Source organism: Chryseobacterium sp. S90 (assembly GCF_047444895.1).
GTDB lineage: Bacteria > Bacteroidota > Bacteroidia > Flavobacteriales > Weeksellaceae > Chryseobacterium.
The window spans coordinates 1-57,671 of sequence record NZ_JBLGCX010000012.1; the positions used below are offsets into that span (position 1 = coordinate 1).

Genomic DNA, 57,671 nt, shown 5'->3' on the forward strand with positions numbered 1-57,671 from the left:
TTCCAACTCTGGCAAATCTAATATTTCAAAATGTAATAATTTAGCTAAACACACTAGTATTATCACTAGACAAGTGTAGTTTTTTTCACTCATGAAATGAAATAGATGATAAATAGGGTCAGAAAAACCGGGTTAAGGATAAAAATCTATTATAAATTATTTATTTTTAAAGGTCTTAACTGTCCCGGTTTTGACATTACTTTATTATTCCAGACATAATCTCCGGTTAAATAGATATGTTCCCAACCTAAAGGTGAAAAATACCGGAGTAATTCCTGATTAATTTCTTTCCTTGCTCTTTCAGGTGCTGCACTACTTTTTCAATATAAACTGTATTCCTCAAAATAATGGCGGCTGTAACCAGATTGAGACCCCCGGCAATGTGTCGCTGACTTTCAAAGCTTCTATCTCTTACCTCTCCAAGACGGTTAAATATACTGCTCCGTTCCTGGTTCTCCTTTTTTAATCCTACAATAACCTTCTTTGTACAGTGGGCTCCACATACCATTCGAGCATGAACAATGTTCTTCTATTCTGCCACGTTTTCTTGTAGCCGTGCAACTCCGTTTTGTTTTAGAATAACATCCAATTTTCTTATAATAGGAGAAGCTGTTAATGTAAAGTAAAAACAGAATTATTGTTTAATGATGTAAGGTAATTTCAGTACAGTATTATAATGAGTACAATTAACCGAACTCACTAAAAAACTCTTAGCAATTAAGTTAAGAGTTTATTATCAATATATTGAATAAATAAGTTATTTGCCTCCAAATATATTACCCAGAAAGCCGCCTAAACCACTACCGCTTTGCTGACCGTTTCCACTTCCTCCACCCAGTACACTTCCCAGTATATCAGTTAATGGATTTCCCGAGGATTGGGCGCCACTGCCCATAACACTTCTGAGAATATCATTGATAGGATGAGATTCTTGATCCTGAGCCTGATTTGATGCATTTCCAAGGATTCCTCCTAACAAATCTCCCAGACCACTTGCTCCTACATTATTTTGCTGTTTTTGCTGACCGATGTACCCCATGACTACAGGAGCAAGCATTCCAAGGGCAGGGCCTATCTTATCTGCTGAAATTCCTGTGTTTTGTGACAGTTGACTTTCAACATCACTTCTTTGTCCGCCGAAGATATGATCAAGAATAGATCCACCTTCAGCCTGTCTTGCTTCAGCCTGGGATGCATCATTTAAGATACTTCCGGTATGGTCTTTGTCTAAAGCGTTATTTAAAGCTTCTGCTTCTTTAGTATCCTTGGATTTATTTCTAAGATGAGAAATAATAAGAGGAGTTGCTACCGCTAATAAGGCGATCACCTGGTTTTTGCTGATCCCGAATTTATTTCCAGCTTGCTCAGCTACCTGATTGCCTGTGTTTCCTGTAAGTAAATCAATTAAACTCATTGTATGTTTATTTAGGTATTAGTAATTTGAAATTATTAAAAAAGAGGCTTAAAAAGGCCTGCTATTTTTTAGGAGTATCTTAGCTTCTATCACTATCTTTATATATCAGTTTTATTTCGTTTTATTGATGTAATATTTACCAATCTGGGACCTGTCAATATTTCTTCAGCATTAGTGCCTTTCAAATGTGGTTGCGGTCGTCATTGTATAATTTGTTAGTGTGGCTTGGAACAGTTGATCTGTTACAGTTTGATCCTGTATTAGTGTAGTCACATTACTTTATTTAACTCCACTGTAACATTTATCCCTCTATCCTTTTTTATTTAATAATCCCTGTATTTGAGGATGCTGATGCCTGAGCTATTAGCTCGGCATCGGAACAGATTTAAAGTCATAAAATCTATTTTAACTTTGCTTTAATGAAAAAATTAATTAAATTTTTGTGCAAATAATCTATCTTTATCCAAATTGTCATTGTAGAATCCATATTGGTAATGAATTTTGATAATCACTCACTAAAAATCTAAAAGCATTACAATGTTTTATAAGACCTATATATGAGTTCCTAGTATCACACATCATCAATAAATCCTTTTGACCAGTATTGTCTTGACTTAAGACTTAACATCATTTTAAAACTGAATACCTTTTTCTTGAATGTATTTTTTGTCCTTCTTACGATATAAGTTCTGTGTGGCATTTTCCTATTATTCTTTCTTGGAATAAAATCGTCTTCGGGAGCACTCCGTTAGTTGCTTTACCGGTTACATCGAGAGTAGTTTCAGGTGTCACACTATTCATAGCGACTTGCGCAAAAGCAATGTACCAATGAGGTAAGTCGGCAATAAATACATTTTTTCATGGGTTACGTATTTTAAATTTATAAGATTATAAATTGTACAGTTTTCAAATTATCAATGTAAATGATTTATTAAAAGATCATACACAAATATAACTACATTTCACTGAATACCTTATAAACAAAGCGTAGTATTACATCTAAAGAGATATGGTTTTATCACTACAATAAATACAGTACAAAAGCTCAGTTGCTCCTTTTTTATCCTTTTGAGGTGCATATCTGACAGAATGACATAGAATTTATACAACTAAATCCTGTATTCTATCCCGGATTTTTGACCGGATATACTCCGGATTATCTAGTATAGATTATTAAAGTAATGTAAATAAACCTATGAGTTAGTTTTATTGTTCTTCTATTATTTATAATTCTACTACAACTATATAAATTTATTCTCTAATTTGTAGAAAACTATTAAAGGGCGAATAAATACTTTCTATAAAGACATCAAATTACTATTTGATATTTATTTATTAAAAACTCATCAATTTCCTCCTTAGTTGCATTTGATAAAAAATATTTGTCTTGTTCGTTCAACTCACAAATACCAAAGTTCTTAACATAGTTTTTAGCATAAGATAAGAAGCCTGCTGAATATGGTTTACTGGTATTTGCCATATAATATTCAAAAACTTTTGACTCTAAAATCCTCTTTAAAATTTTAAGTTCTTGGGGTGATTCATCAAAAATTGCGTATCCACAATAAATCAGCATTTCTTTTTGATCAGTAAAAACGAAATGCGGATCTTTTGCCATATATGGAAATAGCAGTTTATATCCTTTATCAGATAATGCTTGCGTTCGGCCAAAGGCATACCAAGTTTCATAATCCCCATTACCATTATCTCTTGATAATAATGTCTCCTTATTGGCTAACAGATATTTATATGCTTTGGGAAAATTTGATTTTAAATATTTCTCTTTAATCAGCGAAAGTGTATTAATTCCATTTACGTAAGGATAAATCAGTTTTTCTTTTAAAGATTCAATTTCATGCTCGTGTTTAAGAATATTTGGCTTAATTATATCTCTACAAATATCTTTTTCAATTGGATATTCTTTACCATCTTGGTGGAGAATAAAGTATTTCTCTGTTTCAGAAATAGGTCTAAAAATATAGGTATCGTTACTAAGGGTAGCTATGCCATTCTTTATCTTGTATTTTTCTCCCAAAGGATTTCCAGCATTCTCGATTCTTTTAATATTTTCAATAATTTTCCTTTCATTAAGAAGCCAACCATCATGGAAGTTCAAATCCTTATAATAATCTTATTGAAAGATATAAGTCTGTTTTTAATCAAAGTGGAACTACTCTCTTTTTTAAATGAAATAAATGCAGATTTTTTCTTAGAAATTAAGCAAATACAGGTGTATGCAGATTTTTGACCAAACAATTTTTCATGTCCAAAATCGATAATACTCAAATCGTATTGATTTTCTTGAAAGTAATTTCTTAATTGCCTTGCGTTAATACTTTTGTAGAAAGAATTTACAGTTATGTACCCTAAGATACCATTTTCATTTAAATACCTCAACCCAATCTCAAAAAAAGGAATATATAAATCCGGATTCCCTGACTTAGTAACATTCCAATCTGATAAAAGTATTTTAGAGCTTTATCTATATTTTTTGCTCTCACATACGGCGGGTTGCCTACAATTACATCAAATCCATTATTTTCTTTAATTTTTGACTCGTTTTTAAGCCAGTCAAATGAAAGGGCATTGGCACAATGCAGATTAAATTTAAATTTCTTTTGGTCTTCATTATTAGCCAATGCCAACAAAGATAGAAGGATTTCGGCTCGTTGGATACTACTTTCACTGATATCTAAGCCAAATATATTATCATTGAATATTTGAGTATAAGTTTTATTAGTTTCAGCTTTTAACTTATTAGAAACAGTATATAAAAATGCTCCACATCCACAAGAAATATCCGCAATTAAAGCATCTTGATATGGTGTTTCAAGTTTTGAAAATGAATTTTCTACTATAAATGTTTTTATGAAGTTGGGGGTGTAAACGGCTCCATTAATGACTTGCTCCTTTGTGGGAACAGCTAATTCAAATGCTTCTATTAAGTCATCAAAAGTTAATTGAGTATATTGGCTTAGATTTGAGTTATCTGAAATTATTAGTGATTTGATTAAAATATTGTTTCTGACTTTTATTGCATTTGCTTTAATAAAAGCAGAAACAATAATCTTGTTTAGAGAGGTTTCATCTTCTCTGAACTTATTAATAATATTTTTAAATTCCTTCTGCATTTTTGTCAATTTAAAATTTGAATTCTGTCAATGTTTCTACCTTTTTCATTAAAAAATATTTTTTCTGTTTCTGTCAATCCATATAGTTGATAACATCGCTCATCTAATGCCCTCCATTGAATTGCAAGCAATTCTGAAATGCTCCTTTGTTGTGATGGAGATGATTCCTTTTTTCTATTCTGTAATATGTTCCCTTTTTTTGGGAAGTCTATATTTGCTCCTATCTGAAAAAGGCTTTTGACTTCCTATAATATACAGCAGAGTCATCATAACAATGATCCTAATCATGATTCTTGAAAAAAGAACTCAATAATTTTATGGATATTCAAAGATATTGAGGAGAAGCAAGCTCTATTGGCTGACTTTACTGTTAAAAAAAACAAAAAATAATATTGATCCGCAGTAAGCTAAATTAAGAGCTTCATATGAATATGACTAAAATACATTTTAATTTTAAGATGAAAGTAAGGAATTTAAAACCTGTTATGATAATCATGCTCTTATCTTATGAAGGTATATGTGCACAATCATTATGTACTGACATTGATAAGCATCCGCTAACTGAGCGAAGGGCTACCTCAGTGGGAAATATCAAAATAAATGGTAACTGTATTAATTATACCGTTACATCAGAAGATATCCCAATCAAAAATGATGATAACCAAATTATCGGAGCCATATACAGCTTCTCTTATATTAAGAAAGAAGGTGATAAAAACAGACCTGTAACATTTCTATTTAATGGAGGTCCCGGTTCTTCTTCTCTATGGCTACATATGGGCCTCGGCCCCAAAAAGGTGGTCATGAATAGTGATGTTAATCCTAAAAATATACCTCCATTCGAATATCAGGAAAATCCGGATAGCATACTCGATTGTACAGACCTTGTCTTTGTTGATCCTGTTGGTACAGGTTATAGCAGGATATTGGGAGCTGGCAAACCAACAGATTTTTACGGCGTTGAGCAGGATGCTGAAAGTCTGGCCCAATTTATAGAACGTTGGTTAATCAAACATAACCGATGGAATGCTCCGAAATATCTTATAGGTGAAAGCTACGGGAGCGCCAGGATAACACTTCTTGCCAAGACTTTAACAGGCGGACCGCTCTATTCGGGAAAATTAAGAGGAATTACCATAAACGGAATGGTAATGTTAGGTACTGACATTGGCTATATTAAATCAGTTCAGAATGTTGAAACCCAAGTCGAAAGATTTGTAGGTGAATTACCCAGTTTAGCTGCTACAGCATGGTACCACCAAAAAGCAGGTAAAAATTTAACTTTAAATTCTTTTTATACGGAAGCCAAGGAATTCGCCGATACTGAATATAAAGAAATACTTAAAGTAGTTTTAAATAAAAGGAGTATTTCACCTAAGAAAAAAGCATATATAATAAGTAAACTCACCTATTTTACAGGACTGGACAAATTATTCTTCAAAGACGAGTTTTATATAACAAAAGAAAGGTTTACATCAAGCATAATCCCTGATATACAGGTAGGATTGTATGACAGCAGATATACCCTGAGCTCTATACAACACCACGTAAAGGACCCTGTCGCCAATGACCCTGCTATGTCACAATACACTCCGGTTTTTATAGGAAGCTTTAATCAGTATCTCAAAAATGATTTATTAATTCATATTGAAGATCCATATCAAGTTATCACCTGGAAAAATCTTTCCTTTAATTGGGACTATAAAAGAAATAATATTTCGGAAAAATACAGATTCGCTGATGACTTAAGCGATGCTATGTCTGTAAATAAATATATGAAAATACTTATTGCCTCCGGATACTATGATTTAGTCACTCCCGGCTCTTCAGCTTTTAATGTAATACATTCTTCGTCTGTTGACCAAAAAAGAATTAAGTTTAAGTCCTATGAATCGGGACATATGTTATATATTGGGAAAACAGGAAAGGAATTTTCAAATGATATAAGAGATTTAATTGTAGAGGTAAAGTAGGTTTTGCTTATTTACTCATGCACATAAGCAAGTGTAATTTATCAAATTGGCTCATCTTTGCTCTTTTTTATCATCAATAGAATCATCAATAACTTTAGCTTCCGCTGCACTGATTTTTACGGAATGGATTCCGTGTTCCATAGAAGACGAGGAACTGTACAGCTGACTTTGGCCAATCACCTTCCCATTGAAAGACTTTAAACAAAAATAGTTTTTGCCATTGGATGCTATTCTCCGGTCATACATCTTGTCAACTTTAGAATGAATCTTAACCGACTCTATTCCCTTACGGCAAGAGGATTTTTGCAGATACCCTTCACTGGTCAGGATAATCTCCCCATTAACCGCTTTAAGATTGAACTGGTATTCTTTGTTGACCCTTCGGGTAATAATAAATTTTGCCATAATTTTAATATTTTTATTGTGTTTATTGATTTTAGAAGATCTGCATGCGGTTTTGGTACAACTGGAATTCCTTATCGGATATCCATTACCATTCACTTATTATGGTTAGGAGGTGGTTACTTTAGTAAAAAGTGCGGCAAACTTCTCTGCCGCACGGAGTTCTAATAATTTTATGATAGTTTATTAAAAATGTTCAGGAAAACCTAACTTTATCTTCAGCTATTTATACCTCATGCTCAAATATCTTAGCCGGTTAGCAATTTATCTCCAATTCTCTTCGGAGTAATCTTTAATCTACATTTTCAATTCACTGTCATTAACCTTTAATTAAATAGCCACAAATAAATCATAATACAAATTTAACATCTCGTTAGTAAACAAACCTCTGATTTACAGTCATATTATCATTATATCAATATCGTTTTTTCTCTACATTAATTAATATTGATTATCGTATAAGTTCATTCAATTTGTTTTTAAGCTCGTCTCTAAAGATATCCACCGCAATGACCGTTCCATTCTGGTCAATGAGTACATTGGAAGGCAGACTTGTGAGGTGATAAGATTTCGCCAGATCAGATGAAAAGGCTTTGGATTCATGAAGCTGGGTCCAAGGCAGATCATCATGTTTCACAGCGTTAAGCCATTTTTGATTGTCCGTATCCATAGAAACACCAATTATGGTAAATCCCCTGTCCTTATATTCATCATACAATAGCTTCTGATTTTTATTTTCTATTCTGCAAGGTAAACACCAGCTCGCCCAGAAATCTACTAAAGTATATTTGCTTTTAATGGACTGTAATACAGCTTTTTGACCATGGGTATCAGGCAGCGAAAAATAAGGAGCCTCTTGACCAACCAAATCTTTTTTTTGTGAGTCATTTTCGAGCGTTGTTTCTATATTATTGACATATGCTTTTAGCTCTCTCGATGCAGGGAATTTCTTAAGCACCTGATTAGCATACGCCAGAGCCTCTTTATCCTGCAATTCCGGATTACTTAAAAGAATATATACAGCCACAGTTGCATTAGACGCTTGGCTGAGGGCAGAGGTAAAAAGCATACTGAGTTTTGAAAATACCTTCTGTCTTTCCGCATTTAACTTTTCAGAATCATCTTTTACATCAGATAATGCCTTTAATTCCGAATAATAAACATTTTGCTTAACTATGTATTCCTGCAGTTCCTTACTGGCCGGCGAGCCCGTAATTGTACTTTCATTTGAATTTACCTCGTTTAATTGAACAGTTACAAGATTTGTATCGTTAATCAGATAAATAAGAGTTTTCGGATGAGGCTTTTCCGATAACTGTAATGAAAAAAGATGCTCACCGGTTTTGGATGTTTTTAATATAAAACTCCCGTCTTTATTAATGATACAGCTATCAGCAATACGATTTATTTTTTTTTCAAGACTGCTTTCCTGCAGATATACCATAGTACCTGCATGATTGATACTGTTTCCCTGAATGGTAAAGTTTTGATTATTTTGTCCAAAGAGATACAATGGCAGTATACACATCCCTACCATTAAAATTATTATTTTTTTCATCTTTTGTTTTTTTATTTTATTGTTTGTAATTTTCGTTAATAAATATTTTAAAACTTTTTTCCAAATCCTTTAAATTAAGGTTGAAAAGACACATCTGCTTGAAAAAATGTGGAAGATCATTTTCTACAAAATTTTCTTTTTTATAAGCCAATACCCTGTTATACCCATCCTGGGTAATGGAGAAACCTACACCTCTTTGGTTAATGATAACACCTTTTTGTTCAAGAAATTCATAGGTACGCACAATGGTATTGGGATTCACAATAAGCTGAGCAGCAAAGTCCCTTATAGAAGGAATACGTTGTCCCGGCAGCCATTGATTCAAAAGTATTTTTTCACATACAATATCTGCGATCTGAAGGTATATGGGAATTTGATCTCTAAACTGCATTTATAATGTACATTTTTTAATTTATAGTAAGTGAGCGTCCAGACAAGAAGGGTTATAATCACTTTCCGGAATCATCAGGTGCCTAACAGGAGAAAATATTTTTTTTATTATAATCATGTTTTAGTGTGCTAGATTATTAGTACACTACAAATGTATATTATCTTTTTTTATAATAATAAGTTTTTTATGAATTTTATGAAAAACTTAACACTATTTACAATGTTTTACGAAATATAATCATCTGATGTCAAGCCAATTACAAATAATCACAGTTGATTCTTTATTAAGAAAATCGAAATATAGCAAAACAGCTAAAATCTTAATAACTAGTGCCAAACATCTACTTTTCAGTCATACGCTACGACAGAATCATTATAATTATAGTCTATTAGTAATTTGGATGGTGTAATTTTTCAGATAATATTTAAGTAAATCATATGACTAAATGTCATTTTTTTTAAGTTAGCTTTTGCTTAATTCTCTGAAGTATCTCTCCATTTCTTGATCCAATTCACAACGTTATGAACAATATCATCAAATCTTTTGTACTGCATCTCATTTCAAACATTAATACTTCAGAAGCATAATTTTTACTTCCTTAATGGCTCTGTAACGATAGATATTTTACAATTAGGACTATAAAAGTCAAAAGGAGCTGTTAAATTCCAGTTTAACAGAACGGATCATTTTCAGGAATAATTTGCAGAAAAATGATTTATTATGTTAAAAGAAATCCAACGGCAAAATAGTCGGAAAAAAACATCAATTATTACTATTGTATGTATAATGAATTTACAAATAACTAAACAATACTGTAAAGTAAAAATAGAATTAATGTTAAATCTTGTAAGGTAAATTCAGGACGAGACATCATTTTCGCAGGATTAGGATGGTCAATTTTGAAGGATTCTACACTCTATAGGAAATCTACAAGTTTTTTATCATTATCACTTAGGTAAATCAGGTTATCAGGCTCAGACATAAACCAAGCAAAACTACCCCATGCTAATTCAGGAACTGTTTTACGAAATGGTGGTACCTGTCTATCTTTATAAGCAGTTACAAATGCTATATGCTTGCGATCAAATCCGGCCTTATCACTTAGCTCATATAGAGCATTTTTTCTTCTTTCAGAAATAGGTCCGTCAGATGCTACAACTTCAACAAATATCAAAAATGGGTCTGGCGAACCTAAATCTGCTAAGATAAGATCTGGCAAATTTTTATCTGCTTGTATTTCTAGCCCAATTGTTTTGGCAATGGCATCATCTACAAATGTTACTTTAGCATCGCTTGTACTGAGCCATAAAACCGCCGGCTCTTTTAAAAAATTAGCAGCAAAAACTTCTACAACAGCTTTTGATATAATCGAACTTGGACCAGCACTTAAATTTCTTGCCTCACCATTTGGAAATGTTACTAAAACTCTTCCATCAGTTAGGTTTCCTGTACGACCTGCCAGTGATAGCCTTGCTCTTGCACTGGCAGATAAATTCATCTGCTGCCAAGACTTAACTGCCGTTTCTAATTCTTCTTCAGTAATTGATGGATCGAATAGCTTTGCAAAATCATTCTGAAGTGCATAACGAGGTCGGCTGGAGGTTGTAGGAAGTCCTGTTTTAGTTACTACTGCTCCTACCGGAATCAAACCTTCCCTTAACGTTTCGTCTCTGATTGGCTCTCTGGTATTATCAGCATACCATCTCTTACCCTCAGGCTGAAAACCTTTCAACTGTGCATTTTTACCATATTCTTCACGGCTTAAATCATCAGAAAGAGCTGATTGCTCCATAGTCATTCTGTAAACGTGAACAGGTCCGATATAGATCTCTTTACCACCAACTGCACCAATGTATAACATTACAAAAATTGTACTGGCTGCCATCTCTCGAATAAGATAGGTTCTGTTGGGAGTACCTTCAGGAAATATCATCGGAAGACGCTCATGGACTAATTCTCTCGTAACGTAAGGAGGCAGTTGACTCATGGATTAGTTTTCGTGTAAATTTTTGTACATTCCTTCTCAATAAGATCAGGACTTGCGTTTTTGTTAATTAATGTTTGTAAACGTTTTAATTTTGATGGCTCAGGTAATGGTAATGATTCAAGTTCATATGCAGATACCGCAACACTCCCACTGATTGTCCGGAATGCATCATTTACCACTTTGCTATTTAAGAAAGTTGATAAGGTTTTAAGATTGACCAGAGGTTCAGAAGATATTGGAATAATCATATTCAAATGATTTTCAATAAGAACAGCTTCATATTCTTTAAATAATTCATCAGGAAGTACTGTTGTAATTAATCGCTTTTCCTGCTCTTTTGAAGTGGTTCGCTGAAGCAAAACACATGATTTTGTGGTCAGCAAGAAGTTATCATCTTCTTTAAAGTTAAACCATTTTGTATGATTTTTTTTCTCTGCTTTCAACTGAAAATTACCGCATTTGGAAACAGCTTCCGCCCAAATTATAGGAAATGAGTTTTTATTTTTTTTATCTGACAATTGCTCCTTATGTCTATTCCAAACCAGCTGACCAGTACTTATTTTATATCCATAAGTACTAAGGCTATCTTTCATATTTGACATTGATGCTACAATTTTAGCATGCTCATTATCTCTTGGTAATATCCAAGGAGAGCTCGTGTCGATAGATAATTGATATTTACCCGCTAAAGAAATTTTTAGTTTACCATTAGGTAAAGTCGCAATCTCATTAATCTCAACTGCTGGACTTTCAATGGATAATTTATTTTTCTTTTTATAGACTGCCAATAGAGTTTCTTGAAGTACATCTTCAAATACTCCTTTTCTACCAGCAACAAAGTCAATTGTTAAAGGATTTGTTTCTTTTCGAATGAACATTCTCAATTTTTTAAAATATTCACCAGAAAGAAAACTAGTAGGTGTAAGATATCCGACAATTCCATCAGGTTTAACCAAATTAATTGCCAAATGAGTAAATAGCCCATATAGATTGGCATGACCAAAAAGACTTTCTTCGAATTCTTCTCTAACTTCTTTAGTTAAAGTCAATTTTCCATAAGGAGGATTGCCAATGATAACATCAAATTTTTTTTGATTTGCTTTATTGGAAAAAAAAGATATTGTATCACAGATTGTAACCATAGAATTGATACGTCGACCTGCTAAACTCATAATATCTTTCACCGCAATTTGCAAAAATACTTCAGTCAACCAAGCAGAAAAAGGATCGATCTCATACCCTTTTAAATTCTGTTCAAGATGTTTTAACTGGTCTTCAGGTGAAAGATAATGAATTGCGGAAATTATGCGCAGAGCTATCGGTGCTAAAAAAGCTCCTCCTCCACATGCCGGATCAGCAACAGATGAAGATGCCCAATCTACTCCAGCGTTTTCAACAGCATTCAATAGTCTATCTGTAAGTGCTGGTGGGGTGTAAAATACTCCGTTATCTGACCTTAACTTTTCTGGAAGGATACTGGTATATAAGTTCCCTAACTCATAGGAAGCTTTAATTACATCTAACTCAGCTGCTGCTTTGCCAATTACATTGGCAACAGCCTCAATACTATCATCAAATTCAACAGAAACGAACTCAATTTGACTAAGTTGTATAGGAAAGGACTTTATAGTTAAATTCCAATAAGAATTGATAACACGCTGCATAAAGTATTGTACATTGCATAACCTTACCTCATTTTCAAGTTGTTTTGCCCAAGCTTTAGCCATAATTCTACCACTCGACAAAGTTTTAAGTGGATCTTTGTCTTCACTATTCAAAACAGCTAAAATCTCTTTTGTTATTGTCGATTTTACCGCAATTCTCTTATGGCCTAATGTCGTGTTCATAATATTTTCAAATATAATTAAACTGTAATTTTTATACAAGAAACTTTTATCACAATTCTCATTGACAAAGCTATTTCTTATATGCGACAAATCTAGTCGCATTAAATTTATAATAATTCATATTTTCTTTCAATGCTTTTTAGGTTCTAACTTAAGGAGCGCTTCATAAGAGATTAATTTTTAAATTTCATATTATGAACACCAGTAAAAAAACAATTGGATTTATTAAATACCCTCTACGGTAAGGCATTTCTTTTCAGAATAAATTTTCTGAAAAGAAAAATGGAACCTATAAGAAATGCTGTAAATGAGAAAACTTTGGAATATTCTTCAAAGATTTATGAAAGACGAAATTTTGTATTCTTCTTTTGCGACTTATTTTTCCTCTCAGAAAAAGATAGACCAATTTTATTCTTCTTTTCTACTTGCTTTGCGTTCTTATCTAAAGTTTTTAACTCATTCAAATTAAAATCAGTTTTAGTGGGACCAATAATATCTTTTGGACCTGTTGTTGTTTTTTCTGTTGTTTTCTTAATTCTTGAAAATAGATTTTTTAATCCCTTTGCGTTACTAAACTGCTTTCTGAAATTATCAATGAAATTTGAAAAAATATTTCCTTGAAAATTTACCTCGATCAGCGGTTTCTTATCTTTATCATCAATAATTATTTCTTTATTGTTGATATCATGATTGCCTGTATTCTGCTGTTTCATAATTTCCAAAATTTTGAACAAGATATTACATGTTAACTTAAATATAGAGCTGGGGTACTTTGCGACCATCTTTGGCGCTATATGATATGTAATCTTCCCATGTTTAGGTATAATCAGAAGAAGGTCAAATTATTATCTATTTGCAAGCTTCAAAGCGTAATAAAGCTTAAATATATTAGTACCAGAAACATCAGAATCAATCCAATAGAGTTTACAATAAATAATAAGGAACTTTTCAGTATACTTATTCTTTTTTTTGTTTCATATACCTTGTGGTGTGCAATAAATAAATACACCATCATATAGATCGCTAGTGCTAAGCATAATAAAACATACAATAAGGTAAGAGAATTGTTGTCTGGTAAAAAACTAGTGATTTTTTCTCCTATAATAAGGATCAATACATCCAGTAAAAGGAACGAAAAATAGTGAAGGGTAAAAATTCCATGATCAAAGTACCACCATTTTTTCTTGTTATGGAACAGCCATAAAAAGAATCCGAATATAGGAAGGTATATGAAAAGTGCTTTGGGAACTGTATGAATAAGGTTTTCTTTATATTTTTTCCATATCTGATGTTTAGTGACCCCCTCTTCCATTAATTCAAATACTTTTTTTGAAACGGGTCTCATTAATGTATAAATTCCTGTTTTATCCTTGGCGAGAATAGAATCATACTGTTTTATGGAGTAAGCATCCATAACAGATGTTTCTTTGGTATCGGGTGTACGGTCAAAAAAATCACTTTTTTCTTCAATCACTTTTTTCTTTAAGGTGTCCAGCGCTTTTTGAGTGGTAGCTGCATCTTTATGAGGCTGAACCTCTTTTTTTTGTAAATCCGGCAGAATATGTATTGAGAGTTCTTTCTGATCTACTTTTATTTGTAAATGATGACCGGAATTTTTTGCCTCCTCCTTAGCGTGTGGTAGGATATTAGGAAGGAAGAATGTAATGAAACTTATAAAAATATATAATTTTACAGGTGCTACATATAACTGTCTTTTACCTGCCAGATATTCTTTGGTCAGTGTTCCGGGGCGGGTGAACAGATAGTGTATAGTTTTCCAGAAGTGTCCGTCATAATGCGTGAAATCCTTAATGAAATGAGTAAAGAGGAAATGAAAGGATTGTCTGTTGTCAATATTTTCTTGTCCGCAGTGAGGACAAAACCTTTCTTCAACTTGGTGTCCGCAGTTCAGGCAGGTTTTATCGTCTCTTAGTTTTCCGTGTTCCATGATTTATACGTATAATTAAAACAAACATGAATATCCAATGAAATGAGGTCATAATATTTAATAAGCTGCTGGTTTTTCATCTCGTAATCCTGAGTCTTAATTGTTAAGCTATAAATAGAAATGCTGAAGACTTCCCCTCTTCTATAGTTTGTTTTTGTAAACCTATATAAAATTTATTAAAGTGGTTAACATAATATTGTAGTTTTATATCTCAATTCCCATAAAATAATTACGATTAATTTGAAATGATTAGAAGAATTATCAAAAGAGGCTGTCTACGATGTTTGTACTGTCAAACGTAGGAGACAGTCTCTTTAGCTTACTGAAATATAAATGACGTATTGAAATCATCTTTTAGAACAATAAAGGCATTGAACTTCTTACCGTTTTTGCTTTTCATATTTTGAATAAGTGAGGTTCTTCCTGTGGATACTAAAGAAGTAATTTCCTGTATGCTGAGCTGTATGCCGCATATGCTTCTGAATAGTATCCATGAGCATTGTTCATCAGGGCATTTGACAATTTTATCTTTGATGATTAGGTTCTGCTGCCGGCATTTGGGACATTTGAGTTCAGGGATGTTTTTCTGGGGAATTGATAATGATAGGAGTTCGCCCGTAATTTCTGCTGTATAGTTTTGGATATCATCCATGAATTGGTTTACACAGAGTTCGCCTCTTTCAATTTTATCCAGTGCCATTTCCCATTCTGCTGTCATTTGTACGTTGGCTATTTTTTTGTCTTTTACAAGCTGATAAACCTGAAGTCCTTTCTCTGTGGGTTGCAGTGTTTTGTTTTTTCTAATGATATAGTTTCTGCTGAGTAAAGTTTCAATGATAGATGCTCTTGTTGCAGGGGTGCCTATCCCAATGTTGGCAAGTGCTTTCTGCTCATCTTTGCTTTCTGTAAATCTGCCGGCATCTTCCATAGCTGATAACAAATCTGCTTCTGTGTAGAGCTTGGGAGGCTGAGTCGTTTTTTCCTGTAGTATTGTTTCTGAAATTTTGAATTCATCACCGATCTTAAATTCAGGAAGCACCATAAGAGGCTCTTCAATATTGTTGATGTTTTCACTGTTCTTACTGTTTGGGTTGCTGTTATCCGAGAGAATGCCTTTAATAGAGCGCCAGCCTTTGCTTAGTATTGTAGTTCCTTTGATATGGAATTCATAATGATGTACTTTGATGGTAATATTACTGATCTGCTTTAAACATGGTTCTGATAGTGATTCAAGTAACCGGTAGGCAATCATATTATAGACTGATCTTTCTGCTGCGCTGAGTGCGGAAGGTATTTTTGTGGTGATCAATAGTCCGTGATGGTCGGTCACCTTAAGGTTGTTTACGATGCGTTTGTTGAAGTTGCCGAATTTTAAGTTTGAAACAGCTTGCTTGAATGGTTCGGTCATATTGAGAATTCTTACCAGTTCCGGAATCTCTGTCCAGAGGTCTTCAGGTATATAGTTGCTGCCGGTTCTCGGATAGGTAATGAATTTTTTTTCATAAAGACTCTGGGCGGTCTGTAAAACCTCATCCGCTGAAAGCCCGAGTTTTCTGTTGGCTTCTTTTTGAAGTCCGGTAAGGTCAAAGAGCAATGGAGATTGCTCTTGCATTGTTTTGATAGATACATCTTCGACCGTAGCTATTCCCCCCTCCCGCTCTATGGATTTTACGATTTGTTCCGCCTGCTTTTTGTCTTCCCATTGTTCTGTAGACAGACTGGTAAAATCCAAATATTCTTTTCGGTGCTTTAATCGGATCTGCCAGTATTGTTTCTTTTTGAAATTCTGATGTTCTAAGAATCTTTTACAGATCAGTGCCAGTGTGGGAGTTTGAACCCTTCCCAAAGAATAAACTTCCTGATGAGCTGCTATGGATAATGCCTGAGTGGCATTGATTCCAACCAGCCAGTCAGCCTCGCTCCGTGCTTTGGCCGCGGCATATAAACCATCGAAAGCTGAACCTGGCTGCAGATGTTCAAAGCCTTCTCGTATTGCTTTTTCGGTCAGCGAACTGATCCAGAGTCTTTCAAAGGGTTTGCTGCAGGTCAGGTACTCGTAAATGTACCGGAAGATCAACTCTCCTTCTCTTCCTGCATCGGTAGCCACAATGATACTGCTGCATTGGCCGATAACATGCTTTATTATTTTTAGCTGTTTCAGCGCAGATGGGTCGAGCTGACGGATATTGGCTTGTTTTGTTTTTCTGGGAGTCAGTATAAATGGATGGGGAAAGATAGGCAAAGAGGCTTTATCAAAGCCTCTTATCCCATAATCTTCCGGCATTCCCAGTGATACCAAATGTCCTAATGCCCAGGTAACACAATACCCATTACCAGCCAGATAACCGTCTGTGTTATCGTAGACTTGTAGCAGCTGGGCAATCTCTCTCGCTACACTGGGTTTTTCTGCAATAATTGCTTTCATCTTTTTTGGGTTGATGGTTAATTTAGATTTTATTTCCTCTGGATTTAGTTGGTTTCCTTTGTTGACTCTTCTCCTGCTGCTTATTGGCTGGTTCTTGTTGTTTGGATTCAAGCGGCTTTTTGATGTTTTTAGTAGCTTCATTGGTCTTACCATCGGAATTGACCGCTTGTTGGGTTTTATGATTTTCTGCAGGCTGTGCCTTATCTCTCAGTTTATTAGGATGGGTGAAGGAGAATTCTGTTCTGGAAGTTTCTGTATTGAAGGTAATATACCCCTGGTATTCCTTGCCTTTTCCGTCTACAAGTCCATCAACATACACCGTTTGCCCTGCTTTGAACTTTTCGTATTGTGAGTCGTCCAGCTCTTTTCCTCTGAAAACTTTCGGTGCTTCAGCATCTTTGTTCTGAATCTGTTGGGTGGCCTCTTCTTGCTGGGTTTGACTTTGACTCTGACGCTGGTTGTTGTTGAACAGAAATTCGACATAGCGTTTATCTGCATTGAACTGTACGGTAGCATCAAAGGCCTCTCCTTTTTTGGAAATCATACCTTCCAGATAAAGCGGCTTACCTTCTAACAGCAATTGTTTTTGATGTTCATCCAGTGGTATTCCCTTGATCTCATCAGGGATTTTCATGTACTCTGCCCTGTAGGCCACCAGCTCATTGGTGAGCCGGTCCCTGCTGATCACCGAAGGGATAATTTCATCGGTCTTAGGATTGATCAAATCTACTACTCTTCCCATATTACCGGTTTCTCTAAGGTTCTTTTTATCTTCTTCACTGAATTCATGGCCTAAGAATTTCATATTGAGGTTCGGCTCCCTGCGTATACCATGAAGGTGAATAGCAACTTCTCCGGTATCTCCGGCCTGAAGAGATAACCTGACATCCATCTTACTGACTGCTGTTCCCAGATTAATGGTAATGGGAATAAGTGTATTGGTTTTAAAGCCTCTCAGCAGAGTGTCCATTGCATCCATTTTTTCAAGCTTCTGTTGATTAAGCCCGAATTTCTCCATCGTTTTCCAGTCGATCTGTTCCGGCTGAAAACGGTATTCCTGTGTTTCTGTGTTGTTGTCCATTGTATTCTTATTTTTTGGATTATTGATGTTCTTAGGTACAAGTTCATATTCCTTAAGCATTTTCTTTTCTTCAGGACTTGCCTGATAAATATACTGTTGAAGATCTTTTGCAGTGTTCACTGCATCGTATTCTGAAATTATAAAAAAACTGAAATCACTGGGATTTTTAAGCTGCCGGTAAAAGTTGGAAAAGAAATTGGAGAAGATATCACCCTGTTTATCTATCCTGATCAACTGACTATCATCATTTTTATCTTGGGGTGAAAACTTTTGTAAATTTCCATCCTTATCAATTCCCTTGACCATTTCAACTTCATTGGTATGGGTGTTCAGAACCAGTAAAGTTTCCGCTGCCAGCTTAATAGTTGGGGATTCCTGAGGTTTTATAGTTTCATCTTTCATCACATTTTTAATTATTGTGATGAAGGTATATTCTTAAGACAAGAGATTTTTTAAGTGGAATTGCATGGGCAGTTTTGGCTTTGACTGTCTCTGTCTACTTTTATCAGGAGCTTAAGCTTTTCCTGATCAGCTGGTGTACATCCGATAGTTTATAATACAGCTTACCGCTGATGGTATAATAAGGTAACTTTTTACCGGTACGGTAACGCTGCAGTGACCTTGAACTTATTTTTAAAAGCTGTAAAACATCCTGGTTATCCAAAAGCTGTTCACCGTCAATTTCTAAAAACTGGGATTGATTCTTAATCATTTGCTCTTTGAGAAGGTCAAACCGCTCCATGATTCTTTCCATCCAGGCAATAAATTCTGTTCTTTCAATATTCATAGGATAATTTTTTGATGGTTAGTGAGGTAAAGTTGACCAATAGAAACCATATAAAATCACTACTGATTCGTAGTACCGAAAAGATTTATTGTCTTTAGATTCTAAAATAAGATCCTCATGCTTGTTTGCCATAACGTTTTGTGCATCTTGAATAGAGCCGTCACTGATAAAAAAATAGTTATCTTCATTAAAAAGGAAAAAAGAGATTTACTGATCATTAAATATTTATCTAAGGGTTATAAAGTGACTGAGATAAAAGAACAATTAAGCTCCCGTAATTCTCTTAAAATCAGTGAAAGCTTGATTGAAAAGAGGTTAAGCATTATCCGTAAGCAATATCAAGCCAAAACACTTTTTCACTTAGCCATCATTCTCAAAAAAGAAAAGATAATCTGATAACCTGTAACAGAATATATGTTATCTGATTAAAAAATTACCTATATTATGTTTTACATCTCTCATTAATTTGGTTCTGTACGTTTGTTTTGATACATTACCATACCAAAATTATGTATCCATAAAACTTTTTGTTCATGAAGCTTCCTCCTGAATTCGAAAACCAATATGTAAAAGATGTCCTTTATAATACTGCTCTTCAAAACCTTCCGGATGAAGAGTGGAAACCGATTGAAAGTTTTGAAAATTATGCAGTCTCCAATTATGGCCGTGTTAAAAGTTTAGAGCGCTGGATTACCTCATTGGACGGAAGAAAGCGTAAAACACCGGATCATATTATGAGATTACAATTCATGAAATTTTTCAATAAATATCTAAATGAAAACTTTTACAATATCACCTGTTTGTTATCCTCAGAAGGAAAAAGATTCCGAAAGTCTGTACCTCGTTTGGTCTATCAACATTTTATTGAAAAGCTTGATCCTAGAGAAGCGGATTCTTTTCTTATTTCATGTAAAGATGGTAACAGATTCCATCTGCATGCTAAAAATTTAGAGAAACTCTCCATTAGCGACGAACGCCTTAAAAGGGTTAAATCAGATAGAGTAAAAAACAGCAGAAACGATTATCAGAGGACTATCAATCAATATACCGTTGAAGGTGAGCTGATCGCTACATTTGAAAACATTCGTACAGCAAGCAATACCCTTGGCATTGGTGGCAGAAATATCTTCCATGCATTGAACAAAAATCAGCTAACTGCAGGAGGATTCCGGTGGTTCTTTAAAGATCAGGCTCTTAACAAAAAAGATTTTCAATTGACTACGGAAAATAAACCAGATGATCAAAGTACGTTACTCAACAAATCTCTGTGGGAAAAGCTAGGCAAACCTTCAATTGATAAAAACAATCCACCTGCATGCATGAACCTTTCCCTGAATGATCTTCCCGGGGAGCATTGGAAACCGATACCCGGACTTGAAGATGGATATGCTATTTCTAATAAAGGAAGGGTAAAACGCCTCAGCAGTTGGACAACCTCCAAAAATAAAAGCTTTTGGCAGGAAAAGATCATGTCCATTAATGTGGAAAAAAGGTCCGGTCGTTATAACCCTTTATTTTATATTGTGGTAAATCGTAAAAGCCGGAAAACCCTGTTAGTGATCTCCCGACTGCTTTATTATTCTTTTGTGGAAGAATTTGATATGAACAATAAAACACTGATCATAATTAATGAAAACCAACCTATCTGGGATTTCGATATCTCGAAACTTAAATTAAAAACCAGAATTTCTTTACTTAAAGGAAAATGATAAAGAAATCTGTCGGCAAAAAATGAATAGGTATTGTACTTTAATACCTTGCACCTTACTGCGCGTTCAATTCAGTGATTGACATAGATATACACATTGCAAGATATCACAGAGAACAATAGATATCACATTATAAATCACTAAAAATCAATCATACACTAGAATGTAGTGAAAAAACTACAGAAGAATCATTGGAAAAAATTAGGCTGACTGAAAAGTAATTATATAAATTTGCAGTGTACTACCAAACCAGTACACAAAGACACATGATTACATTTAAAAATTTATCCTTTGCTTATTCGCAAAAAAAAGTATTGAATGATGTTAATCTTCAGTATGAGCCGGGTAAAATATATTATTTGCTTGGGCCGAATGGATTCGGAAAATCGACCCTGCTGCGTAGTATTGCGGGTTTGCATCGTCCAAAGACAGGAAGTTTAGAAGTTAATAATCATCCTGCTTTCAAGCGGAATATCAAGCTCCTTCAAGACCTTTGTTTTGTTTCTGACGGAATGTATTGTCCGGATATGCTTATTACTAAATTTGCTGCTTTATATGGTTCTTTATATCCACTCTTTAAGATGGATACTTTTTATCAATACCTGTTCATGTTTGAAGTGAAAAAAGAAGCTCATATTTCTGAACTGAGTTTTGGACAGAGAAAAAAACTTTTCCTGGCTTTTGCCTTTGCTACTAACGCTAGAATCATTTTACTGGATGAACCGATCAACGGGCTTGATATTAAGAGTAAAAGAGAATTTAGAAAGATTCTTACAGAAACAGCCAATGATGATAAAACAGTAATTATCGGCACCCATGATGTATCAGATATGGATATACTGGCAGACGGCATTACGGTTCTGGGACAACAGGAAGTTATTTTTCATCAGAATACCAGCGATATCCTACAGAAATTAGCCTTTGATATTGTGAAAGATCCCATAGAAGCAAAGCAAGCCTTATATAGTGAACAGACCTATCAGGGATTTATGACCATTACCCCAAATATTAAACATAAGGAAACCAATCTCAATATTGAGTTGTTGTACCATGCTTTGCTTAAGCAGCAACATAAAATAACTTCATTATTCAAATAAAACATATTATGAAAGAAAATTTTTCACTCTCCCGTTTTAAAAAATTATTAGCTATTGACTGGCAGGCCAATCGCAAGAAATACATGTTTATTATCCTGGCTATGCTTGCCTTTTGGATTCTGTACGGCTTGGCAGCCCTTTGGCTCATAACATCGCTAAAAAAAGATATTTTCACCAATCCCAGTGCCATTAAGCTAGCATTTTTTCTTCAAATGTTCGGTTTTATAAGTTTTTTAGCTTGCGGAAGTTTTACAGAAATAGGAACTGATACAAACAAGACTTCTTATATTCTGCTGCTACCCAATACCAATGGGGAAAAGTTTATGGCTAAGTTTATCATAACTGCAATTTTATTTTGGATTGTATTTTTTGTCAGTGCTTTTATAGGGTTATATTTCCTTTGGAATATCTTTTATCCTATTGCCATGCATCATGTCTCTGCTGAATATCTGGCGGTTAAAAAATTTGATACATGGCATAATATTAAGGTAATGACCGGCATGGAAAGTATTACCTATGCATTCTTTTTTCATTCAGTTTTTACATTAGGATCTATTATCTTAAGTAAATTTAAATATATCACAACTTTATTAGTCGTTACATTATTCTATTTTGGAGTAGCTTTATTAAATTTGCAGGCGAAAACAGATACGTATTATCTATATATTTATGGATTTTTCACCATTAGTCTCTGGCTTATAGCGTATCGAAAATTAAAAACCTATAGCTTGTAAAAATGCAATTCAGAGATCAAATACCCATATACCTTCAGATCGCAGATATTATTTGTGAAAATATTCTTTTAAAACAATGGCTTCCTGAGCAGCGTATTCCTTCTATAAGGGACTTTGCCACTCAGCTTATTGTAAATCCCAATACCATTGTACGCACTTATGAATTTCTAGAGCAAAAAAGAATAATTATGAATCAACGTGGTATTGGCTTCTCTATAACTAAAAATGGATACGAGCTGGTGCTTGAATATAAAAAGGAAGATTTTATAAAAAAAGAACTTCCTCATTTTTTCAGGCAATTATATCTGCTCGATCTTGATATACAAGCTCTGGAAGATGATTTTAACACGTTCAGTGAAAATTATAATAAGGAATTATAATTGTAAGTTTATATAAATTCTCTGATATCAAAATCACTGACTTAAGAGTCATTAGAAGTTCGGTTAGACTCGTTATACCGACTGGTACAAACACCGACAGGATCTGATTATAGTTGATTTTCAGGTCAATAAAATAAATTCCCACCCTATTATATTAGTAAAAAAACTACAATATAATAATGATAAAACGACATTAATTCACAGTATTTTAAAAAATATCCTTATAAATATGGTATAGTAGAAAATTAGTGCTCTAACCGAAGGAAAAAAACGGTACCGAAATTATATCAAAAAAGAATAATTTTAAAATATTTATCAAATGAGAAAAATGTATTTATTACCAATGGTTTTCATTGGTGCTTTGTCCTATGGACAAGTAGGGATCAATAGCTTGACTCCCAAATCGACATTAGATGTTACCAGTAAAACATCAGACGGAAGTGCCGCGGAAGGTTTCATTCTTCCCCGGGTAACAGGTAATGCTCTTCATGCCGCTGAAGCTGCAGGGGTATATGGCGCAGATCAGGATGCTACATTGGCTTATGTGACCGCTGCGCCTGACCCAGCTAACCGTACCGGCCAGGTTGAAGGAATGGATGATGCAGGGTTTTATTATTTCAACGCAGGTAGTAACCGCTGGGTAAAAATGGTATCCAGTGGTACGAATACAGCTGCGGTAACCCAGATGTTGTGTTCAGCTTCCACTGATATTGGAGTTCTGGAAGCAGGAGAACCTGCGGCAGGTATCAATACCTCGATTCCTTATAACGGAGGTAACGGCGGTATTTACTCTCCTGTAAGTGTGCCTTCTACCGGAGTTACCGGTCTTACGGCCACACTTCCTTCCGGTACATTGAATAATGGCAGTGGTACATTCACCTTCAATATTACAGGGACTCCTTCTGCAGCCGGTACTGCGGTGTTCACTATCAGTATAGCCGGGGAGACCTGCGGTTTCACTCGTACTGTGGCAGCGGCAGGATCTTCTCCTGATGTAGTTCCTGTGATTATTAACGGCCAAATCCGCCAGATGATGACCCATAACTTAGGAGCGGAGACTTTTCTGGATCCTAATTCCCTTAATCAGGCGATTACGGGAAATTATTATCAGTGGGGTAAACTGAATCCTGTGGCTACGGCTTATGTGTCTACTGCCATCTCCGGATGGAGCACAGCTGCAGCTGCTAATAAAGCTTGGAATTCCGGTACCGAGGCTGTTCCTGTAAAGACTGCCAATGATCCTTGTCCTGCAGGCTTCCGTGTTCCTACCCGAAATGAATGGGTATCATTTATCACTAACAGTCCTAATCCTACGAATATAGGAACGTTTGTTGCTTCTCCCGGTAGTCCTACAAACTTCACTGCGGGTAAAAAGTTTGTCAATAATGGAAGCACCCTGGTCTTTCCTGCTGCAGGCGGCCGCAACGATACTACGGGAGCCCTGGGCGGCCGTGCCTACAACGGCTACTATTGGAGCAGTACAGAGAATAGTACAAAAGCCTACGGCCTCAACTTCACTAGCAGTACGGTAGAGTCCGCCGGCAACTACACTCGTGCGAACGGATTTTCAGTGCGATGTGTTTCAGAATAGATTCTATTAATTTAATTCATTAGTCTATTAAGCGGAATTTATTTGTCTATTTAAAATTTTATTAAAGACGATACTCATACATCTGTGCGGCAAAGAATTTGCCGCACTTTTTAGTAGCTTTTCTAAAACAAACAAGATATATATTGCAATTATTCTCAATGGCTATCAGTTTAAATTATGAAAGTAAACCACACCGTTTTTATAAAAAATCCTATTATTTGGATTAAGCAATGTAACAAATGAAGGTCGAAAATGAACTTTAGAGGATGTTTTCGCTGACTTATAATATGTTTTAGGATTTGATTAAATATGTCAACAAACTTTTACAGAATTGGGATGGTCAATTTGACCGTCTTTTTCAGTTTGAGCTATTAAAACATTGCTATGGAAAAACACTAATATAAATTGTTTTTAGACAACAACAGCATTATACAATTTAATTGAATATATAGCTTAAAGTAAGTGCAACTACCTGTTCAGACTTTTTATTATCGGTACCATGTTTTTCTTTGGCAAGACCGGGATAGGTATCAGATAAGCCTAAATCATATTGTACTGTTACTTCAAGCTGTCTTTTATAGCTATATCCTAGTCCGAATCCCAGTCCCCAGTTAAAGTTCTTGGCTTTTCCGTTGACTTCCGGTTGCGCAGGATCAGTAACATCCGGATCATAATAAGGTCTTAATGTAGGCACATTTCTGACTTTCTGATTTAATAAAAAATTAAACCTGGGACCTATCAGTCCAAACATTTCCGATTCGTCTCCTGAAAAGTATGTTTTTAGGAAAAGAGGTACGCTCACATAGTTATTGGCATATACTGCATTGTAACCGTCTTTTCCCTTAGCCTTTTTGTTTCTTCCTGTTTCTCCTGCTCCGTAGTAAAGAACTTCAGGCTGTATATAAAATTGATTGGCAATACCTACAGGGATCAGAGCCAAAACACCCACCTGAGAGGCATACCTCGCACCAGCAGGATTGTGGGCACGGGATACACTTGAGTAGTTTACCCCTCCTGTAAGACCAAATCTTGTAATATTCCATAATACTTGTGCAGAGGATAAAGTGGAAAGAGTCAAAGCCGAGGCTACTAAAAGTTTTTTCATATGATAGATATTATGTTCTGATATTGGGCTCTATTTTTCCCAATTGATTTTACAATATAAAGATGACTGGTTCCCATTAATGTAAACCATAAGAATCTCTTCATTTCCTTTACAATAAAATGTAATCTACCAATTCCATTACTGGCCTATTTGGTAAACAAGCATGGATCTGGAGTTGCTCTCCTTGAATTAAGTGAATAGTTTTTGAAACGATTCTGTTGCAATGAGTATTAGTTCTGCTCCGGTAAAATAAAACTGTTACTATAGACAGTAGGATTATGGTGATATTCCTGTAATCCTTTCTCATCTGTTCCATACATGGCATCACCCCATTGTTTTTCAACATATATTTTTATTTTGGAAACGTCGTTATCCTGAAAATAATAAGGAATATCATTATCATAGTAATAATATAATTCAGATCTGTAGTAGTATCCATCATTACCCCAGTAACCACCCTTTTTATAATAATTCTTAGGAGCGTAGTAATGTCCGTTAATATAATAAGGCCATTCAGCCTCATTTTTAGTAAGTTCATCCGAATTGTCTCTTGAACAAGAGACTAAACCTGCGGTAACTATCATAAAGCTTAATGCTATTATCAGTAAATTTTTCATAATCAATATTATTTAAGAACTGTTAGTACCTAATTTTTTTAGACCTTCAATACGTACAGTAACTCTTTAATATTCACAATACCTGTCGGAGAAAGGTAAGCTCACTTTTATTTTAATTTTTCATGAATTTAAAAAGCCGGAACGAGAGAAGTTGCTGTATATCGCGCATAATAGTTGGGAATAAAAGCCCCTTCTATAGCTGTATTTATATTCTTCCTATATTGTAAAATTAAACCTTATATTTTAGCTAATACTTCGAATAACTATCGTTTTTTGTGGTAATCTCTGTAAAGCAATAACTACGATGCTTGCTTTTATTTGAAAGGAATAATAATCTATATCAATATTGTTAGATAGAATTACAGTAGGCTAATGAAAATATTGTAGTAAAGGTAATGAGTACGTTTATTTTACTATTGAAAAAAACGGGAATAACTAAAATTTATAGCAAACTTAAAATAAAATGCAGCAAATAATATCTGCTGCATTGGTTTCTAGAAGTTATTTAAAAGCAATATATTATAATTTTACTCTGAAATACAGCGTACCGATACGCCATTTGCACGGCTCCCGTTGTTCTCTGGATTAATTGTACTGCTAAAGGAAAAATTGTATGCGTTTGAACCTGCGTACTCCGTACTACTCCAGTAGTTCCCGTTATAAGCTCGGTTTGTTAATGCTCCGGTATTGTAGACTCGGTATCCTGTAGTAGGTAGGGTTAAAGTATTTCCATTGTTGGAGAATACCGTGGCAGCAGTAAAATTATTGGTTCCATCTGTAGATGATGTAGCCCAAGTTCCAATATGACTAGCAGTACTGCTCGCCTTAAATCCCACCCATTCATGTCGTGTAGGAACACGGAATCCTGCAGGACAAGGATCATCATCCGTTTTTATTGGTTCAGTTTCGGTACCTTTGTTCCATGCTTTATCAGGTGCTATTTCTTTATTCCATCCTGAAATAGCTTCAGCAGACGTATAAGACGTAGCCACTGCATCTTTTCTACCCCATTGATAGTAATCCCCCATAATAGCTTGTGTAGGCAAATCAGGGTCCAGGATAGGATTGGCACCTAGATTTCGGGACATCATTTGGCGGATCTTACCGTTAATAGAGACATTTACTATATCATCAAATCTAGTCCTAGGTTGTACCGGAAGGCTGAAACTGCAGGTTTTACCCGCCAGATTGATATTAAAAGTAGCCGTTCCTGTTGTAAGAGGCGTTCCTGTGATATTAAATATTAAAAAGCCACCACCAATACTAAGATTTCCAGGATAGAGATCTGCATTAAGATTTGTAACACCAGTAGAAGGAATATGTAAAGCAGAATACTCACCTCCATTCCCACCATTATAGGGTACAATGACACTGACCCCAGAAGCGGGCCGTGCTGTTTCCAAGAACCCTACATTAGTAGAAGAAGAACATAACAACTGTGATAAGGTTGCTGTAACCTTAGCAGTAGAGATTATTTTGATCCATCGATTACTCGCTGCATCGAAATAGTAGAATCCTTTAACATCTATTCCTTCTACCTGACCAGTACGTTTATCAGGATCAGGAGGTGCTGTAACATATACCAGAATGGCATCCTTAGCATTAGAATAAATACCGTTTACTTCTGATGTTTTAAGCATGTTACCCGCCAGACGAGGTATGATAATTCCTTCTGAAGTGTTGGTATAAACTTGTCCATACAATAAGTTGCCAAGAAAAAACATTGGTAATAAATATATTTTTCTCATGTGTTAAATATTTGATAATTAGTTTTATTGGGTTCTAATGGTATACTTTTCTATAGATAATAAAGTAGGTAAACCAGTTAACCTAGAGATGGTTAAAATCAAAAATTTAAATGTCAATTTTGTGATTTACCTCCTTGATAGCTGATGTTATTTGCCATTGGTAATAATTCTAAGGGATGATTTTCTTTTATCTATCCAAAAGAAATCATACAAAAAATAATATTTCTATTCTAATATTGATTTCTTACATTAACCACTTGAATAGCCAAGATTAAAATTGCCTAATGTTTATTTTTATTACTTATACAATATCAATACACCAAACAATATAATTTATATATGATAATTTTTCATAAAAATACATAATTTAATATAACACGCCAATTACATAATCATCGTATTTAATCTAGATAAATGTAGTTTTTCAACTACAGATAAGAACCAGAATATAACAACCCTGGCCACAAGAATAAAGGTGATAATATATTAGAATGTAAACATAAAACAACATCATGAAATAAAGACAGAGAAGTTTACCCGAGTAGTGTATACATATATTTTAAAATTCAATTATTATGAAATCACTAAAAGAATTTATTACCGAAAAACTTTTCTGGGAAATCGATAATGATAAGAGTCACTGGTGATTTTCTGCCGTATAGTTTTAGAGACCATCCATAAATTGGATTTATAATAGAATGTAGAATATAGCAAGCAGTAGATTATCACAAGTGAGTTACTATTTAGCATCAGTTTTGTTGATTTAGTAATGTAACTTTTGATAACATTGTTGTGATAATGTCCATAAATTGATTGGTGGCTGGAAGTGAGCAGGAACAACAGTATTGCTACCCGTAACCAGCGTTATACTGCAATATGTTCGTTTTTCCAATTCATGGAAAGAAAGTATCCCACTAAACCGGCAACCTGGCAATCGATATGTTCCATCAGGCTGAAGAAGAAAAAAACGACTTCCATAAATTACCTGACAACAGATGGAATTAAATGCATATTGGATCAAGTGCCTTTAAATAGTAAGCACGGACGTCGGAATCTAACGATTCTTAGTCTGCTTTATGAAACAGGAGCCAGAATCCAGGAAATTATTGACCTTACCTGTACAAGTGTAAGGCTTGAAAACCTGCAATTATCCGATTACATGGTAAAGGAAACAAATCACGTGTTGTACCTCTCAGAGACGAGATGGTTAATGTTCTTAAAACATACCTTGACGAAAATCATCCGTCCTTCCCATATGAAAGGGAATATCCTTTGTTTTATAACAGAGGAAGGAATAAACTTACAGGATCAGGTATTACATATATACTGCAAAACTATGCCGCAATGGCACATACCCAAAGTCCGGAACTAGTTCATAAAAAAATCAGTCCACATTGTTTTAGACATTCACGAGCTATGCACTTATTGCAGGCTCGTGTAAATCTGATATACATCCGTGATTTGTTGGGACATACTTCCATACAGACCACAGAAATATATGCAAAAGCCGATTCCAAATTTAAAAGAGAAGCCATAGAAAAAGTATCTGAAAATTTGTTCAGTACTCAAATAAAGGAGACCTCCTGGAAAAAAGATAAAGAATTAAAATCATTTTTGAAAGGATTGGCTTAAATTATTATGAAAAGCTGTTTTTCAGAATAAGCATGTAATCATTTGATTACTAACACCTCTGAAAAACAGCTTGTGATAATCTACTGCTTGCTATATTCAACAGAAACTTTTCTGAATTCTTTAAAAAGCTTGCTAAGTTCTAAAGCTGATTTTCTTGCTCTTGTTCCTGCTGCCTTATTTCCTTTTTCTGACTGTTGGTTAGCTTCAGTAGTAAATGCATCAAATTCTGCGTTAATCTTTTCTAATAGTTCTTTCATAACTAAATAATATATAATTAATTTTGGAGAGCCAATATAATGTTTATACCGGCAAATAGCAATAATAGATTGCCAATTTTTTAAACTTTCAAAATTACCTGTTCAGATAACCCCAAGAGGCTTTCTGAGGAGCAATTTCTGTCTCATTATTTCCCTCAGGATCAACAATTACAAGTAATACAGCTCTGTTCTCCGTATATTTATTCTGAAATACAACGTACAGAAAAGCCGTAAGGACGGCTGAGTGAATAATTGGCAGGAGCAATATCTTTAAAGAAAGAGAGGAAATAGGCATCCGTAGTAAGCACTTCATTTTCCGTACTGCTCCAATAATTTCCATTATTGGCACGATACCCCAATGCTCCTGTAAGATAGAAACGGTTTCCACCTCCGGGGAAAGTAATCTTATTTCCGTTATTCTTAAATACCTTTGCAACACTGAAATTGGTAGCACCATCAGTGGCACCTAAGGCCCATGTTCCTATATTAGTGGTGGTACTGGCGGTAATAAATCCCTGCCATTCAGCTCGGGTAGGAACCCGGTATCCGCTAGGACATGGATCATTCGCGGTATTTTTTAAAGGCACTGATTCAGTACCTTTATTCCAGGATTTGTTAGCTGCATTTGTGGTGTTATAACCTGAAATTGCAGCAGCAGAAGTGTATGCTGTTGCAGCAGGGTCCTTTCTACCCCATTGGTAATAATTACCTATAATTGCCTGATTAGGAATATCAGGGTTTTTCGAGGTGTCAACACCCACGTTATGAGCTTTCATTCTTCGGATCTTTCCGTCAATAATCACCTCAATATCGTCTGCAAAAGAGCTGCCCGCCTTCACAGTACGGCTGAAGTTACAGGTTTGTCCACCTATGCTAAGATTAAAATTAGCCGTACCCGATGTCACAGCAGTTCCTATAATACTGAAATTAAGGGTACCGCTTCCGTTTTGAAATGTACCAGCAGTAAGTATAGCAGTAAGTCCTGCTACCCCACTGGAAGGAATACTCACACCGCTAAATGTGCCGCCATTACCTCCATTATAAGGTATCTGAGTCATGACTCCTGCCGCAGGGGTCTGGGAGGTCAAGTCTCCTGAATGGATAGAAGACAAGCACAGCAACTCAGTAATCTGACCTACATTGGGAGTATTACTGCCTGAAACAATCTTTGTCCAACGGTTAGCTCCCGCATCAAAAAAATAAAATCCGCGAGAATCTACTTTTTCCACCTGCCCTGTACGGTTATTAGGATCAGGAGCAGCAGTTACAAAAACAAGGGTAGCGTCCTGATCCGCCCCATATACTCCGGCATTATCGGCTGATTTAAGAGCATTTCCTGTCTCCCGCGGAATCATTAGACCTTCAGCATGGCTGCCGTCTATCGTTTTTTCAGTCACATCTAAAGTAGATCTGGGAGACTTATTATTAATTCCCACCTGTCCATAAGACAAAACACTCATTAAACCCATCGATAATAAATATCTTTTCTTCATTTACCTAAATATTTTAAATTTTGAATTCATTAATTTCGAAGAGATACTGTAATTTCAAAATTAGCATATTTTGAAGTCATTTATAAATTTTTACAGTCTCAGATTTTTCCCATTCCATCTATGGTTGGAAATGGTCAGGCAAATTTAATATACATCCCTTATACAGAAACCGAAGATTATGTAGTTTTATATTGTAAAGCATGTAAGATAATTACTAGCTTACTACAAGATTATAATAAAACTGTTAAAACGAATTAAAAATGACACAAATTGTATCCTAATCCGCATTACAGATGATACAAAATGAATCTAATTTTACAGTATATAAAAAGCAGTTGTACATATATCTCCAATATATTCTTTGTTTCCCTAGAAAGATATGGAGATGTATTCCAATATAGGCTTTAATCAGAAATGAGTGATTGGTATCAGATAAAGTCAGTTAAACCTGCTGATCCAACACAGTTGCCATAAAAATATTGATATAAGTCAGAAGATAAACAGTTGATGAAAATAAAAATCCGGAGAATAATTCCTCCGGATAAAAAATATTAATCGATCATTTTTATGCTCATTGCAGAAGGTACTGACCCCTACACTTATTTACAAACCATCTTATCCTAAACCAATACAAGATACTATTGTGAAATACAACGAATAGAATTACCACTGGTACGCACAGGAGCATTTGCAGTATAAATTTTTTCGGAATCAAAGGTTATAGCAATTGCCTGGATATTATTCTTATAGGGCGCTTCAGTGCTGCTCCAATAATATCCATTCACAGCACGCCACATTAAACTCCCATTATTATTATACACACGTGTTCCTGCCGCCGGCAGCGTTATGGTGTTTCCATTATTTACATATATTTTGGCAGCACTGAAATTAGCAGCACCTCCATATCCTGTGTTAACCCAGCTTCCAATATTATATTTAGAACTACTGGAACTGTCAAATGACTCCCATTCATTATGGGTAGGGACTCTAAAACCATCAGGGCATGGATCATTTAATGTTTTTACAGGAGAAGCTTCTGTTCCACTGTTCCAGGATTTATTGGGAGCATAAGCTGTGGCATTCCATCCCGCTATACTCCCAGGATCAGTGTAAGCAGTAGCAACAGCATCATGCCTGCCCCATTGGTAATAATCTCCCATAATACCCTGTTGAGGAAAATTAGGATTCATCTCAGTATTAGCTCCAAGGTTATAAATCATCATCTGACGGACAAGTCCATTGATAATCACACTAAGAGTTTGAGGTTGATTGGAAGCTTTCACGGCATTACCTGACATGCTTAAACTCTTGATTTGCTCGGAACGGCCTTCTTTCACTGCTGAACTCACTCTGTTTAGAGTCGGTTTTGGAGTCTTATTATGACCTCCTGTTTGTCCGTAAGACAAAATACCAAAGAAAATTATTGGTAACAGATAAATTTTTCTCATTTGTTTATAATATTTAAATTATTGATAATCTTTTCTTTTATTACTTAATTTAAGGTAATAGAAATAATGGATAGCTGTTCTAAATTTATATGCATTTTTTACAAATCATTAGACTGCACTTACTTTCATATCCATGACCTTATAACGAATTAACACTACGAATTTAGTATATTAGAATCTACCATATCACTGATATCCTATCATATTACATTTAATTAATCATAGTTTTTAAACTACGAAATAAAAAAACATTGGTACAGCATCTTTTGTCCATGTAATGGAAATCCTTAATAAAAATCCGGTAAAACTATTATAGCCATACCGGATCATGTAAACAAATAACTCAGACTTATTAATATTTCACACCATACAATGAAATATTAAACATTTTTAAAAGATTACAAATCTAAAAATATATTTTCTGTATTTACCTGTTACGATAGTCATATTATCACTAATAATAGTGTAGTTTTATAACGAACTTGAATAAGCTCTTAAGTAATAACCATACACAAGCTAGCGTAACTGCATATTAACGCTATATGCAATATTGTAATAAACATTCCTGAAAGATCAGAGCACCCCCCCTGGCTACTTACTTCTATTTCTATTCCTCTATAAGACTGTGTATACTGCCTAACAACCAGATGTACTACACCTTCTCAATTCAATTACAATATATATTGCCTGTCAAAAAAAAATCATAAATTAATCACACATTAAAAAGCCTATATAATTATTAAAACTACAACAAAAACAATAATTATAGTTAAAAAACTACAATAGATTAGTGAAATTACTATGCAATTTTGAAGCTTCCCAACGAACTTACTGGTTAAATTTGTCTAACAATTTATAATCAGATTTTATATCATGGCATACCTGCCGGATATAAAAATTTGCATTTGCAATTTTAAAATTTGTTTAACACAAACAATCATACTAATGAAAAAAAGTTTATCAGCTATTGGTTTATTAGCAGCAATTGGTTCTGTTCAGGCGCAGAACATTCTACTACATGTAGATGACACTGCTATAGCTTTCGTAAGCAAAGGTACACTATTGTATAATGGTGGAGGCTTGCAAACAAGGGGAAATGGAACTATTGAAAACCACGGAAACGTTATCGTTTCAGGTACTGCTTCCGATTCTTTCAAAACAATAACTACGGGAGGAACGGACAAAGCGGAAGGCACTGTTACAGGGAATTTTGTTAATAAACTTAACGAACCTACTGCATATGCTTCAGCTAATGAAAACAATCCTGCAGCGACACCGGCGTATACCTATGGACAGCTTTACATTTCTGGAATTCCTCAATCCAATATTACAGGTATTGTAGATCAGGAATACAGATCAATTAAACATGGTACTTACCAGCAAATCGGAATGCCTTTTTATGACAAAACAGCTTCTACATTAAGCCCGGAACTAGGTAAGACTTTTAATAATACAAGGTATTCACAGAATGAAATCCTTTGGTCGAATAATGCCAATACGGTTTCAACTAATTTTAGCATAAGCTCTAAATTAGGAGTTACCAATCCTGGCAGTACATACTATATGCTTGGTGGAAGTGGTTTAGACCTTGGTACTAGCACAAGAACTCTTTCAGGTAGGCCATTTACCGATGTAGGATCGGCGGTCACATTACAAAACGCAGCTTCCAGCGTTAATTTCGGCTCCAATGGTTCAGCCTTAAATATGTATAATGAACCTTATAACACCTATGTACAGGATGGTTTTGAAATTGCTTCAGGAGGCACCGCATGGCAGGGTAATTTCGGTAAAAACATCTATTCATTGGCTAATCCGTTTTTGACTAATCTGGACTTATTCAACATTGCGCAGAATGAACCTGCAGCCAACGGAGATGGAGTTTATCTGAGTAACATCTATGGAATCAGATTACAGCCTGCAACAGTAGTTACTACCGCTGGAGGTACACAAAGTACAGGTGCATTTAAATTTGTAACTTATGGTTTATCAGGAACACCTATTGGAGATATTGACTACCTAATGGTCAGACCATTAGAAACATTTACCATTAAACTCAAAGATAATACCGCAGCTGACCAGCTTAATTTTGCCAATCTGAGAAGGTTTAATTATTACAGCAGATCAGGAAATACAGACTATAATGTAGCTGCAAATAAAAATGGTACAGGAAGCGTAAAACAACTTGGCGTTATCGGACTTGATGTGAATGGCAATGAAGTAGCCAGAACATATTATGTAGTTTCTCCGGAAGCAATAACAGGACATTCTCCCGATGCCAGAACTCAGATTACCAACAGTTCTGCCAATGCTATTGGTACTTTTGAGGAAGCCATGAATGGTGGTTATGATACCAACTATATGAATCAGTACTGGCTATATATTAATGAAGCTAACGAATTTAATTTCAAGGGAAAGAATATTAAGTTAGTGAATTATGACCTGAATAAAGTTAAGTCTTACAAATTCGAAATCAGAGAAAATGCACAACTGATAAGCACCGGTACCCACGCTCTATCTACCGGTATTGGATTTTATTATAAATCACCGAACGGTACAGCTCAACAGGCTAAACAGGGAGACATTATTCCTGTTAATGATGCCGAGTTTGATTTGTATTACGGTGAGCCTAGTAATTTGGTACTGGCCACTGATGAAACAAAGCGTCCTTCAAGAACAATGGTTGTATATAATCCCCAGATTACCAACTACATTGTAAGATTTGACCCAAAATGGAAAAAAGCAGATATCGAAGTTTATGATATGAGTGGAAAACTGATAATCTCTAAAAAGGCTGTTAACACATCTACAGACTTTGTAATTGAACTGGATAAACAAGTTAAAAGTACATATGTTGTAAAAGTTGTTTCAGACAGTGGAGAGGTTGTTAACACAAAAATCTTAAAATAAAACATATGAAATCTATTAATAAGTTACTTTTAACTTTTTTCCTTTTTGCAGCTGCATTAGTTAGTGCAGATGTAGGGCCAGTTGGCCCGGGAGGACCTCCTACTCCAGGAGATGTAGGACCAGTTGGTCCGGGGGCTCCTGTTGCCTCACCCATTGATATGTATGTGTATGCTTTAGGTGTCATTGCAGTATTGTTTATTGTATATTTCACAAAGAAACACTCAATCAAAGAAATATAGACTTTATTATAAATAAAAAAAGCTCTCTGATTAATCAGAGAGCTTTTTTTATTTATAAAGGTCAATCGCGCTTTTAAATCCAGGAAGAATATTTCTGAATTAGCCCGTGAACTAGGGATTTCTGCCGCTCAGTTATATAAATGGCGTAAGAGGCGCAAGAGTTTGGATCTGGCAGTTTTCCGGGAAATGGTAATCTGAAGCAAACCAGAGAACAGGAGCGTATTAGTTTATTAGAGAAAAAGCTCAAGGGTTCGCAACTCGAACTCGATATCCTAAAAAGGCCATAGGCATCTTTTCCAAGAGCGATCAGTAGTATATAGATTTATCAAAGCAGCATCAGCCGCTATATCCGATTGAAAAGATGTGTAAAGTTCTGGGCATTGGTTCCAGAAGCTATTATACTTGGCAAAGCAGTTCCAAAGAGACAAAAAATAGTAAAAGTAAAATTCTTGAAGACAAAACAAAGGCTGTCTACTTCAATAAAAAACAGCGGTATGGGAGTCCAAGAATAACTGCTGAGCTGTTGAATAATGGGGTTAATATTTCTAGGGTTACAGTTGCTAAGTATATGAAAAACTTGGGACTACAGAGTAAAAAAGGTTTTTTATACCTGACCACCCGTTCTTGATCTATACGACCGTAAATGTATTGGCTGGAGTATTAGCGATGGGATGAAAACTGAAGAAAAGTCTTTGGCAGCTTGGAAAATGGCAATTAAGAACCGTAAACTTTCTGCTGGTCTGATTTTTCATTCAGATCGGGAACACAGTATGCCTGCGAGAAATTTAGCAACACATTAGATTCCTATAAAATCGTAACAAGAAGTATGAGTAGAAAAGGAAACTGCTGGGATAATGCTGTCGCTGAGAGTTTCTTTAAAACATTAAAACCTGAACAGATCTACGACAATAAATTGATTTCCAAGAAGCAAATGAAAACAGACTTATTCGAATATATAGAAATCTGGTATAATAAAGAACGTCGTCATTCCACACTTGGAAACCTTACAATAGAGCAATTTAATAACAGAAAAAAATATAATATCTTAAAAAAACTGCTTAACTGATACTGCCGATTTTATTTGCAAGTCCAATCCCTTCAGTAATACCATAATCAATACACTTTTTGCTGACAATTTACATTATAAGTATTTTAGTAAACGATATCAATTTATTTGTTTATATTTGAAACTCCCTTTATGGAAATAAAAAAACCGGAGTTGAGCTCCGGTAACACACAAATAAATGACAATAAAAAGTTGTATATTCAAATGTACAATAATGCTATGTTTATGTCATCTTGTAGAAATTCGATCATGATATAAAAACTACAAGGACAAAATCAGAGCATTTCTATTCAGGTGAGGTATTATACTATCTGAATAGTAAACTTAATACTTGCCATACAATTTCCTGAAAAATTTTCTATAATTATTAAAATTTGAAATATCTTTTTGATATTCTCTATTGCAAACTTAAAACATATACGCTAAATCACATACGAAAGACATATAGTTTTATATAGATTCAACTGTAATATAATCACTACATTACTATACCAAAAGGGAAAGTCTTCACCTATAAGCAACTTTTGTAAAAGTAAAAAAAAGGAGAAAAATAATATATTTTCCTCCTTACAGATTATTTATTTAAATGATTACTATTTCTTAATTTATTTTCAGTTTTTTAATATTTTTTCTACCTGCTCTTTTATGAATTTGGGTATTTTCATGACCAACAAACTGTTAGCTTTTGAATAATCTTTATTCTGAATACGCCAGGGTTCAACATCACATCCGATACATAAATTGATAGCAATAATTGAAATAACCCAAATTAATACTCTTTTTTTCTTCATAACTTGTAATTCGACATTTTAATGTATTATTATTAACTTTATATTATACTACAAAAATATTACAATTCTTTTTTTTAAATACCAAAAATCTTGTAGTTTTTCATAAGTAGATTGTAAAATTTTCACTACTTATCTGGTTAAGGATTTAAGTGTTTGCAGATTGATGAACCAATTTAAAAACCGCTTATTACGCTCTAAGTCTGCATAAGAAGAAACAGTTTCTTTGTCATCAGTCCACAGTACTTTACAGCGGTGATGAACTCCCTGCATTGAATATGAAGTAAAAAGATACTGAATTTTTTCAAGCAAGCCATCTTTCCGTACTGTCAATGCATCGATGCTGAACTGATCAAACAAATCAGCTTTATTAAGCTTTTTGGGAATAAAAGTTTTGGAATGACATATCTTACAGCCAGGAATTAAGCTGTCTTTATACAGATGATAGTATTTATCTTTTGTTTTTTCTGAATAATAATGGATTCCAACCACTCCATATACACCGTCTGCCTTCTGATTTTTTTTAAGTTCTCTTTCAGCATCAAAACGATTAGGAAGGTAATAATTACTCGTGCTTAGAAAAGAAATAAAATCGCCCGAAGTATTTTCAATTCCCAAATTTAAACTAAAGACATTTCCCATATTCCTACACTGATTATGTTGAAAAAGCTTTATAAACCGGCCTCAAGAGACCGGTCAAAAAAAGAAAATAACTTATAAGACTATGAATTAAAAAATGTAGTTCAATAAATGTGTTTCCTATACAAGATTAATTAAATATTGGTTAATCTTTTTAAAGAAACTGTCACTCATTATTGTGTAAGGGTTTTTGCTATTTTTCAGAAGAAAGAATGAATCTGATCTATGGAAAAATTTATCGGCTCCACATCAATTTCTATTCTTTACAAGTATCCATCCCGATTTGATAAATGGTTTCCCGCTAACCGGATCATCCCATGACACAGTATACCAGTAAGTACCAGTAGCAACAGACCTTCCTAAATATTGTCCGTCCCATGCAGGATTGTTTTCAGAAGCTTTAAAAATATGATGACCATATCTATCGAATATAACAGCAGAAAAATTTTTCCGCTTTATGATACCCGCAAAGCTGATTACATCATCCTGACCATCACCGTTAGGGGTAATTGCATTAGGTAAAAAGAATGTATAGTATGGCACTGAAACATCACAAAGAGCTCTGGTATTTCTGACTTTTATACTGTATTCCGTATTTTTAAGAACATGGTAGAATATCTCAGAATCCTGCCAAAGCACTCCACCGTCAATAGAATATTCCAGTGGAAGATTTTCATGGTTTTTCACAAGAATCTTTAAAGCATCGTTTTCGTAGATGACCTCAAGAATATCCGGTACCTGAGTGTATGAAACATGAGCCAAATATTGTTTTGAACAAACTCCATTGCTGATCGTTACAGTATAAGTTCCGTCCTGAGTGACCTCAATGGTTCTGGTTGTTTCTCCTGTGCTCCATAGATAAGTATAATTGGAACCGGATCCGGCATCCAATAGCCCCTTCTGTCCTTTACATACTTTTATATCATCAAGAGTAGACTCAATGGCAGGAACCACAGTAATGATAATACTTGCCTCAGCTGTACACCCGTTAGCACCCGTTCCTTCAACAGTATAGGTTGTTGTTACAGCCGGAGAAACCGTTTGGGTATTGCCGTTCCCGGGCAATCCTGTCCATATATAAGCTTGTGCTCCGGAAGCAGTCAGGATAACAGAATCTCCTTTACAAATTATCAACTGCTGAGCCGTAACAGATACCGGAGGTGGGACGGTATCTTCTGATACGGTGACCGAACCCTGCTTTACACAGCCCATTGGAGTAGAACTGCTAATGCTTAAAGTATAGACACTGCCTTTGCTAACCACAGGCGTTAAAGTATTTCCTCCTGAAACAATATTTCCCCCCGGACCGGCTGTCCAAAGGAACGTATCACCGGATTGGTATACTGACCCCGTTGCATCTAACATAATAGTGGGTTCATTACATGTAATAGTCTTCGTGGGTGGCATAATACTAACAACGATCAGGGGATCCATTTTTACAGTTACAGTCTCCTGGTACTGACATCCTAAGGCAGTAGTGATCGTTACGGTATAGATTCCCGGCGTCGTTACCGAAAGGATGTTCCCGGCAGTACCGTTAGACCAAAGAAAGCTATTTCCAGTTCCATCTGCTTTCGCGGTTAATAGTGTAGAATCTCCTTCACAGAATATCAGATTTCCCATGATCTGCAGATGGGGGTCTTCATCTTTAAGAACAGTAACAGCTACAGAATCACTTTTGCAGGATGCGTTATCATTAACCAGTGTATATACTCCTGCTGTATTTACAGTTATGGATTGTGTTGTTTCTCCGGTAGACCAAATATTTCCCGTAGGTAAACTGGAAGTCAGTACAACAGGAATATCATGACAAATTACCGAAGAGGATACACTGATAACAGGTTCAGGCTTTGGATTAACGATAAGCTGTAGCTCTGCGATACTATAACAGAAGCCAGAGGATACACGTACATATATCATCGTATTTCCTGAGGAATAAGCAGTAGGATTTGACACCGTATTGGTATTTCCGGTATTGGCATCCGTCAGATTCTGATAATAGGAAAAATTAACGCCTGGTATAGAACAAATAGCTGTTTCAGCATTTTTTAAATTAAATACGGCAGTATCTGCAATTGAACAGATGCTGAGTGATGTATGATGAACATTGGGTGTTTTTGAAATATTGAGGTAATGGGTAACCTGTTCCAAATCCGGGAATTCAGGATCATTTCCGGAAAATTTATAAACAAAACTATCAGTACCGGTATATCCTTGATCTACAGTATAAATCATATTTCCTGTCATAGGATCAACAACCACAGTACCGTGAGATGGCTGTGTAATAATTGTAACACTTCCTGGAACCGGGATTTGTGAAGATTGGGAAAACTGAGGAGTAATATTGAGATGATCCTCACAGATAGAATCACTTTTTGTCGTTTCTTTCAAACAGCTGTTAATCTTGTAAGCAGGAGTAAATTTAGGTTCACAGGACCCGGCAGTTATTTTTACAGTATAATTACCTCCCTGAACAGGCATATATGTATTTGAAGTAGCTCCAGAAATACTATTTCCATTAAGATACCACTGGTAAGTGTCATAGCTGTCATCAACCTCAAGAATAATGCCGGGAGCACATTCACCGGACTTTTTCATAATGACAGGTACTGAAGAGAATCCCGCAAAATATCCGCCGTATCCGGCATTACTATATCCGCCGTTGATCCCCGCCGTAACAGCTTTATCTGAAGTAATAGTAGTATTGCCCGTTATATTCGGTATTGAATAACTCACCCATTCATTGTTTCCCTGAAGAGGATACGGTCCCTGAGCCGCTGTCGGAATGCTTCCGTTGACCGTTATATGGGCACCGGTTTGAGTAAGAATATTCAACCTTACTGATATGGATGAAATACCAGGCATTTCATTGATCTTGCCAATTTCATCAATCTTTCTGGGTAAAAAGCAGCTTAAGGGAGGAATAAGGTTATATCCACCGGTATACCCGCCTGAACCTACCCCTACCAACTGATAGAGATAAACATTTTTGGATGTTTTGACATACATATTTGAATGTCCGTTACCCTGAGTAATATAAGCATTGGCCAGAATTCTGTAATATTGTCCGGCATTAATGGTTGCTATCGGATTTGTACTGTTGTTAAGGAAAATCTGAGTATTATTTTCAGTAGCGATAACAATTCCTCCATCCATATTGTAAGGACTCGTGGAAATACTTTTAATCATAGCAAACTCATTTCCAAGACGTGACACCGGAATTGACTGGTCCATGATCAGGTCCGAACCATCACTACCTGAAGTAGCGTAAAATCCATTGGAATTACCATTGGTCATCGTAATGGCCTTGTCGGAACTAATCCTTGCTCCAATAAATCCGTCTCTGTTAGCAGTTGTATTGGTGATACCTGCAAGGGTATAAGACTGACCTTTGTTTAGCGTAACGGTCAATACAGCAGGGGTTGAAGCAATATTAAGCAAGCTGATGCCAGGGTTATATCCTGAAATCTGCACTGTTGTATTATCTTCAGTAGCCAGAATTCCAGTCGTAAAATTATAACTGTTGGAGCTGATAGTTGCCGGAGCAGCAGCAGCAAAAAATTTAGTTCCGATTCCCGCTCTTCCTTTAGAGGTTATAATCTCAGCATGTGAGCCAGCAGCGATCCGCATCGTCAAAAAATAAGGTTTCTCTCCTATTGTATATATTCCTTTAGTAGACTTTGAAGCAGCTTCAGAAGTTGAACTCAGTTTTATATAACCGGGTGCTACGGTAAAAGTTGCGGGTGAGCCTTTACTGATAACAACACTTCCGATCTGATTATTATTGCTATAAATTTTAACGGTAAACGGTGAAACAGAATCTGTTGAAAGATAGAGTGCATGGATGTATGAATTTCCCGTACTGTCAAAGTAAGGGGCTATCCAATGTTCCGTATCTCTTTGTCCGAAAAGTTCTACCAGTGAAAAAAATAGGAAAAGAAAAAGTAATGTCTTTTTTACGGTAGAAAAAAGTGCTTTAGATCTTATCATCATCAAAAATGTATTCAAAATGCAAAACTAGTAACTAATAACCTGTAATACAGTAAGAAATATGTAGTATTATCTAGATTTAGTATTAGTTTGTTAATGACAGTATAATGACTCTGATCAATAATAAGCTTATCAAACAGTCACTATACATTCAAAACCGCTATGAAGCCTATTTAACTAATGTTTTAAATGTTTGCAAATTGATAAGCCAATTTAAAAACCGTATCTGACGTTCCGACTCTTTTGTAAGAGAATCAGCTTCTTTATTGCTAACCCATAACATTTTACAACGGTCATGAACTCCCTGCATAGCTACAGGTGCATTTAAAATTCCATAATATAATTCCAGATAATATGAAAGAGATAGTACAAATTCCACATCTCCCTGCATGGAATAAGATGTAAAAAGACAATGCATTTTTTCAAGTAAACGGTTTTTCCGTACTGTTAATGTATCAATACTGAATTGGTCAAACAAATCAGCCTTATTAAGCTGTCTTGGAATAAAGGTTTTAGGATGACATTTTTTACAACCAGGAATTAAATTGTCTTTATATAAATGATAATATTTCTCTTTTGCATTCTGTGAATAATAGTGTATTCCAACTGCTCCATAGACACCGTCTACTTTCTGATGTTTTAAAAGCTCTTTTTCAGCATCAAAACGATTAGGAAGATAATAATTACTGGCATCAAGAAAAGAAATAAAATCACCCTCTGCTTGTTCAATTCCTAAATTTCTGACGGATACCTCTTTCTTATTTCTGCATTGATTATACTGCAAAAGCTTGACCCTACCGTAGTCCTCCGTAAGTCTTTCACATACATCCAGCGAGCTATCGGAAGATCCATATTCTATAAGAAGAACCTCACAGACTTCGTCAAACTGAAGAGCAGACTTCGTAGCATTTACAACAAAGTCTTCTGCGTTATAAACTGATATAATTACTGAAATTTTCATTTGATCGGTATTAGTTTTATATGATAATGTCTTAACAAAATTTACAGGATAGTCCGTAATATTTTCAGCAAAATGGTGACAACTTCTTTATTCTTTAGAATACATTCTTAAGAAAAATCCGACAAAGACCTCAAATCTTAGCCGGATGAATGATAATTCAGCAAATATCTCTAAACTATTTAGCGCCTAACAAAAATACATTTATAGAAATGATGCTTTAAAAACAACATTGTAAAAATAAAAATATCTTCTCCTACTCACAATACACAATAGGTCGTATTTTAACTAATAATATGTAATTTTTTAACTACTACACAATATAAAATTCTTTAATTTAATCAATCTTTTTTAAGACTGTTACTAAAGCCTCAATGAGGTAGATGTTTGAATTTTCCAGGCATGAGCTTTGTGATTATCAAAAGTTTGTTTTATACCATAATTGGCTTCAATCCCTATTTTAAACTTTTTGTAGGGTTGAAAAATCAGATTAAAGCTCATATGGTAAAGGCTTTTTGTCATATCTACCGAAACAAAATCTTTACCGCCTACCCTTGAGTAACTGGCAAAAGTAGCAGAACTCCATTTAGAATCCCACCAATGTTCATAAATTCCAACAATATTAAATAACTGTAACGTTTCCAGAAGGTCTTTATGGGTGGGATCCGGCACGGCATCGTACTTCTCTCCATTCAGATCTGTATTGTAGGTAGCTATTCCATCTCCTAAAGAACTTTCAAAACTGAAAATATTTCTCTTATCACGCCTTAATTTTCCTGACATCATAACACCCCAGCCTGCAATAGTACGGGTTTTAAAGTTATCTTCCACATTTTCTTTCATAGCATAGCTGATGGGTAGAATAATACCGCCTGCTTTGATATAGCTGTTTTCATTACCGTACCTGAACATCGTTGAGAATGATGGAAGTATTGCTTTTTTCCTCCATCCTAAGGAATTTGCAGGAAGGGATATACTGGGAGTATTGGGGTCCTCCAGAGATAAAGAAAGAATTCCTTTTTTAGAAATATGAGTATAATAGTTCACTTGTATTCTGCGGGAATACAATAATCCGCTGGGACCATTAAAATCAAAAATATTAGGGGAAATTTCAGTATCAGAAAAATTACTTGCTGTCTGCCCGATTGTGAATCCATTCCAACGTATAAAGCCATGCTTAAATCTAGGTGATGTAGTTCCGTTCTTCCCGTAGAAATCTATTTCAAAATATGACGAAAAAGAATTTTCTTTGATTGCACTCTTTTTCTTTATTTCTAATCCGATCGTGGTCTGCTTCATACTAAAATACCCCTTTGTATCATCACGCTGAGGAACTTCTATGGCTTGCGGAACAAATCCGTCCGTTGCACTCATATTTTGAAAATTAATTCCATAGTTCGCCTGTAAAAGAGGTTTTAAGGAAACCTCAAATTCATGATCAGCAGTTTGTGTTTTGGTGAGAACAATTTGTGCCGGGGCTTTTATATAAATAACAGCCATAGCAAGCAAGATTAGAGATCTTTGCGTTTTTTTCATCGTACTATTGTGTTTTTGTGTAAATTTTTACAGGTTTGTGTTTCTATTTTCCTGAATTGGATATTTAATTTTTGCGATTAATTCGTATTAAACTCCTTTAGAAAAACAAATGTATAGTGCTAAATTTTAACAAATCATGAGCAAAGTCAGTTTTTCACTCATAGATTAACAATTGAAAACACTACTTCGAAATGAGAAAAATGAACAATAAGAACTCCCTCCAACGGGAAGTTTAACAACCGAAAGTATGACAAAGCCCCTATAATTTGGAGGCTTCCATCATTATTATGATGGATAAAAATTTAAAGAATCGGAATCAGATATTATTTAGAAATTGATATATCATAAAAAGTAAGCTATATAAATCTCAGAGAGTATTCAGTAAATAATTATGAATCAGGGCTTACATTTACCAAAGTGCTTTTGAAGCTCCAGCTTAAAACATTCCAGTATAAATTCAGTATAGAATAACTTAGCATTCATTGGTTTTGTTCTCGAGTGCAGATCCAGTTTTTCTGAAAGTATGACCTCTCCCTTGTAGACAATCGCAAAATAAGAATAAATTTTTCCTTTTGATTCTTTTGCGGGTACTGCATAGCCTGTTACACCTATGGCCCAGTCCGTATTATAAAGGGAAGCAACTTCCAGGGCCATTGTTTTAGCAATCTGGCGAGAGACACAATTATATTGCCGGACCTCATCTTTATTCACGGAAAGAAGGCCTACCTTTTCATTCAATGTATAGGCAGTCATTCCCCCTTTAAAGAACCGGGAAGCTTCTTTCATCTGAGAGAAAGAAAACTGTAAAAATCCTGAGGTGACACTCTCAGCGGTGGCAACTGTTTCACCAAAGGAAAGAAGATATTCTCCAATGTACTCGAATAAATTTTCCAATTCCATCATAAAGCAAATCATTGATTTAATCGGCAGCTGATCAGCTTCAGGAATTTGAAGGGTTTTTAAAATCATTTGATGTTTTTATTAATAATTATTTTGTTGTTTTAAACAGCCAAACTATCTAAATAAAAAATTGAAAATCATGATTACAGTCACCTTCTTTTTTCTACACAATCCCATCCTGTTTCTAAATATAAATTCAGACTTTTTTGATCTGGCTCTGCTTTATATAACTGATTGTTTTTAGACACAATAATCAAAATAGAATAAAGAGACTTTCTCATTTTGAGAAAGTCTCTTCTGTAATTAAAACTTATATAGGGAAATACATTATTATGTTTGCGGGGGCTCCGTACTGCTACTGAAAGTGAAATAGAAATGTTTTTGCATAAATCTTCATTTTAATTCAATAACAATCAGTGCAGCTACGGACTATGCTCCCTTATAATTACCACTTCTTAAGACGTAGGGTTACAATTTTATATAGGAACTTTGTATTTTTAATTTAAATAAATCATGGTTGTCTTAAGTTGTTGTAACAATATATATTTATTAGTTAAATAAACTATAGGTTAAAATATAATGATACTTTCAATCTGAAAGTCAAATATTTCAGTAATGTGGTATAACAATGTAAAAATATATATTAACATTCATTTTGATAATAAATAGTACTAAGAATAAAATTTATTCTGATATACAACGTACTGAGAAACCGTTCACGCGACTACTACCACTCGAAGCTGTAACGGCACTACTTGTGAAGTTAAAACGGATTGAGCTGGCAGCATTTTCAGTATTACTCCAATAATAACCTCCAAAAGCACGTCCACCCAGTGATCCATTAGTATAGTCACGATAACCTGCAGTTGGAAAAGTTATCTGATTTCCATTATTAACAAAAACTTTTGCAGCACTGAAATTAGTTGCTCCGTTTGTACTGGTAGTAGCCCATGTTCCAATATTGCTTTTAGTACTAGCAGTGTTAAAGCCATTCCATTCATTTTGAGTAGGTACTCTGAAGCCTGCTGGACATGGATCATTAGCGGTCTTGACAGGAGCTGTTTCCGTACCGCTGTTCCAGGCTTTATCAGCAGCAGCAGATGTACTCCACCCTGAAATAGTATTAGCATTCGTATACGCTGTAGCAATAGCATTCTTTTTACCCCATTGATAATAATTTCCCATAATTGCCTGGATTGGAACATTAGGATCTTGTGTAATATCCCCCCCCAGGTTATGCGTCATAATCTGACGTGCCTGACCATTAATAATAATCGGAGAGACATCAGGAAAGTTACTCGGAGGTTCAACCGTCCTACTAAAGCCACAGGTCTGCCCTGCAAAGTCAATATCAAAAATAGCAGTACCTGCTGCAGAAGGAGTACCAGTAATATTAAATGTAAGCGTTCCGTTACCGTTATTCAAGGTTCCGGAAGAAAGAACTGCTGTTAATCCAGTTACCCCTATTGAATTGACATTAAATACTGAATAAATACCTCCATTACCACCGCTATAAGGAATGCTTGTAGTTACACCAGCCGCAACATCTCCGGATACTAATATTCCAATATCGGAAGCCCCTGAGCATGATAGCTGACTAACAGCTGCAATACTGGTTCCACTTGAAATCATCTTCACCCAGCGGTTACTGCCGCCATCAAAATAATAAAAACCAGGAGCATCCATTCCTTCTACCTGACCCGTACGGTTATCTGGATCGGGAGCTGCAGTAACGAATACAAGAGCGGAATGCTGATTATCAGTATAAACCCCGGCTGTTTCAGCCGCTTTGAGGGCATTACCTGTTATACGAGGAAGCATAAAACCTTCGGAAGTACTTCCATCTGCAGTTTTACTTGTTATATCCAAAGTAATTTTTGGAGCTACGTTATTGATTCCTACCTGCCCATAGGATAGGGCACCTAAGAAAAATAGGGGTAATAAGTTCATTTTTATCATAACTTAAATATTTAAATGATTAATTATATGATGAATACCGGAAAGATAACAACTCTCTATTTATTGATTCTCTTCCCTATCATTTTTAGTCTATATTTCAATACCGCCTCATTGCCTTTCATTAAATTGTTACAAAGAAATCACATTACAAATTTAACATCTCATTAGTAAACAAACTATTGATACTTGGTCATATTATAACTAGCAAGCTGTAGTTTTTTATCTAAATCAATAAACAAAAATCAGCTGTATATTGATATTAAAATCCAAATACAACTACACATAGTGATATTAAAGGAACACCAATTACCCTTACTTTTACTAAATATACCTTGTTCAGTATGAAAACTATCTTATACCTTACAGATTTTTATTATAAGGCCAAAGGAAGAGCCTATTATAAAGAAGATCTATATATTACATCAAAACTGAAAAATTATTTTAATATCCTCATAGGCCATCCCCATCAGGTAAATTCCTATCTTGAATGTTCAGATATTATTATTTTTAGAAACACAGGATCTGTCATCGAATATGAATCTTGCTTTAAAGAATTTGTTCATAATGTTAAGAAGAGAAATCTACTGACATTCAATTCATTAGATAGAAAAGGTGATCAGAGAGGGAAAGATTATTTATTGCAATTGACAAAGAATAAGTTTCCTGTTATTCCAACTGTAGAAAATTTAAATGAACTGGACAGACTGGGAACTTCTGAAAATTATATGGTTAAATTGAAAAATGGAGCAGATTCGAAAGGCCAGGAAAAAGTGAGTTATAAAGATATACATTCGGTAGAACTTGATGGTAAGATTATACAACCTTTTATTGACTTTAAATATGAAGTCTCTTTTTTTTATCTCAATGACCGGTTTCAATATGCTTTATATGCACCGGAAAAAAATAAAAGGTGGGAACTCATTGAATACACCCCATCAGCTGTGGAAATTGAATTTGCAGATCAATTTGTTAAATGGAACAGCCTCAAGAGAGGAATAACAAGAGTGAATGCATGCTGTCTTTTGGATGACTCTCTTCTCCTTGTTGAATTAGAAGACCTTAATCCTTATCTTTCCTTAGAGATACTATCTAAAACCAAACAAGATAGATTCATTAAAAACTGGATAGAGATATTATATACAATGTAGACGAAACAAAACGCTTTACTTTCTAAAATTCAGAAGCTTTAATAAAACCTTATTTCAATAATAAGTTGGTCTGCAGTGAACTACAATATATCAGGTGATAAAAATAAAATCCGGCATAAGCCGGATTATAAAATAATAATCTTTCAGACCTGTTGTTTAAAAATACACCTTCGATCAAGATAATGAATAATACTACTTAGGTCTGCAAACAAATTTATAAAGAACCTTTTCATTTTCATACGCAAAAACAGTCATATTATTTTTAACAAACGGTAGTTATTTAACTACAAATCGAAATCTTTTAATAATAAACTACAAGATTCTTTCTTCTCATAACATGCATAAGCATCAGTAATATTTTCACTAACCATATATAGTTTTTTAATGACATAAAGTAATTTGCCTACATTGAAATTTCTCAGGAAGTATTTTCTTCTGTATTTAAATTCTGAAGTATTTTCTTCTTAAAGTTTACTTTTTTAAAACAAACGATTCCAACAATACCGCTTCAGTAGGTCTATTTCATCCATGGCAATACAATTAAAAGGTTTTTATTCTGAAAAACTCATTTAATTAAATAGCAAGCATATAAAATCCAGGTTGTAAAAATACAAATACCAACCTGCGTACATAATTGATATACAGCACAATATCATCTAAAAAAACAAACAACAACTTGCTTAATACTACTTTTTTAAGTATTTTTGAAGAAGATATACCACCCAAACTTTTTTGTGAATAGCGTACAGAATGTAAGCTGAATATTTTATTCATAATCAGACTCAAAAAATGACGTAATAGTCTACCAGCCTATTTTATAAGCTACCCATTCTAGTTTCAATAATAAAATCAATAATCATGGACTATAATCAAGCATTAAGCCACAAAAAAGAAATTTTAAAAAGTTTGGAAGAGTTAAGAAATTTTAAGGAGTCGGAGATTATGATTCTGCCTTCAAAAGCAGAGGATTTCCAAAGATATATGGATGAATACAGGAAAGATCCAAAAAGATTTAATGATCAATCCTGTATTAAATTTTCGACCGACAATAAATATATGGTGTATAGGATATGTGAAGATCTGATTCTCAATTGCAGATAAGGAGTTTTAAAAAAAACAAACGCATGTTGCAATAATTTTAATGACTAAATGGTAATAAGGTCTTAAATTGTTAGAACAGATTATCCTGAAGCCAATAAAATATAACATCACATCCCTTACAGTTCAAAATATATTTACCATAATCAGCCATATCACGTCTTTCAGAAATAATTTTAATAATAACCTGAGCAAGCTTCGTAATGAAATCAGTAACGTAATCTTTTCCGGGAAATGAATGAATTCCACTCCTTTTTTCTTAGAAACAGTATCATTACGAAAAAATGAAAACACAGTGTTATAAATCTTCACAGGGATTGATAGACAAATGTAACAGATTAGCACCACCGGGATATATCGCAAAATATTTTGGATTATCCCGGTCAGCATCAAAGTAAATACTGAGTCCATTCGGTTTTCTAGGATGAGGATTATTTTCAATAAAATATTGTTTTTTATCCATTTCTATAACAATCTTGTACGTTGTTAAAATAGTCTGGTTACCATCCTTGTCAAATACAATAACTTTATCAAATGGAGCATTACTAATAAATTGATTTACATTTTTCATATATTAATATTTTAATTAAACACAGATTAGGATGAACCTAACACCAATAAACAGGCTTAGATCATTATTTCAGAATAAGTCGAAATTTCCCGACCTGGCTCCCGGAAGCCATTAAACTTTTTTGTATAACAATACTGTAGTCTCCTACCTGATTCAGCTCGTATTCAAAATCCTTTCCAAAAGGGCCGTCAATACTTCGTTGATTGAGCTCAATGTTATTAAAGCGGATATTGTCCTGTCCAGATTCAGGAATGATACGTCCGGAAATTTTAGTTCTTGTGATGTTTCTCAACTGTAATACTAATTTCTGATTTTCATTAGTCAATTCTTCTTGAATTTCAACAGGAAACTGACGCATATCTACAATACGGGTAATGACAGCATCGGTAACTTTTCTTTGAGCATCCAGATTTTCAACGGCTTTAAGTGTATCGGCTAATTGTATATTTTGTATAGCTGAATGATGGGACTTCCTTGTGTTACATGTTTTATTAGAACAAGATAAGACCATTAAACCTGATAGAAGAAAAATACATAATTTTTGCATAAGACTGATTTTTGCATTAATATAATTGATGTTAACATCTCTGATTTTTTAGATCTGTGATTTACTCTTCTTTAGCGCTGTGCTGATTTTCAAATGCCCATATCCTCTGCTTATTAAATGACAGAAATAATGTTTTATATTTTAGTATACTATTAAAACAATATCCGGTAATGGTCTTACCCAACACCGGATAATGAAAAACAAATAATTTAGACTTAAATATTTCAAATATTGTAACATGATGAAATATTCTCCAAAGATTAATTACAAATCTAAAAAGATATTTCCCATATTTCATGCAATAACTCTCGTATTATCATTAACTAACTGTAGTTTTTCATCTATCGGAATACAGTGTAAGACACCGTAAAATATAGCTCTGATTAGTCAATTACACATAATAAAGTACAGAGACCAGTATTCTCTTCTATCGAGTCATTATCATCTTATTTCAATATCTCTAAAAAGCACTATTCTTAAGGCTTCAGGCTTTAACAAGTAAATTCACCATCACAATGATAACAGTAGTAATACGTTCTTGAAATTTCAACCGGAAACCCAAGAAAATACCAGCATGTATCGAAAATCCCTCCCAATTTTTCAATCTGAAAAATATGATGGGACCCACATCGGGCACACATCGGATTTAATCGATAATCTGCTGCTCTGATATCATCTGCCAGGAATACATCATCATTTCCATGATTTTTTCTGAGGATCTTTATGGCATCTTCAACATCAACATCAAAAACCTGCAGCTGTATTTCACCTATAGCCTGCGAAAGCAGCCAATCAGCCAGAACAAGGTTCTCATTGGTAATAAAACTATTAATGTCATTTTTTTCCAACAACTGCTTGTCTCTCCTGGCGTTGCTAATTTGTCTATAAAATTTAATACTGGTCAATCTGGACATGGTATAAGTATATCTTTAAAAAGCAATGAGTTAGCATACAAAAATTAACCCATTAAACAGGTTTTTGAAAATAATTACTGTTTAGCGATCTTTCATTCCACTAGGCTCAGATTTAACTTTTAGTTCTTGATAAAATCACATCGAATCTTAGACTCTTATTGGAACAATAAAAGCTAAATGATAAAGGGTCTCAGCATATACAACCAGTAAGTCTAATAAAAAATTTTTCCTTTCCTGATGGTAACAATCTTATCCTTTTCCATTTTTTTTAATGTTCTGATGACCGTTTCCTCACAAAGTCCGGTAAGACAAGCCATCTCATTTCTGGTTAAGGGTATTTTAAAAGAATACAAAATTTTCTTTTTCTGAAAACTTTTTAAATAATCTAGTAATCCCCTTATTTTAACCGCAGGGCTTAGTGAGGTAAGATATTTCTTAATGATGCACTCATCGTACATTCCATGAGAAAGATTCTTTACAATAACCGATAATAATTCTGTGCTTTGCCCTACTAATTCCAAAAAAGTCTGCTTTGGAAGCCTTACAATACTACTTTGGGTAACAGTCTCAGCATTCATGGGATATGGCTTTTCTGCAAAAAGCGTATATTCACCAAAACTCTGTCCGTCTGAAAATATATTGTGAATAAACTCTTTTCCTTCTTCTTTATAACTGTTTAACTTTACTTTGCCATTTATTATTTGATAATAATAAAAAGGAAATTCATCTTCACAAAAAATCAATTCATTCGGTTTATAATACCTAATTTCACCCTTTGCTAAAAGCAAATCTTCGTCTATTATCATACTACTCCTTTTAAAAAAGTTGAATAAAATTACTTAGGTTATAGTTTTGAAATAGTATCAAGCTTCGATACCTGAAAGAATGCCGGTAATTATAGTAGATATTTAAGATACATATACTATTAAACTGGCAACGAGATCTCTTGATACAACAGATCATGTTCTTAGTTGCAGTATTTCGGGAATACCGTGTAACTGGATAACTATACAGATATGAGAATCATTGTATCAGATACCACAATACTGTAAGTAAGAATCAATAAATTAGATTATTAACAGAACAAATGTAAATAGTTCATTTTAAAAAATCAATTGAACAAAGGTCGTATTATCACTAAAAAATTGTAATTTTTTAACTAATTAGATGCAGAATGCGAAAGGTAATTATGTAACAAAGTATCAGGTCCCTACAAAAAATGGCTTAATTTTATGATGTAAAGTTTAAGCAACCGCAAGTCAAAGCTCGTAAAGACAGGTATAAAATCTACTTAGAATCGTGATATGCTGATAAGTCTTAATTTTGGTCACTACAGGATCTACCTGATCCAAATCTTGATTTAAATGCTTAGCCATTGAATGGAAAAACCTTAGGAGAAATTTCAGGAATTGGAATATCTTATTCCTATTCAGTTCAGAACAATGTTACTGCAAAATTTTAGGACTTTAATAGACAAATTACCAGAAACTATATTATTTAAATCATATAAAAAGATAATAGTAATTGAGCACCCAACCTAAGAGAAAGTAAGCTCTGCCGGGAACAGCCTGCCACAATAGGCTTTTAGACATGCGAAAGGAGACCACAAAGTCTCCTCTTTTTATTCCGGTTTTCTATAACTGTACCGGTCTGGTTATTATAGCACAACTATGATAAAACTAATATTTCTTAATAGACGAAATGTGTTCTATTTATTCAATTTCATGCTTTTCACCGTGTCCTTTATTCACAACAGATATTTTACCACCAATAGCGCAGTGGCAGGTACTTTTGTCTGTAAGAATCTTGTGATTATTAATACAGGTACCCTTGGCAGTATTCTCCCAGATTGCAATAACCGGTATACATTTTATTTTGGTAACGGAACAGATTCCGAAAGAGCCGATATTAATTTCTGTTTTTTTATCTTCTTCTGTAGCAATCAGTTTGCCATCTGCTTTGTAAAAGCAATTGCTTGTAACCATCAACGATGAAGGTGAGGCTCCTTTATCACATGATATAGAAGCCTTTTCTGTGATTATTTGAGGCATATAGGTCCGAATTGAGTTAAATATTAAAATAATGAGGCTTGAATCCTGGCTGAATTTTCAGGACTCAGATACTACTATTAAAAATTTACATCTACTTTTTTTGGGTAGGGTCTGTTGTTAATTTTTTATACTTGTCCACGTATTCCAGCCCTTTATCAACACCTGCAGGAATAATTTTGTCCAGACCAATCTCCTTTATTTTATCCAGATCTTTTTCCTGCTTGGTTTTTTCAGGTCCTTTGGGCTTATTATCCATACTGATTTTACCACCCTTTATGTCCACAGAAGATTTACCATTGATAATAGCCTCCTTATCTGAATGCAACATTAATTTTTCTTCAGCTTTCAATGTAAGTTCTTTCGCTTTTAAATCGAGTTTTTTCTCGGCACTTGCCGAAATTTCCAGAGCTGACTGTTCAATTTTTGCTATGGCCTTGGAACTGATCTGCGTTGCAGTGATCTCTAGCTTATTCGCTATGGTTTGCTCCATATTAATCGTTGCAGCAGATATTTTAGCCCCGGCTACCATTTTTATTTCTACACCCGCAGTAAGATGAATCGTTTTAGGTGCATTAATTTCGATATTTCCTTTTCCATCCATAACAATAGTATTGTTACTGGCATCCCGAATAATAATACTTCCCGCTTCATCGTCCATTTCAATGCGGTTACCACTCCTTGTTTGAATTACTTTTTTAGCATTATTCTCTGACTGAAAGTCGCTTTTTTCAATTCCGTTATAATGGGTTCCCATCACGTAAGGCTTTTCTGCATTATTACTTTCAAATCCAACTGAGATTTCCTCCCCCTTCTCGGGTACAAAATAAAATCCTTTTCCGCCACCTGCATGAGGCTGAAGCAAACGGAGCCATGGTGAACTGGTCCCTTTGTTTTCCTGCCAGGGAAACTGCACCCTCACTCTTCCCATTCCCAAAGGATCATTATTATCTATTACTCTTGCAGATTGCTGCTCACCTATAGGGACAGCTTCACCATCCTGATAAGGAGCAATATATAAATCTGGAATCCCGGCAAATTCATTGTAATAAATATTTCCATCATGAAAATGCGTAATTTCAGTAATCCGGTACGTTTCCATTGCCTTTCCATTGATATCAATCAACTGAACCCTTCCTCCTATTTTTACCGCCGGATCCTTACTTTTCCCCCTTACCCACACCAAGTTTTCCCGGATTTCTTTTTCCTTCGTTAAAGCCTCCTTAAGCTCTTTCTCTGTAACATCGGAAATACCGCTGTAATTGAACAACATCTGCTGTTTCTTTTTATATACTTCTTTAGAAGCATTAATAGCAATTGCCTGAAAGTGATTTTCTTTATATTGCGAACGGATAGAAGAGGATTTTGCTTTTGTATTAATTCCCTTCTTTGCATCATAAACAGTATACTCAAAATTCTGAGGCTTAATATTTAACTCAAACTCCACCTCAATAAGATCAATATTTTCTTCAAGAACCACAGTAGGCTGTATTTTATTACCAAATATCATTTCTTGTCCGCTATAGTAAAAGTATTCTCCATACCGTATAGCAAGCCTTCTGATAAATTGATAATCCGATTCCTTATATTGTACAGTATAAGGCAAGGTATACTGAGTATTGAGGTTTTCAATAATTACCTTGATCTCTGCATGATCCTCTGTTAGTTCTTTTACAATTTCATTAAGTTTTCTGTTTTCAAAGCTATGGCAGGCTTTGCCGTTTTCCAGAAGAATCGTTGGAGCATTTCCAGTTATTATCAGCTTACCATATCCGTTTTCTTTCTTATTTTTAATATTGGTAATAATACCGCTGAAAGACTGCCATATGTTTCCAAAACGATGGAAAGAAATGGTTATATTTTTTCCAAGAGTATTTTTGGAGTTTTCCATAATATAACCTTCAAAACGATCTAATGCATCGTCGGGGACTATTATATTAAAACAATCGTGATCATTAGTAACCTGATAAAGCTCCAATGAAAAACTTGATTTATCGAGAAACGGTTTTCCATCAAGCATCAATGTGCAGTATACTAAAGGACTTTCCTTTTCTTTTAGGACAGTATTGGCCAGCTGAGAAGGACTCTGTGTAGTGAAGCTCTCACCGGATGCGCTCGATGAACGATCAGATGATATAGGGGTAGATATTTTCTTAGACATGTCAAAATTGCATTGAAATTTTACTTAATTCTAAATCTTCAATATTCATTTGTTATTTCCACATTTTCTCATGAATTGCATTATTAAGATCAAACTTCTTTGCAATCATGCGCATTTCAATTTGTAAAGGTTGTGTGCTGTTAGCATCAAATTTCTCCTTAAATCCGATGCAATATGCTTTTTCAAAGACCAATTCCTGAAGTTTGCTGATCGCATCTCGACGATAAAAAATAATCTTACCGTTTTTCGTCTGATTATGATCCAGCATCCAGGTCAAAAGTTCGGAATTTCCTGTACTTTCAATTTTAATAATGATCTCCCCTCCCTGCGGGATTCCTTGTGGCTTCCCGGTTTTATCTGTTGCTTGGGTAAAACCATATTGACATTCAAGAATGTTATAGGTAGTACCATCTAGTTCTAATTTGGATAAAAATGACATAAATAGATTAGCTTACGATTAAAAATAATAAACATATATTAAATAAGATAAGCAGTAGTAAACAAATTACTACTGCTTATACTCAAGGTTTATACCCATTCATTTTCATAGGCCCCGGTTCCCATTTCGATTTTTCTGGCTGAAATTGTAAATGTTTCAGTCAGTGGATTATCTCCCGTAGAATCAAAATCTTCATTGTGCTTTACCAGATACCCCTCTGTGAATTTCAATTCTTTGAGCGTTGCTTCACTGTCCCGCTTAGCGAATACAATACTCCCGTCCTTCCTTTCAAAAGAATTGGTCATCCACTCAAAAAGATCAGTAGCGCCCGTTCCTTCTAATACAATATCAATCTTCCCCCCTCTTGTAACGGTGGAAGGTCTTCCCGTTGCATCAGTTTCCTGAAATAATCCGTAGCTGACCTTAAGTATATTATACTCTTTACCAGCCACTTTTAACTTTGCTTTAAATGACATAATGTTAAAAATTTAATGTTTAATAAATTATTGAATACAATGTTTTCCTAAGCATGCTGCTTTTAATAGTTTTCAGGGGCGGGAACCTTAAAAATATCCGTTTGTTACAGCAAGTCCAGGTATTTTGTAATGTTAATTGAAATGGTAAACTCAATAATGTAACTGTAATTTTTTTTAATTATTCTTATCATAATCATTGCTTAATTTTTACATTATCTTGGTTTACCTATATTATATTTTGTGTTTTTTATCTATCAGTAGAATAGTAACTGATGTTTTTATATAGTCAACAATTGAATATACTCCCCTAGTTTTGTTTATATTCTGTATCCCATTCATTACCCTGATCTCCTTTATGACCATCCATTTTGATCAAAAAGTTCTTAGCCGGGAAATAAGGCTTCATATGAATATCCAGGTGAATTCTGTCCTTCTGAATGGGATCTTGCTCAAATCTCTTGATCTCAAAATTTTCTATTAATTTACCGGGTCCAGCAATACTATCCAGGAAACCAACAATCTGATTCATTAT

At 34.7% G+C, this 57,671-nt stretch carries 48 protein-coding genes and 1 pseudogene (1 of these 49 running past the window's edge); 14 read left to right on the top strand and 35 right to left on the bottom strand.

Going from position 1 to position 57,671, the window contains the following annotated elements; genetic code table 11:
* Positions 1-247: 247 nt before the first annotated feature.
* The 4 genes and pseudogenes from ACLMCG_RS22035 to ACLMCG_RS22050 all read right to left on the bottom strand — a co-directional run bounded on the left by ACLMCG_RS22035 (position 248) and on the right by ACLMCG_RS22050 (position 4,545).
* Positions 248-508 carry a Tn3 family transposase gene (locus ACLMCG_RS22035; protein ID WP_413961274.1) on the bottom strand — a complete coding sequence of 87 codons (261 nt, stop codon included), beginning with the start codon at positions 506-508 and terminating at the stop codon, positions 248-250.
* Between the two features lie 249 nt (positions 509-757).
* Positions 758-1,414: a DUF937 domain-containing protein gene (locus tag ACLMCG_RS22040; protein WP_413961275.1), complete on the bottom strand. Its 657-nt coding sequence runs from the start codon at positions 1,412-1,414 to the stop codon at positions 758-760.
* Between the two features lie 1,309 nt (positions 1,415-2,723).
* Positions 2,724-3,530 (bottom strand): hypothetical protein, encoded by an 807-nt coding sequence (locus tag ACLMCG_RS22045; RefSeq protein ID WP_413961276.1) that lies wholly within the window; start codon positions 3,528-3,530, stop codon positions 2,724-2,726.
* Positions 3,527-4,545: pseudogene (locus ACLMCG_RS22050) on the bottom strand (HsdM family class I SAM-dependent methyltransferase). Before ACLMCG_RS22050 ends, ACLMCG_RS22045 begins: the two are co-directional and overlap by 4 nt.
* Positions 4,546-4,970: 425 nt before the next feature.
* Between ACLMCG_RS22050 and ACLMCG_RS22055 the strand changes: the two are divergent.
* Positions 4,971-6,518: a S10 family peptidase gene (locus ACLMCG_RS22055; protein WP_413961277.1), complete on the top strand. Its 1,548-nt coding sequence runs from the start codon at positions 4,971-4,973 to the stop codon at positions 6,516-6,518.
* A gap of 51 nt (positions 6,519-6,569) precedes the next feature.
* Here the strand turns inward: ACLMCG_RS22055 and ACLMCG_RS22060 are convergent, their stop codons facing one another.
* The 10 genes from ACLMCG_RS22060 to ACLMCG_RS22105 form a co-directional block, all read right to left on the bottom strand.
* Positions 6,570-6,923: a YegP family protein gene (locus ACLMCG_RS22060; protein ID WP_413961278.1), complete on the bottom strand. Its 354-nt coding sequence runs from the start codon at positions 6,921-6,923 to the stop codon at positions 6,570-6,572.
* 448 nt (positions 6,924-7,371) lie between these two features.
* Positions 7,372-8,478, bottom strand: coding sequence for a peroxiredoxin family protein (locus tag ACLMCG_RS22065; protein WP_413961279.1), 1,107 nt, complete (start codon positions 8,476-8,478; stop codon positions 7,372-7,374).
* Between the two features lie 16 nt (positions 8,479-8,494).
* Positions 8,495-8,869, bottom strand: a complete 375-nt coding sequence (locus ACLMCG_RS22070) for a GntR family transcriptional regulator (RefSeq protein WP_413961280.1) — start codon at positions 8,867-8,869, stop codon at positions 8,495-8,497.
* A 916-nt stretch (positions 8,870-9,785) separates the two neighbouring features.
* A complete protein-coding gene (locus ACLMCG_RS22075) occupies positions 9,786-10,856 on the bottom strand; it encodes a BsuBI/PstI family type II restriction endonuclease (RefSeq protein WP_413961281.1) in 1,071 nt (356 codons plus the stop codon).
* A complete protein-coding gene (locus tag ACLMCG_RS22080) occupies positions 10,853-12,703 on the bottom strand; it encodes an HsdM family class I SAM-dependent methyltransferase (protein ID WP_413961282.1) in 1,851 nt (616 codons plus the stop codon). Before ACLMCG_RS22080 ends, ACLMCG_RS22075 begins: the two co-directional genes overlap by 4 nt.
* Positions 12,704-13,041: 338 nt before the next feature.
* Positions 13,042-13,416: a hypothetical protein gene (locus ACLMCG_RS22085; protein ID WP_413961283.1), complete on the bottom strand. Its 375-nt coding sequence runs from the start codon at positions 13,414-13,416 to the stop codon at positions 13,042-13,044.
* Positions 13,417-13,565: 149 nt separating this feature from the next.
* A complete protein-coding gene (locus ACLMCG_RS22090) occupies positions 13,566-14,651 on the bottom strand; it encodes a DUF3667 domain-containing protein (protein WP_413961284.1) in 1,086 nt (361 codons plus the stop codon).
* Between the two features lie 319 nt (positions 14,652-14,970).
* Positions 14,971-17,076 (bottom strand): DNA topoisomerase 3, encoded by a 2,106-nt coding sequence (locus ACLMCG_RS22095; RefSeq protein ID WP_413961285.1) that lies wholly within the window; start codon positions 17,074-17,076, stop codon positions 14,971-14,973.
* A gap of 22 nt (positions 17,077-17,098) precedes the next feature.
* Complete coding sequence (locus tag ACLMCG_RS22100) at positions 17,099-18,559, bottom strand: DUF3945 domain-containing protein (protein WP_413961286.1); 1,461 nt, start codon at positions 18,557-18,559, stop codon at positions 17,099-17,101.
* 103 nt (positions 18,560-18,662) lie between these two features.
* The gene (locus ACLMCG_RS22105; RefSeq protein ID WP_413961287.1) at positions 18,663-18,944 is read right to left on the bottom strand and encodes a helix-turn-helix domain-containing protein; all 282 of its coding nucleotides are present in this window, start codon (positions 18,942-18,944) and stop codon (positions 18,663-18,665) included.
* A gap of 533 nt (positions 18,945-19,477) precedes the next feature.
* On the opposite strand from ACLMCG_RS22105, the gene ACLMCG_RS22110 reads away from it, so the two are divergent.
* From ACLMCG_RS22110 to ACLMCG_RS22130, 5 genes are all read left to right on the top strand, one after another.
* Positions 19,478-20,653 carry an NUMOD4 domain-containing protein gene (locus ACLMCG_RS22110; protein ID WP_413961288.1) on the top strand — a complete coding sequence of 392 codons (1,176 nt, stop codon included), beginning with the start codon at positions 19,478-19,480 and terminating at the stop codon, positions 20,651-20,653.
* Positions 20,654-20,919: 266 nt separating this feature from the next.
* Positions 20,920-21,750: an ATP-binding cassette domain-containing protein gene (locus tag ACLMCG_RS22115; RefSeq protein ID WP_413961289.1), complete on the top strand. Its 831-nt coding sequence runs from the start codon at positions 20,920-20,922 to the stop codon at positions 21,748-21,750.
* Positions 21,751-21,758: 8 nt separating this feature from the next.
* Positions 21,759-22,484, top strand: coding sequence for a hypothetical protein (locus tag ACLMCG_RS22120; protein WP_413961290.1), 726 nt, complete (start codon positions 21,759-21,761; stop codon positions 22,482-22,484).
* A 2-nt stretch (positions 22,485-22,486) separates the two neighbouring features.
* Complete coding sequence (locus ACLMCG_RS22125) at positions 22,487-22,864, top strand: GntR family transcriptional regulator (protein WP_413961291.1); 378 nt, start codon at positions 22,487-22,489, stop codon at positions 22,862-22,864.
* A 319-nt stretch (positions 22,865-23,183) separates the two neighbouring features.
* Positions 23,184-24,455, top strand: coding sequence for an FISUMP domain-containing protein (locus ACLMCG_RS22130; RefSeq protein ID WP_413961292.1), 1,272 nt, complete (start codon positions 23,184-23,186; stop codon positions 24,453-24,455).
* A gap of 436 nt (positions 24,456-24,891) precedes the next feature.
* Here the strand turns inward: ACLMCG_RS22130 and ACLMCG_RS22135 are convergent, their stop codons facing one another.
* The 3 genes from ACLMCG_RS22135 to ACLMCG_RS22145 all read right to left on the bottom strand — a co-directional run bounded on the left by ACLMCG_RS22135 (position 24,892) and on the right by ACLMCG_RS22145 (position 27,925).
* Positions 24,892-25,560, bottom strand: a complete 669-nt coding sequence (locus ACLMCG_RS22135; RefSeq protein WP_413961293.1) for a porin family protein — start codon at positions 25,558-25,560, stop codon at positions 24,892-24,894.
* A gap of 230 nt (positions 25,561-25,790) precedes the next feature.
* Positions 25,791-26,177: a hypothetical protein gene (locus tag ACLMCG_RS22140; RefSeq protein WP_413961294.1), complete on the bottom strand. Its 387-nt coding sequence runs from the start codon at positions 26,175-26,177 to the stop codon at positions 25,791-25,793.
* A 527-nt stretch (positions 26,178-26,704) separates the two neighbouring features.
* Positions 26,705-27,925 carry an FISUMP domain-containing protein gene (locus ACLMCG_RS22145; protein ID WP_413961295.1) on the bottom strand — a complete coding sequence of 407 codons (1,221 nt, stop codon included), beginning with the start codon at positions 27,923-27,925 and terminating at the stop codon, positions 26,705-26,707.
* Between the two features lie 1,149 nt (positions 27,926-29,074).
* Between ACLMCG_RS22145 and ACLMCG_RS22150 the strand changes: the two genes are divergently transcribed.
* Positions 29,075-29,557 (top strand): tyrosine-type recombinase/integrase, encoded by a 483-nt coding sequence (locus ACLMCG_RS22150; protein ID WP_413961357.1) that lies wholly within the window; start codon positions 29,075-29,077, stop codon positions 29,555-29,557.
* Positions 29,558-29,637: 80 nt separating this feature from the next.
* On the opposite strand, the gene ACLMCG_RS22155 is transcribed toward ACLMCG_RS22150, so the two are convergent.
* From ACLMCG_RS22155 to ACLMCG_RS22165, 3 genes are all read right to left on the bottom strand, one after another.
* Positions 29,638-29,814: a histone H1 gene (locus tag ACLMCG_RS22155; RefSeq protein ID WP_413961296.1), complete on the bottom strand. Its 177-nt coding sequence runs from the start codon at positions 29,812-29,814 to the stop codon at positions 29,638-29,640.
* 200 nt (positions 29,815-30,014) lie between these two features.
* On the bottom strand, positions 30,015-31,307 hold the full coding sequence (locus ACLMCG_RS22160; RefSeq protein WP_413961297.1) for an FISUMP domain-containing protein: 1,293 nt from the start codon (positions 31,305-31,307) through the stop codon (positions 30,015-30,017).
* Positions 31,308-31,945: 638 nt separating this feature from the next.
* Positions 31,946-32,755, bottom strand: a complete 810-nt coding sequence (locus ACLMCG_RS22165) for an FISUMP domain-containing protein (RefSeq protein ID WP_413961298.1) — start codon at positions 32,753-32,755, stop codon at positions 31,946-31,948.
* Between the two features lie 945 nt (positions 32,756-33,700).
* On the opposite strand from ACLMCG_RS22165, the gene ACLMCG_RS22170 reads away from it, so the two are divergent.
* The 5 genes from ACLMCG_RS22170 (at position 33,701) to ACLMCG_RS22190 (ending at position 36,967) form a co-directional block, all read left to right on the top strand.
* On the top strand, positions 33,701-35,662 hold the full coding sequence (locus tag ACLMCG_RS22170) for a T9SS type A sorting domain-containing protein (RefSeq protein ID WP_413961299.1): 1,962 nt from the start codon (positions 33,701-33,703) through the stop codon (positions 35,660-35,662).
* 5 nt (positions 35,663-35,667) lie between these two features.
* A complete protein-coding gene (locus ACLMCG_RS22175; RefSeq protein ID WP_413961300.1) occupies positions 35,668-35,901 on the top strand; it encodes a signal peptidase in 234 nt (77 codons plus the stop codon).
* A 90-nt stretch (positions 35,902-35,991) separates the two neighbouring features.
* Positions 35,992-36,099 (top strand): transposase, encoded by a 108-nt coding sequence (locus tag ACLMCG_RS22180; protein ID WP_413961358.1) that lies wholly within the window; start codon positions 35,992-35,994, stop codon positions 36,097-36,099.
* Positions 36,100-36,262: 163 nt separating this feature from the next.
* Positions 36,263-36,529 (top strand): IS3 family transposase, encoded by a 267-nt coding sequence (locus tag ACLMCG_RS22185; RefSeq protein ID WP_413961301.1) that lies wholly within the window; start codon positions 36,263-36,265, stop codon positions 36,527-36,529.
* Between the two features lie 198 nt (positions 36,530-36,727).
* Positions 36,728-36,967, top strand: coding sequence for an IS3 family transposase (locus ACLMCG_RS22190; RefSeq protein WP_413961302.1), 240 nt, complete (start codon positions 36,728-36,730; stop codon positions 36,965-36,967).
* Positions 36,968-37,887: 920 nt separating this feature from the next.
* Here the strand turns inward: ACLMCG_RS22190 and ACLMCG_RS22195 are convergent.
* From ACLMCG_RS22195 to ACLMCG_RS22220, 6 genes are all read right to left on the bottom strand, one after another.
* On the bottom strand, positions 37,888-38,397 hold the full coding sequence (locus tag ACLMCG_RS22195) for a hypothetical protein (protein WP_413961303.1): 510 nt from the start codon (positions 38,395-38,397) through the stop codon (positions 37,888-37,890).
* 246 nt (positions 38,398-38,643) lie between these two features.
* Positions 38,644-42,387 (bottom strand): gliding motility-associated C-terminal domain-containing protein, encoded by a 3,744-nt coding sequence (locus ACLMCG_RS22200; RefSeq protein ID WP_413961304.1) that lies wholly within the window; start codon positions 42,385-42,387, stop codon positions 38,644-38,646.
* A gap of 166 nt (positions 42,388-42,553) precedes the next feature.
* Positions 42,554-43,345, bottom strand: a complete 792-nt coding sequence (locus tag ACLMCG_RS22205; RefSeq protein WP_413961305.1) for a glycosyltransferase family 2 protein — start codon at positions 43,343-43,345, stop codon at positions 42,554-42,556.
* A 360-nt stretch (positions 43,346-43,705) separates the two neighbouring features.
* Complete coding sequence (locus ACLMCG_RS22210; protein WP_413961306.1) at positions 43,706-44,878, bottom strand: DcaP family trimeric outer membrane transporter; 1,173 nt, start codon at positions 44,876-44,878, stop codon at positions 43,706-43,708.
* 396 nt (positions 44,879-45,274) lie between these two features.
* Entirely contained in the window at positions 45,275-45,847 is a 573-nt protein-coding gene (locus tag ACLMCG_RS22215; protein ID WP_413961307.1) for a CinA family protein, read from the bottom strand.
* A gap of 615 nt (positions 45,848-46,462) precedes the next feature.
* Positions 46,463-47,728, bottom strand: coding sequence for an FISUMP domain-containing protein (locus ACLMCG_RS22220; protein ID WP_413961308.1), 1,266 nt, complete (start codon positions 47,726-47,728; stop codon positions 46,463-46,465).
* Positions 47,729-48,078: 350 nt separating this feature from the next.
* Between ACLMCG_RS22220 and ACLMCG_RS22225 the strand changes: the two genes are divergently transcribed.
* Both ACLMCG_RS22225 and ACLMCG_RS22230 read left to right on the top strand, forming a co-directional pair.
* Positions 48,079-48,885 carry a hypothetical protein gene (locus ACLMCG_RS22225; RefSeq protein ID WP_413961309.1) on the top strand — a complete coding sequence of 269 codons (807 nt, stop codon included), beginning with the start codon at positions 48,079-48,081 and terminating at the stop codon, positions 48,883-48,885.
* An 858-nt stretch (positions 48,886-49,743) separates the two neighbouring features.
* The gene (locus ACLMCG_RS22230; protein ID WP_413961310.1) at positions 49,744-49,986 is read left to right on the top strand and encodes a hypothetical protein; all 243 of its coding nucleotides are present in this window, start codon (positions 49,744-49,746) and stop codon (positions 49,984-49,986) included.
* 295 nt (positions 49,987-50,281) lie between these two features.
* Here the strand turns inward: ACLMCG_RS22230 and ACLMCG_RS22235 are convergent, their stop codons facing one another.
* From ACLMCG_RS22235 to ACLMCG_RS22275, 9 genes are all read right to left on the bottom strand, one after another.
* Complete coding sequence (locus ACLMCG_RS22235; protein WP_413961311.1) at positions 50,282-50,554, bottom strand: hypothetical protein; 273 nt, start codon at positions 50,552-50,554, stop codon at positions 50,282-50,284.
* Between the two features lie 64 nt (positions 50,555-50,618).
* On the bottom strand, positions 50,619-51,101 hold the full coding sequence (locus ACLMCG_RS22240) for a hypothetical protein (protein WP_413961312.1): 483 nt from the start codon (positions 51,099-51,101) through the stop codon (positions 50,619-50,621).
* Positions 51,102-51,592: 491 nt separating this feature from the next.
* Positions 51,593-51,949 carry a hypothetical protein gene (locus tag ACLMCG_RS22245; protein WP_413961313.1) on the bottom strand — a complete coding sequence of 119 codons (357 nt, stop codon included), beginning with the start codon at positions 51,947-51,949 and terminating at the stop codon, positions 51,593-51,595.
* A 278-nt stretch (positions 51,950-52,227) separates the two neighbouring features.
* Complete coding sequence (locus ACLMCG_RS22250; protein WP_413961314.1) at positions 52,228-52,821, bottom strand: Crp/Fnr family transcriptional regulator; 594 nt, start codon at positions 52,819-52,821, stop codon at positions 52,228-52,230.
* A 906-nt stretch (positions 52,822-53,727) separates the two neighbouring features.
* Positions 53,728-54,066 carry a DUF4280 domain-containing protein gene (locus tag ACLMCG_RS22255; RefSeq protein ID WP_413961315.1) on the bottom strand — a complete coding sequence of 113 codons (339 nt, stop codon included), beginning with the start codon at positions 54,064-54,066 and terminating at the stop codon, positions 53,728-53,730.
* Between the two features lie 91 nt (positions 54,067-54,157).
* Positions 54,158-56,224, bottom strand: a complete 2,067-nt coding sequence (locus ACLMCG_RS22260; RefSeq protein ID WP_413961316.1) for a type VI secretion system Vgr family protein — start codon at positions 56,222-56,224, stop codon at positions 54,158-54,160.
* A 52-nt stretch (positions 56,225-56,276) separates the two neighbouring features.
* On the bottom strand, positions 56,277-56,663 hold the full coding sequence (tssD, locus tag ACLMCG_RS22265) for a type VI secretion system tube protein TssD (protein WP_413961317.1): 387 nt from the start codon (positions 56,661-56,663) through the stop codon (positions 56,277-56,279).
* 89 nt (positions 56,664-56,752) lie between these two features.
* On the bottom strand, positions 56,753-57,139 hold the full coding sequence (tssD, locus tag ACLMCG_RS22270; RefSeq protein WP_413961318.1) for a type VI secretion system tube protein TssD: 387 nt from the start codon (positions 57,137-57,139) through the stop codon (positions 56,753-56,755).
* Between the two features lie 307 nt (positions 57,140-57,446).
* A protein-coding gene (locus tag ACLMCG_RS22275; RefSeq protein ID WP_413961319.1) for a DUF5458 family protein crosses the window boundary here: on the bottom strand, positions 57,447-57,671 show its 3' end. Its footprint extends 1,134 nt past the window's final position; only the last 225 of its 1,359 coding nucleotides appear in the window; the start codon falls outside the window, past its right edge; it ends in the stop codon at positions 57,447-57,449.

Excerpts from the sequence above, each read along its gene's own strand:
- ACLMCG_RS22205 (WP_413961305.1), bottom strand. The coding sequence starts at position 43,345 with ATGAAAATTTCAGTAATTATATCAGTTTATAACGCAGAAGACTTTGTT.
- ACLMCG_RS22080 (WP_413961282.1), bottom strand. The coding sequence starts at position 12,703 with ATGAACACGACATTAGGCCATAAGAGAATTGCGGTAAAATCGACAATA.
- ACLMCG_RS22155 (WP_413961296.1), bottom strand. The coding sequence starts at position 29,814 with ATGAAAGAACTATTAGAAAAGATTAACGCAGAATTTGATGCATTTACT.
- ACLMCG_RS22185 (WP_413961301.1), top strand. The coding sequence starts at position 36,263 with ATGTGTAAAGTTCTGGGCATTGGTTCCAGAAGCTATTATACTTGGCAA.
- ACLMCG_RS22250 (WP_413961314.1), bottom strand. The coding sequence starts at position 52,821 with ATGATAATAGACGAAGATTTGCTTTTAGCAAAGGGTGAAATTAGGTAT.
- ACLMCG_RS22120 (WP_413961290.1), top strand. The coding sequence starts at position 21,759 with ATGAAAGAAAATTTTTCACTCTCCCGTTTTAAAAAATTATTAGCTATT.
- ACLMCG_RS22100 (WP_413961286.1), bottom strand. The coding sequence starts at position 18,559 with ATGAAAGATGAAACTATAAAACCTCAGGAATCCCCAACTATTAAGCTG.
- ACLMCG_RS22090 (WP_413961284.1), bottom strand. The coding sequence starts at position 14,651 with ATGGAACACGGAAAACTAAGAGACGATAAAACCTGCCTGAACTGCGGA.
- ACLMCG_RS22095 (WP_413961285.1), bottom strand. The coding sequence starts at position 17,076 with ATGAAAGCAATTATTGCAGAAAAACCCAGTGTAGCGAGAGAGATTGCC.
- ACLMCG_RS22225 (WP_413961309.1), top strand. The coding sequence starts at position 48,079 with ATGAAAACTATCTTATACCTTACAGATTTTTATTATAAGGCCAAAGGA.
- ACLMCG_RS22110 (WP_413961288.1), top strand. The coding sequence starts at position 19,478 with ATGAAGCTTCCTCCTGAATTCGAAAACCAATATGTAAAAGATGTCCTT.
- ACLMCG_RS22160 (WP_413961297.1), bottom strand. The coding sequence starts at position 31,307 with ATGAAGAAAAGATATTTATTATCGATGGGTTTAATGAGTGTTTTGTCT.
- ACLMCG_RS22075 (WP_413961281.1), bottom strand. The coding sequence starts at position 10,856 with ATGAGTCAACTGCCTCCTTACGTTACGAGAGAATTAGTCCATGAGCGT.
- ACLMCG_RS22115 (WP_413961289.1), top strand. The coding sequence starts at position 20,920 with ATGATTACATTTAAAAATTTATCCTTTGCTTATTCGCAAAAAAAAGTA.
- ACLMCG_RS22210 (WP_413961306.1), bottom strand. The coding sequence starts at position 44,878 with ATGAAAAAAACGCAAAGATCTCTAATCTTGCTTGCTATGGCTGTTATT.
- ACLMCG_RS22260 (WP_413961316.1), bottom strand. The coding sequence starts at position 56,224 with ATGTCTAAGAAAATATCTACCCCTATATCATCTGATCGTTCATCGAGC.
- ACLMCG_RS22200 (WP_413961304.1), bottom strand. The coding sequence starts at position 42,387 with ATGATGATAAGATCTAAAGCACTTTTTTCTACCGTAAAAAAGACATTA.
- ACLMCG_RS22105 (WP_413961287.1), bottom strand. The coding sequence starts at position 18,944 with ATGAATATTGAAAGAACAGAATTTATTGCCTGGATGGAAAGAATCATG.
- ACLMCG_RS22035 (WP_413961274.1), bottom strand. The coding sequence starts at position 508 with ATGGTATGTGGAGCCCACTGTACAAAGAAGGTTATTGTAGGATTAAAA.
- ACLMCG_RS22040 (WP_413961275.1), bottom strand. The coding sequence starts at position 1,414 with ATGAGTTTAATTGATTTACTTACAGGAAACACAGGCAATCAGGTAGCT.
- ACLMCG_RS22165 (WP_413961298.1), bottom strand. The coding sequence starts at position 32,755 with ATGAGAAAAATTTATCTGTTACCAATAATTTTCTTTGGTATTTTGTCT.
- ACLMCG_RS22085 (WP_413961283.1), bottom strand. The coding sequence starts at position 13,416 with ATGAAACAGCAGAATACAGGCAATCATGATATCAACAATAAAGAAATA.
- ACLMCG_RS22140 (WP_413961294.1), bottom strand. The coding sequence starts at position 26,177 with ATGAAAAATTTACTGATAATAGCATTAAGCTTTATGATAGTTACCGCA.
- ACLMCG_RS22220 (WP_413961308.1), bottom strand. The coding sequence starts at position 47,728 with ATGAACTTATTACCCCTATTTTTCTTAGGTGCCCTATCCTATGGGCAG.
- ACLMCG_RS22125 (WP_413961291.1), top strand. The coding sequence starts at position 22,487 with ATGCAATTCAGAGATCAAATACCCATATACCTTCAGATCGCAGATATT.
- ACLMCG_RS22215 (WP_413961307.1), bottom strand. The coding sequence starts at position 45,847 with ATGATTTTAAAAACCCTTCAAATTCCTGAAGCTGATCAGCTGCCGATT.
- ACLMCG_RS22175 (WP_413961300.1), top strand. The coding sequence starts at position 35,668 with ATGAAATCTATTAATAAGTTACTTTTAACTTTTTTCCTTTTTGCAGCT.
- ACLMCG_RS22240 (WP_413961312.1), bottom strand. The coding sequence starts at position 51,101 with ATGCAAAAATTATGTATTTTTCTTCTATCAGGTTTAATGGTCTTATCT.
- ACLMCG_RS22135 (WP_413961293.1), bottom strand. The coding sequence starts at position 25,560 with ATGAAAAAACTTTTAGTAGCCTCGGCTTTGACTCTTTCCACTTTATCC.
- ACLMCG_RS22055 (WP_413961277.1), top strand. The coding sequence starts at position 4,971 with ATGAATATGACTAAAATACATTTTAATTTTAAGATGAAAGTAAGGAAT.
- tssD (WP_413961317.1), bottom strand. The coding sequence starts at position 56,663 with ATGTCATTTTTATCCAAATTAGAACTAGATGGTACTACCTATAACATT.
- ACLMCG_RS22195 (WP_413961303.1), bottom strand. The coding sequence starts at position 38,397 with ATGGGAAATGTCTTTAGTTTAAATTTGGGAATTGAAAATACTTCGGGC.
- ACLMCG_RS22065 (WP_413961279.1), bottom strand. The coding sequence starts at position 8,478 with ATGAAAAAAATAATAATTTTAATGGTAGGGATGTGTATACTGCCATTG.
- ACLMCG_RS22130 (WP_413961292.1), top strand. The coding sequence starts at position 23,184 with ATGAGAAAAATGTATTTATTACCAATGGTTTTCATTGGTGCTTTGTCC.
- ACLMCG_RS22230 (WP_413961310.1), top strand. The coding sequence starts at position 49,744 with ATGGACTATAATCAAGCATTAAGCCACAAAAAAGAAATTTTAAAAAGT.
- ACLMCG_RS22070 (WP_413961280.1), bottom strand. The coding sequence starts at position 8,869 with ATGCAGTTTAGAGATCAAATTCCCATATACCTTCAGATCGCAGATATT.
- ACLMCG_RS22060 (WP_413961278.1), bottom strand. The coding sequence starts at position 6,923 with ATGGCAAAATTTATTATTACCCGAAGGGTCAACAAAGAATACCAGTTC.
- ACLMCG_RS22145 (WP_413961295.1), bottom strand. The coding sequence starts at position 27,925 with ATGAGAAAAATATATTTATTACCAATGTTTTTTCTTGGCAACTTATTG.
- ACLMCG_RS22235 (WP_413961311.1), bottom strand. The coding sequence starts at position 50,554 with ATGAAAAATGTAAATCAATTTATTAGTAATGCTCCATTTGATAAAGTT.
- ACLMCG_RS22255 (WP_413961315.1), bottom strand. The coding sequence starts at position 54,066 with ATGCCTCAAATAATCACAGAAAAGGCTTCTATATCATGTGATAAAGGA.
- tssD (WP_413961318.1), bottom strand. The coding sequence starts at position 57,139 with ATGTCATTTAAAGCAAAGTTAAAAGTGGCTGGTAAAGAGTATAATATA.
- ACLMCG_RS22190 (WP_413961302.1), top strand. The coding sequence starts at position 36,728 with ATGAGTAGAAAAGGAAACTGCTGGGATAATGCTGTCGCTGAGAGTTTC.
- ACLMCG_RS22170 (WP_413961299.1), top strand. The coding sequence starts at position 33,701 with ATGAAAAAAAGTTTATCAGCTATTGGTTTATTAGCAGCAATTGGTTCT.